The 57671-nt window shown below is 23.6% G+C and carries 49 protein-coding genes, 3 tRNA genes, 1 rRNA gene and 1 other RNA gene (2 of these 54 running past the window's edge); 30 read left to right on the forward strand and 24 right to left on the reverse strand.

Going from position 1 to position 57671, the window contains the following annotated elements:
• On the forward strand, positions 1 to 405 hold the 3' portion of the coding sequence (locus tag AB4W61_RS00765; protein ID WP_367679080.1) for a DUF2076 domain-containing protein. 309 nt of this gene lie to the left of the window's left edge; the window shows 405 of its 714 coding nt (coding positions 310-714); the start codon falls outside the window, past its left edge; its stop codon occupies positions 403 to 405.
• A gap of 129 nt (positions 406 to 534) precedes the next feature.
• Here AB4W61_RS00765 and AB4W61_RS00770 read toward each other — a convergent pair whose 3' ends face one another.
• On the reverse strand, positions 535 to 1125 hold the full coding sequence (locus tag AB4W61_RS00770) for a peroxiredoxin C (RefSeq protein WP_367679081.1): 591 nt from the start codon (positions 1123 to 1125) through the stop codon (positions 535 to 537).
• Between the two features lie 197 nt (positions 1126 to 1322).
• Between AB4W61_RS00770 and ung the strand changes: the two genes are divergently transcribed.
• Positions 1323 to 1982 carry a uracil-DNA glycosylase gene (gene ung, locus AB4W61_RS00775; RefSeq protein WP_367679082.1) on the forward strand — a complete coding sequence of 220 codons (660 nt, stop codon included), beginning with the start codon at positions 1323 to 1325 and terminating at the stop codon, positions 1980 to 1982.
• A gap of 76 nt (positions 1983 to 2058) precedes the next feature.
• On the opposite strand, the gene grpE (AB4W61_RS00780) is transcribed toward ung, so the two are convergent.
• Complete coding sequence (gene grpE / locus AB4W61_RS00780) at positions 2059 to 2628, reverse strand: nucleotide exchange factor GrpE (protein WP_367679083.1); 570 nt, start codon at positions 2626 to 2628, stop codon at positions 2059 to 2061.
• 234 nt (positions 2629 to 2862) lie between these two features.
• Positions 2863 to 3251, reverse strand: a transfer-messenger RNA (tmRNA) gene (gene ssrA, locus AB4W61_RS00785).
• Positions 3252 to 3471: 220 nt separating this feature from the next.
• Here ssrA and grxD point away from each other — a divergent pair.
• Positions 3472 to 3792, forward strand: a complete 321-nt coding sequence (gene grxD, locus AB4W61_RS00790; RefSeq protein WP_367679084.1) for a Grx4 family monothiol glutaredoxin — start codon at positions 3472 to 3474, stop codon at positions 3790 to 3792.
• A 260-nt stretch (positions 3793 to 4052) separates the two neighbouring features.
• On the opposite strand, the gene rnt is transcribed toward grxD, so the two are convergent.
• Positions 4053 to 4724, reverse strand: a complete 672-nt coding sequence (gene rnt / locus AB4W61_RS00795; RefSeq protein ID WP_367679085.1) for a ribonuclease T — start codon at positions 4722 to 4724, stop codon at positions 4053 to 4055.
• A 382-nt stretch (positions 4725 to 5106) separates the two neighbouring features.
• Between rnt and AB4W61_RS00800 the strand changes: the two genes are divergently transcribed.
• The 4 genes from AB4W61_RS00800 to ychF all read left to right on the forward strand — a co-directional run bounded on the left by AB4W61_RS00800 (position 5107) and on the right by ychF (position 7551).
• Positions 5107 to 5739: a Fe-Mn family superoxide dismutase gene (locus AB4W61_RS00800; RefSeq protein ID WP_367679086.1), complete on the forward strand. Its 633-nt coding sequence runs from the start codon at positions 5107 to 5109 to the stop codon at positions 5737 to 5739.
• A 54-nt stretch (positions 5740 to 5793) separates the two neighbouring features.
• Entirely contained in the window at positions 5794 to 5952 is a 159-nt protein-coding gene (locus AB4W61_RS00805; RefSeq protein WP_367679087.1) for a hypothetical protein, read from the forward strand.
• Positions 5931 to 6368, forward strand: coding sequence for an aminoacyl-tRNA hydrolase (gene pth / locus AB4W61_RS00810; protein WP_367679088.1), 438 nt, complete (start codon positions 5931 to 5933; stop codon positions 6366 to 6368). The genes AB4W61_RS00805 and pth overlap by 22 nt, the downstream gene beginning before the upstream one ends.
• Positions 6369 to 6471: 103 nt before the next feature.
• Positions 6472 to 7551, forward strand: a complete 1080-nt coding sequence (gene ychF, locus AB4W61_RS00815; protein ID WP_367679089.1) for a redox-regulated ATPase YchF — start codon at positions 6472 to 6474, stop codon at positions 7549 to 7551.
• A gap of 118 nt (positions 7552 to 7669) precedes the next feature.
• Here ychF and thrC read toward each other — a convergent pair whose 3' ends face one another.
• The 3 genes from thrC to thrA are packed head-to-tail and all read right to left on the reverse strand — an operon-like array spanning position 7670 to position 12382.
• Positions 7670 to 8962, reverse strand: coding sequence for a threonine synthase (thrC, locus tag AB4W61_RS00820; protein WP_367679090.1), 1293 nt, complete (start codon positions 8960 to 8962; stop codon positions 7670 to 7672).
• 4 nt (positions 8963 to 8966) lie between these two features.
• Complete coding sequence (gene thrB / locus AB4W61_RS00825) at positions 8967 to 9896, reverse strand: homoserine kinase (protein ID WP_367679091.1); 930 nt, start codon at positions 9894 to 9896, stop codon at positions 8967 to 8969.
• A 23-nt stretch (positions 9897 to 9919) separates the two neighbouring features.
• Positions 9920 to 12382, reverse strand: a complete 2463-nt coding sequence (thrA, locus tag AB4W61_RS00830) for a bifunctional aspartate kinase/homoserine dehydrogenase I (protein WP_367679092.1) — start codon at positions 12380 to 12382, stop codon at positions 9920 to 9922.
• Between the two features lie 452 nt (positions 12383 to 12834).
• Here thrA and hpt point away from each other — a divergent pair, with 452 nt between their 5' ends.
• Positions 12835 to 13362 carry a hypoxanthine phosphoribosyltransferase gene (gene hpt, locus AB4W61_RS00835; protein ID WP_367679093.1) on the forward strand — a complete coding sequence of 176 codons (528 nt, stop codon included), beginning with the start codon at positions 12835 to 12837 and terminating at the stop codon, positions 13360 to 13362.
• Positions 13363 to 13474: 112 nt separating this feature from the next.
• On the opposite strand, the gene dksA is transcribed toward hpt, so the two are convergent.
• The gene (dksA, locus tag AB4W61_RS00840; RefSeq protein WP_367679152.1) at positions 13475 to 13930 is read right to left on the reverse strand and encodes an RNA polymerase-binding protein DksA; all 456 of its coding nucleotides are present in this window, start codon (positions 13928 to 13930) and stop codon (positions 13475 to 13477) included.
• 325 nt (positions 13931 to 14255) lie between these two features.
• Here dksA and truA point away from each other — a divergent pair, with 325 nt between their 5' ends.
• The 5 genes from truA to lpdA all read left to right on the forward strand — a co-directional run bounded on the left by truA (position 14256) and on the right by lpdA (position 23701).
• Complete coding sequence (gene truA, locus AB4W61_RS00845) at positions 14256 to 15038, forward strand: tRNA pseudouridine(38-40) synthase TruA (RefSeq protein ID WP_367679094.1); 783 nt, start codon at positions 14256 to 14258, stop codon at positions 15036 to 15038.
• A gap of 275 nt (positions 15039 to 15313) precedes the next feature.
• Positions 15314 to 17821: a preprotein translocase subunit SecA gene (secA, locus tag AB4W61_RS00850; RefSeq protein ID WP_367679095.1), complete on the forward strand. Its 2508-nt coding sequence runs from the start codon at positions 15314 to 15316 to the stop codon at positions 17819 to 17821.
• A gap of 421 nt (positions 17822 to 18242) precedes the next feature.
• The gene (aceE, locus tag AB4W61_RS00855; RefSeq protein WP_367679096.1) at positions 18243 to 20912 is read left to right on the forward strand and encodes a pyruvate dehydrogenase (acetyl-transferring), homodimeric type; all 2670 of its coding nucleotides are present in this window, start codon (positions 18243 to 18245) and stop codon (positions 20910 to 20912) included.
• Between the two features lie 12 nt (positions 20913 to 20924).
• Entirely contained in the window at positions 20925 to 22196 is a 1272-nt protein-coding gene (locus AB4W61_RS00860) for a 2-oxo acid dehydrogenase subunit E2 (RefSeq protein WP_367679097.1), read from the forward strand.
• Positions 22197 to 22309: 113 nt separating this feature from the next.
• Positions 22310 to 23701, forward strand: coding sequence for a dihydrolipoyl dehydrogenase (gene lpdA, locus AB4W61_RS00865; protein ID WP_367679098.1), 1392 nt, complete (start codon positions 22310 to 22312; stop codon positions 23699 to 23701).
• A gap of 44 nt (positions 23702 to 23745) precedes the next feature.
• On the opposite strand, the gene mtnN is transcribed toward lpdA, so the two are convergent.
• From mtnN to map, 9 genes are all read right to left on the reverse strand, one after another.
• Entirely contained in the window at positions 23746 to 24255 is a 510-nt protein-coding gene (gene mtnN / locus AB4W61_RS00870) for a 5'-methylthioadenosine/S-adenosylhomocysteine nucleosidase (RefSeq protein WP_367679099.1), read from the reverse strand.
• A gap of 255 nt (positions 24256 to 24510) precedes the next feature.
• Entirely contained in the window at positions 24511 to 24834 is a 324-nt protein-coding gene (gene erpA, locus AB4W61_RS00875; protein WP_367679100.1) for an iron-sulfur cluster insertion protein ErpA, read from the reverse strand.
• Positions 24835 to 25188: 354 nt separating this feature from the next.
• Positions 25189 to 26358 carry a cell division protein FtsZ gene (ftsZ, locus tag AB4W61_RS00880; RefSeq protein ID WP_367679101.1) on the reverse strand — a complete coding sequence of 390 codons (1170 nt, stop codon included), beginning with the start codon at positions 26356 to 26358 and terminating at the stop codon, positions 25189 to 25191.
• Positions 26359 to 26403: 45 nt separating this feature from the next.
• Complete coding sequence (ftsA, locus tag AB4W61_RS00885; RefSeq protein WP_367679102.1) at positions 26404 to 27663, reverse strand: cell division protein FtsA; 1260 nt, start codon at positions 27661 to 27663, stop codon at positions 26404 to 26406.
• Positions 27664 to 28312: 649 nt separating this feature from the next.
• Complete coding sequence (rsmH, locus tag AB4W61_RS00890) at positions 28313 to 29251, reverse strand: 16S rRNA (cytosine(1402)-N(4))-methyltransferase RsmH (protein ID WP_367679103.1); 939 nt, start codon at positions 29249 to 29251, stop codon at positions 28313 to 28315.
• A gap of 108 nt (positions 29252 to 29359) precedes the next feature.
• Positions 29360 to 29839 carry an acetolactate synthase small subunit gene (gene ilvN / locus AB4W61_RS00895; protein WP_367679104.1) on the reverse strand — a complete coding sequence of 160 codons (480 nt, stop codon included), beginning with the start codon at positions 29837 to 29839 and terminating at the stop codon, positions 29360 to 29362.
• A gap of 2 nt (positions 29840 to 29841) precedes the next feature.
• Positions 29842 to 31581: a biosynthetic-type acetolactate synthase large subunit gene (ilvB, locus tag AB4W61_RS00900; protein WP_367679153.1), complete on the reverse strand. Its 1740-nt coding sequence runs from the start codon at positions 31579 to 31581 to the stop codon at positions 29842 to 29844.
• A 632-nt stretch (positions 31582 to 32213) separates the two neighbouring features.
• Positions 32214 to 33056: a 2,3,4,5-tetrahydropyridine-2,6-dicarboxylate N-succinyltransferase gene (gene dapD / locus AB4W61_RS00905; protein ID WP_367679105.1), complete on the reverse strand. Its 843-nt coding sequence runs from the start codon at positions 33054 to 33056 to the stop codon at positions 32214 to 32216.
• A gap of 110 nt (positions 33057 to 33166) precedes the next feature.
• Complete coding sequence (gene map, locus AB4W61_RS00910; protein ID WP_367679106.1) at positions 33167 to 33964, reverse strand: type I methionyl aminopeptidase; 798 nt, start codon at positions 33962 to 33964, stop codon at positions 33167 to 33169.
• Between the two features lie 297 nt (positions 33965 to 34261).
• On the opposite strand from map, the gene rpsB reads away from it, so the two are divergent.
• From rpsB to dnaE, 6 genes are all read left to right on the forward strand, one after another.
• Positions 34262 to 34975 (forward strand): 30S ribosomal protein S2, encoded by a 714-nt coding sequence (gene rpsB, locus AB4W61_RS00915; protein WP_367679107.1) that lies wholly within the window; start codon positions 34262 to 34264, stop codon positions 34973 to 34975.
• Between the two features lie 127 nt (positions 34976 to 35102).
• Positions 35103 to 35912, forward strand: a complete 810-nt coding sequence (gene tsf / locus AB4W61_RS00920; protein WP_367679108.1) for a translation elongation factor Ts — start codon at positions 35103 to 35105, stop codon at positions 35910 to 35912.
• A 132-nt stretch (positions 35913 to 36044) separates the two neighbouring features.
• The gene (gene pyrH / locus AB4W61_RS00925) at positions 36045 to 36758 is read left to right on the forward strand and encodes a UMP kinase (RefSeq protein WP_367679109.1); all 714 of its coding nucleotides are present in this window, start codon (positions 36045 to 36047) and stop codon (positions 36756 to 36758) included.
• Between the two features lie 135 nt (positions 36759 to 36893).
• Positions 36894 to 37451: a ribosome recycling factor gene (gene frr / locus AB4W61_RS00930; RefSeq protein WP_367679110.1), complete on the forward strand. Its 558-nt coding sequence runs from the start codon at positions 36894 to 36896 to the stop codon at positions 37449 to 37451.
• 327 nt (positions 37452 to 37778) lie between these two features.
• Positions 37779 to 38216, forward strand: coding sequence for a 3-hydroxyacyl-ACP dehydratase FabZ (gene fabZ / locus AB4W61_RS00935; RefSeq protein ID WP_367679111.1), 438 nt, complete (start codon positions 37779 to 37781; stop codon positions 38214 to 38216).
• A gap of 184 nt (positions 38217 to 38400) precedes the next feature.
• Positions 38401 to 41928: a DNA polymerase III subunit alpha gene (gene dnaE / locus AB4W61_RS00940; RefSeq protein ID WP_367679112.1), complete on the forward strand. Its 3528-nt coding sequence runs from the start codon at positions 38401 to 38403 to the stop codon at positions 41926 to 41928.
• A gap of 53 nt (positions 41929 to 41981) precedes the next feature.
• On the opposite strand, the gene proS is transcribed toward dnaE, so the two are convergent.
• The gene (gene proS, locus AB4W61_RS00945; RefSeq protein ID WP_367679113.1) at positions 41982 to 43598 is read right to left on the reverse strand and encodes a proline--tRNA ligase; all 1617 of its coding nucleotides are present in this window, start codon (positions 43596 to 43598) and stop codon (positions 41982 to 41984) included.
• Positions 43599 to 43791: 193 nt separating this feature from the next.
• On the opposite strand from proS, the gene AB4W61_RS00950 reads away from it, so the two are divergent.
• Positions 43792 to 44928, forward strand: coding sequence for a flagellar biosynthesis protein FlhB (locus AB4W61_RS00950; RefSeq protein ID WP_367679114.1), 1137 nt, complete (start codon positions 43792 to 43794; stop codon positions 44926 to 44928).
• A gap of 12 nt (positions 44929 to 44940) precedes the next feature.
• Positions 44941 to 47034 (forward strand): flagellar biosynthesis protein FlhA, encoded by a 2094-nt coding sequence (gene flhA / locus AB4W61_RS00955; protein ID WP_367679115.1) that lies wholly within the window; start codon positions 44941 to 44943, stop codon positions 47032 to 47034.
• Between the two features lie 31 nt (positions 47035 to 47065).
• Here the strand turns inward: flhA and argS are convergent, their stop codons facing one another.
• Positions 47066 to 48802 (reverse strand): arginine--tRNA ligase, encoded by a 1737-nt coding sequence (gene argS / locus AB4W61_RS00960; protein WP_367679116.1) that lies wholly within the window; start codon positions 48800 to 48802, stop codon positions 47066 to 47068.
• Between the two features lie 382 nt (positions 48803 to 49184).
• Here argS and AB4W61_RS00965 point away from each other — a divergent pair.
• From AB4W61_RS00965 to AB4W61_RS00975, 3 genes are all read left to right on the forward strand, one after another.
• A 16S ribosomal RNA gene (locus AB4W61_RS00965) occupies positions 49185 to 50762 on the forward strand.
• A gap of 78 nt (positions 50763 to 50840) precedes the next feature.
• Positions 50841 to 50916: transfer RNA gene (locus AB4W61_RS00970), tRNA-Ile, on the forward strand.
• 36 nt (positions 50917 to 50952) lie between these two features.
• Positions 50953 to 51025 (forward strand) — tRNA-Ala (locus tag AB4W61_RS00975).
• On the opposite strand, the gene gloB is transcribed toward AB4W61_RS00975, so the two are convergent.
• Positions 51017 to 51778 carry a hydroxyacylglutathione hydrolase gene (gene gloB, locus AB4W61_RS00980; protein ID WP_367679117.1) on the reverse strand — a complete coding sequence of 254 codons (762 nt, stop codon included), beginning with the start codon at positions 51776 to 51778 and terminating at the stop codon, positions 51017 to 51019. The genes AB4W61_RS00975 and gloB overlap by 9 nt on opposite strands.
• Positions 51779 to 51786: 8 nt before the next feature.
• Positions 51787 to 52266 (reverse strand): ribonuclease HI, encoded by a 480-nt coding sequence (rnhA, locus tag AB4W61_RS00985; protein WP_367679154.1) that lies wholly within the window; start codon positions 52264 to 52266, stop codon positions 51787 to 51789.
• Between the two features lie 36 nt (positions 52267 to 52302).
• On the opposite strand from rnhA, the gene dnaQ reads away from it, so the two are divergent.
• From dnaQ to tadA, 6 genes are all read left to right on the forward strand, one after another.
• The gene (dnaQ, locus tag AB4W61_RS00990) at positions 52303 to 53034 is read left to right on the forward strand and encodes a DNA polymerase III subunit epsilon (protein WP_367679118.1); all 732 of its coding nucleotides are present in this window, start codon (positions 52303 to 52305) and stop codon (positions 53032 to 53034) included.
• Positions 53035 to 53108: 74 nt separating this feature from the next.
• Positions 53109 to 53182 (forward strand) — tRNA-Asp (locus AB4W61_RS00995).
• Positions 53183 to 53484: 302 nt separating this feature from the next.
• Complete coding sequence (gpt, locus tag AB4W61_RS01000) at positions 53485 to 53946, forward strand: xanthine phosphoribosyltransferase (protein WP_367679119.1); 462 nt, start codon at positions 53485 to 53487, stop codon at positions 53944 to 53946.
• Positions 53947 to 54138: 192 nt separating this feature from the next.
• Positions 54139 to 54693, forward strand: a complete 555-nt coding sequence (gene grpE, locus AB4W61_RS01005) for a nucleotide exchange factor GrpE (RefSeq protein ID WP_367679120.1) — start codon at positions 54139 to 54141, stop codon at positions 54691 to 54693.
• A 172-nt stretch (positions 54694 to 54865) separates the two neighbouring features.
• On the forward strand, positions 54866 to 55339 hold the full coding sequence (smpB, locus tag AB4W61_RS01010) for an SsrA-binding protein SmpB (protein WP_367679121.1): 474 nt from the start codon (positions 54866 to 54868) through the stop codon (positions 55337 to 55339).
• Positions 55340 to 55804: a tRNA adenosine(34) deaminase TadA gene (tadA, locus tag AB4W61_RS01015; protein ID WP_367679122.1), complete on the forward strand. Its 465-nt coding sequence runs from the start codon at positions 55340 to 55342 to the stop codon at positions 55802 to 55804.
• Between the two features lie 6 nt (positions 55805 to 55810).
• On the opposite strand, the gene acpS is transcribed toward tadA, so the two are convergent.
• The 3 genes in view from acpS to rnc are tightly spaced (at most 34 nt apart) and all read right to left on the reverse strand, a layout consistent with a single transcriptional unit that may run on beyond the window.
• Positions 55811 to 56191, reverse strand: coding sequence for a holo-ACP synthase (gene acpS / locus AB4W61_RS01020; RefSeq protein ID WP_367679123.1), 381 nt, complete (start codon positions 56189 to 56191; stop codon positions 55811 to 55813).
• A gap of 34 nt (positions 56192 to 56225) precedes the next feature.
• Positions 56226 to 57077: a GTPase Era gene (gene era, locus AB4W61_RS01025; protein ID WP_367679124.1), complete on the reverse strand. Its 852-nt coding sequence runs from the start codon at positions 57075 to 57077 to the stop codon at positions 56226 to 56228.
• A protein-coding gene (gene rnc / locus AB4W61_RS01030; protein WP_367679125.1) for a ribonuclease III crosses the window boundary here: on the reverse strand, positions 57074 to 57671 show its 3' portion. The gene runs 83 nt beyond the window's last position; the window shows 598 of its 681 coding nt (coding positions 84-681); its start codon lies off the right edge, out of view — the gene reads right to left on this strand; its stop codon occupies positions 57074 to 57076. The genes era and rnc overlap by 4 nt, the downstream gene beginning before the upstream one ends.

Below are 57671 nucleotides of genomic sequence, written 5' to 3' on the forward strand. Positions count from 1 at the left end.
CAAAATATAGACAATAAAGTAAACAATAATGGTTTTGAAAAAAATTCTACAATTTATCCTAATACTAAATCAAATAATCCACAAAATTCATATTCTATTGGAGGGGGAGGGGTTAGTAGTTTTTTAGGTAATGCAGCGCAAACAGCTGCTGGGATAGCAGGAGGTATGGTTATTGGAAATATGATAACTGATTTTTTTCATTCTACACCTAACAGTGGTTCTATTGAAGTAGATAGAATAGAAGAATATAATGAACCAATGCATATACATGATAATAATTTACATGAACAAACTACTAATATAGAAGAAGTGTATTACGAAGATAATAATATTGAGCATGATTATGAAACAGATGATTATGAAAATATTTTGGATTTAGATGATCAAGATGAAGAATTACTATAATTTATTTTGTATAAAATTGTTTTCGTTATAAAGTTCTATAAAACCAGCATATTATATTTTCATATACTGGTTTTATTATTTAAAAAAATAGATATGATATCGATTATCTATCATGCACTAAGTAACTTGTTACTTTTCATTGAAATATTTTATTACTCCTTCCGGGCTAGGATGCATTCCTTTATTTCCTTTTTTCCAATTTACAGGACATACTTCTCCATTTTTTTCGTGGAATTGTAATGCATCTATCATTCGAATTATTTCTGATATATTTCTACCAAAAGGTAGATCATTAACTGTTTGATGTCTTATTATCCCGTTTTTGTCAATTAAAAATGATGCTCGTAATGCAACTCCGATATGGGGATGTTCTATATCATACGATCTTTGTATTTCTTTTTTTATATCAGATACCATAATATATTTTAATTTTCCAACTCCTCCTTGTTTTATAGGAGTATTTCTCCATGCATTATGTACAAAAATAGAATCAATTGAAATACCGATTAGTTCTACTTTTCTTTTCTTGAATTCAGGATATAGATTATTAAACTCTATGAGTTCAGAAGGACAAACGAATGTAAAATCCATAGGCCAAAAAAATAATACTGCTATTTTATTGTTAATGTATTTTTTTAAATTAAAATCTTCTACAAATTCTCCATTACTTAAAACGGCTGAAGCAGTAAAGTCGGGAGCGGGTAATGTTACTAAATTCATAATTTTTCCTTATATAAACAGTTAAAATTATAGTTATTTAATTGATTAAAAAAATTTTTAAAAAAAAATTTATTTTGTATATATAAAATATATAATTAGAATTATTGTTTTAATGTTTATTTAATATAAAAATATTTGAAATTTTTATGATTGTATTAAAGATTAATTTTGTATATATTAATAAGGTAATCATGTATATGAATAACATTTTTTCTTGGAAAGATATTTTATCAGAGGAAAAAAATAAAAAATATTTTATACAATTAATGAATTTTTTATATAAAGAACGAATCAAAAAAAAAATTTTTCCTCATTCAAATGATGTATTTAATGCTTTTAAGTTTACTCCATTTAATACAATAAAAATTGTTCTTGTTGGTCAAGATCCTTATATTCTGCCACAACAAGCACATGGATTAGCTTTTTCTGTTTTAACAACAAAAAATTTTCCACCTTCATTAAAAAATATTTTTTATGAATTGCAATCAGATATACCATGTTTCGTTTATCCGAAAAATGGGTGTTTAATACAATGGGCAAAACAAGGTGTTTTTTTATTAAATAGAATTTTAACAGTAGAGCAAGGTAAATCTAATTCTCATTCTAAAATAGGTTGGAATACTTTTACTAATCAAGTAATACATTTAATTAGCAAATATCATAAAGGTATTATTTTTTTATTATGGGGTAAACATGCTCATGAATTAGAACAATTTATTGACAATAGTAAACATTTTATCTTAAAAACATCTCATCCATCTCCTTTTTCAGCTTATAAGGGATTTTTTGGTTGTAAACATTTTTCTAAGTCAAATAAATTATTGTTGTTTCAAAAAAAAAAACCAATAATATGGTAACTATATAGTAAGTAGTTTACATATTTTTTTATAAAAATAGAATTGGTATAATTTTTTATTTATATATTTTAAAAATTTATTTTTTTATATGAATTTGAATTATAGCTTTACGTAGTACTGTATTTTTAAAGGAATACCCTGATTTAATTATTTTGCTAATAAAATATTTTTTTTCTTTATTATTTTGAATAATAGTATTCTTATCTATTTCATGTAAATCGTTATTAAATTCGTCATCAATACATCCTATTTTTTTTATATTATATTTTGATATTATATTAAAAAAAGATTTAATAATCAGTTTAATGCCTTCAATATTTTTGTTTTTTATTGTTTTATTTAGTGCATTTATTTGGGAATATATAGTTTCAAATTCGTCTATTAATGAAATTATATTTTGTGTAAATTTAACATAGATATCTTGTTCTATTTGTTTTTTTTTAATACTTATTCTTTTATGAATATTTTCTATTTCTGCTTGTGTTCGTAATTTTATGTTTAATTCTTCTTTTTCTAAATCGGTAATATTTTTTTTTAATATTTTTATATCATCTTGAATTTCATTTGGTGTATTTTTTTCTTCTATTATATCGTTACTTTTAATATCTTTTTTATTTAATTCAGATTCTTTTTTTTTAATATTCATACAATAATCCTTATATAAATTACTTTTTTATAAATAACCACTTCAGTTATCATGTATAAACAAATTATATTTATATCTAAAAAATTTTTTATTTAAGTTTTGTATTTTTTATTAAATTAATATTTAACGTAATAATAATGATTATTATATTTAAATATAATTTAATTATTTTAAATTAAAATTTAATTTTAAGTAAATTACACTGAAAATGTCCATTAAAATATATAAATTATATTATGGAGCTGGCGGGAATCGAACCCGCGTCCAAAAATTCTAATAATAAAGGTTCTACATGTTTATTCTATTTTTTATATATCTATCAAATGTATTAATTAAATATTAGAAAAAAAAATAAAAACATTTGTCTTACTCATTAATTGTTTAGACCGTAAGAATTTCTAAACATTTCTCTTATTTTTATATGACCTTTCTATTAATTTCTAAATTTTATTAAAGAGACAAATTTTTTTAGAAAGAAAGGGCTTTAAACCAGTGTTTTAAGCTGCTAAAGCGTATTTTTTATTGTTTGCATTTATTTTTATTACGGTTTTTTACGAGGCAACCGTTCCTCGACATGCACCTTTAATTTTTTGATATTTTTGTCGAATCCTAGAAACAGCCCCTAATATTTTAATATATGTATTTATGATATAGTAATATCATACTACCTGATTGTAATTTTAAAGTCTATTAATATATTTTATTGTTAATTATTAAGTATTTTATACATGATATTGTTATTAACATTTTATTTTTTATAAGTATTTTATAATAAAATTTTTTTTTGTACAATTATGATTACACATAAATTTAAAAATATTTTAATTATATTAGGATTAATATATGAATGCTTTAGAACAAATAAAAAAACAAATTAAAGAAAATTCAATTTTGTTATATATGAAAGGAACTCCTGAACAACCTAGTTGCGGTTTTTCATCTCAAGCAGTAAATGCTTTAAATCAATGTAATATACGTTTTGCTTTTGTAGATGTTTTAGAACATCCATTAATTCGAGAAGCTTTACCAAAGTATTCGAATTGGCCTACTTTTCCTCAGTTATGGGTTAAAGGAGAATTAATTGGAGGTTGTAATATTATTTTAGAACTTTTAGATTCTGGTGAATTAAAAAATATTTTTAATAAAGCTGAATTAATAAAATAGTTGTTTAATTTAAAAAAAATTAATATGAGTTTTTATCTATATAAAAACACATTGTTATTTACATATCTAATGTAAATAGATTGTAAAATAAATTTACTATTTTTATAGTATCAGTATTAAATAGATACAGTATATTAATACTGATACTAATATTGTTTATTTAAAATGAATTAAATTACATTAATTTTTGTAAAATAATTTGAATTAAATAAATAATATAAAATTTTCTTTTAAATTATTATTTTTTAAAAATTATAAAACTAATTAGTATTATTATTTTTTAATTTTTTATTTTCGTTATGTTCAAGAGGCCATCCACCCATTCTTTTCCATCGATTTACTAATTCACAAAATAAATTAGCTGTTTGTATCGTATCATATAAAGCAGAATGTGCTTGACTATTATCAAAATTTAGCCCTGCTTTTTTACATGCTTTAGATAAAACAGTTTGGCCTAAAATTAATCCGCTTAATGAAGCTGTATCAAAAGTAGCAAACGGATGAAATGGATTAGAATCAATTTGTGTACGAGATATTGCAGCCATTAAAAAATTATAATCAAACATTGCATTATGAGCCACAATAATTGCTTTGCTACAATGATTAGATTGAATACCTTTTTTAATTTCATTAAATATTTTTTTTAGTGCTTTTTTTTCGCTGATAGCTCCTCTTAATGGATTAAATGGATCAATTTTATTAAATAGTAAGGCGTCTTTATCAATTTCTGATCCATTAAATGGCTGTATATGGAAATGCATTGTTTTTTCTTTATATATCCATCCTAATGCATCCATTTTTAGAGTAATAGCAGCAATTTCTAATAACGCGTGTTTTTTTGAATCAAAACCAGCTGTTTCTATGTCAATAATAACAGGATAAAAACTTCTAAATCTATTATTTAATAAACATTTTTTTTTTTCTATTTGCATAGTTCAACTCATTTGTATAATATTTTAAATTATTTTTTATATATGCTATAAAATAACATGTTCATTTAAAATTCGTAATTTAAATTTTATAATTTTTTAATTATTTTTAAATTACTTTGAAATAAATATTTTTATATAAAAATTTATTTTTTATGATTTAAATATTTTTATATTTATTATATAGTGATTCGATAATCAATTTTTGATTTTTTTATTTTAATTATTATAAATAACAAACATAATTTATTTTTTTTATTGTATTTTATTAAAAAAAAATTAAAATAATATTTATTATTGTAAAAAAATTTAATTATAGATTTTAATGATTAAAAAGTTTATATTTATTAATTGTTTCTATTTTGAAATAAAAGGATATAACAAAATGAATTATCTACTTCCTCAGTTAGATTATGCATATAATAGTTTTGAACCATTTATTGATGCTGAAACAATGGAAATTCATCATACTAAACATCATCAAGCATATATTGATAATACAAATAATATTATTAAAATAATGGAATTAAATCCAATTCCTATCGAATCGTTAATATTATCTTTAAAAGATTTATATTCTTCTTCAAACACAAATATAAATTTTATAAAATTAAGAAATAATGCTGGCGGGCATATTAATCACGTTTTATTTTGGAAATGTTTAAAAAGAGGAACATTAGTTCATGGATCGTTAAAACAAGCAATAGAAACAAATTTTAATTCTATGGACAATTTTAAAAAAGAGTTTGAAAATAAAGCAATAAGTCATTTTGGATCTGGTTGGGTTTGGTTAATTAAAAAGAATAATAAATTATTTATAGAAACAACTTTTAATCAAGATAATCCATTGATGGGAGAAAGTATTTGTGGAATTTCTGGTTATCCTATTTTTGGTTTAGATCTTTGGGAACATGCTTATTATTTGAAATACAAAAATAGAAGAATAGATTATGTCCAGTCTTTTTGGCAAATATTGAATTGGGATGAAGCAATGTTGCGATTTGAACAAAAATCTTAGCTGTATTTAAATATTTAAATCAAACGCTTTTACATATATAAAAAAGGTGATTATTTGAATCAAACAAAACTTATAGTTGGTTTAGGTAATCCAACAGATAATTATCATAAAACACGGCATAATTTAGGTTCTTATTTTGTTTATAAATATGCTTATGTTAATCATATTAAAATGATTGAAAAAAAAAATTTTTGGGACAAGTTGGTTATATAAAAGATGTAAACTATAAATCTTTTTTATTTGTTCCAAATACATATATTAATTTAAGTGGTAATGCATTATTACGATTTTTAAGATTTTATAATATTGTTATTGATAATATTTTAATTATACACGATGATTTGGAATTAAAAGCAGGTTTAGTAAAATATAAATATGCTACAGGTAGTAGCGGTCATAATGGTTTAAAAAGCATTATCAATGCATTAAACAAAAAATTTTTAAACAATAAACAGCCAATTTTGTTTAATAGAATTCGTATAGGTATTGGTCGTCCAAAACACAAAAAAGATGTTAGTAATTTTGTTCTTTCTCATCCTTCAGAATTAGAAAATAAATTAATTTTAGAATCGATAAATGATATTTTCTGTTTGATTGATCGTTTCATTAATAATAAATGTAATAATTGATCATTATTTTTTATATAAAAACAAATATTAATGTTATTTATTTTTTTTAAAAAAAATAATTGAAGATTTACGTGTTAAGATTAGTAATGCATGGAAAAAAAATATGGGATTTAAATGTGGATTAATTGGATTACCTAACGTTGGGAAATCGACTTTATTTAATATTTTAACAGAATCTAATGTATCTTCTGAAAATTATCCATTTTGTACTATTAAACCTAATTCTGCTTTTGTACCTGTTCAAGATAATCGACTTATGCAGTTACAAAAAATTGTTCGTTCAAAGTTAATCATACCTAATACAATAGAATTTGTTGATATAGCTGGATTAGTTAAGAATGCTCATAAAGGAGAAGGTTTAGGTAATCAATTTTTACAAAATATTAAAGATGTAGACGCTCTAGTTCATGTAGTGCGATGCTTTATTAATCAAGATATTATTCATTTTTATGATTCAATTAATCCTATAAGAGATATTTCAGTAATTAATTTAGAATTAATTTATGCGGATATTAATACTTGCACAATTGAATTAAAAAAAATAAATAATAATTTAAAAAAAAATGTTTTTTTTCATAAAAAAACAGTTGTTTTAAATAAATGTTTAATGCATCTAAAACAAAAAAAAATGTTAAAAGATTTAATCTTGAATCAAGAAGAATTAAAAGAAATTAAAATTTTAAGATTTTTAACAATAAAACCAGTAATGTATATTGCTAATATTGGAAATAATTTAAAAGAAACAGTATGTTTAAAAGAATTAGAAAGGTTTTGTAATAGACATGATGCACATTTAGTAAAATTAAATATTTTTAATAATAATACATTACATAAAAACATAAATGATAATGATTTAATTACAATTAACAATTATCGTAAAAATATTATTAATAAAATTATTTCTACAGGTTTTCAACTATTAAAGTTAAATACTTTTTTTACTGTTGGAATTAAGCAAATTAAAGCTTGGACTATTGAAAAAGAAAAATATGTTACTGAAGCTGCAAGAAAAATACATAGTGATTTAAAAAAAGGTTTTATTCGCGCTCAAGTTATATCTTTTAATGACTTTATTACATGTAAAGGTGAACTTGGAGCAAAAAAAACAGGAAAATATAGAACAGAAGGTAGGAAATATATTGTTCAAGATGGTGATATTATTCATATTTTATTTAATATTTAGTAATTAGCACATTAAGTAATTTTTTAATCTATAAAGATTTATTTTGTATAAAAGCTAACAAAAGTATAAAAATTTGTATTTTTTGTTAGCTTTTCTAATTTTTTATTTCAAACAAATATTATTTTTTTAAAAGGAAATCTTTTAATTGTAAAAAATTAGGAACCATGTTATATGACAATGAAGGTAGATTAATTTGATTTAGTAATTCTTGTGGAATAGGAATTGTAGTATTTAATATTTTTTCAATTGTTGTTTTAAATTTAGATGGATGAGCTGTTCCTAAAAATAATCCATATTCGTCTTTTTTTAATTGTTTTTTTAATAATCTGTAAGCAATTGCTGCATGTGGTTCAGATATATAGTTTATTTTATGTAAATTTAATAATGTTTCTTTAGTTAAAGTATCTGATAGGCTGCCATAACCCAAATCTTTTAAATTCCATTTTTTTCTTTTAAATAATTCTTCTACACGAGGCCAATTATTAGGTTGACTAATATCCATAGCATTAGAAATTGTTGAAACTGTTTTATTAGGTTTCCATATACCAGTTTTTAAAAATCTTGGAACTGTATCATTAGAATTTGTAGCTGCTATAAAAGATTGAATTGGTAATCCTAAAGATTTTGCTAATAATCCAGCTGTTAAATTTCCAAAATTTCCACAAGGAATAGAAATAATTAATTTATTTCTATTATTTTCAGGTAGCATAGAATATGCTTCAAAATAATAACAAATTTGAGCTAGTAAACGACTAATATTAATAGAATTAGCAGAATTTAGTCCAGTTTTTTTTCTTAGTTGTTCATCCTGAAAAGCTTGTTTGACTAATGACTGGCAGTCGTCAAAGCTACCATCAATAGCTATTGTAGTAATATTTTTTCCTAAAGTACAAAACATTTTTTTTTGAAATTCGCTTATTTTTCCCTTTGGATAAAGAATTACTACACGTATGTTATGCATTTTGTAAAAAGCATGTGCTACAGCAGCCCCTGTATCTCCAGAAGTTGCTGTTAATATAGTAACGTATTCATCGTTATTTTTATTAAAATACGATAATATTTGAGCCATAAAACGAGCTCCAAAATCTTTAAAAGCTAATGTAGGGCCATGAAATACTTCTAAACAAGATATGTTTTTTTCTACTTTATGAATAATAGGTCCTGGAAAATCAAAAGATTTTTGAACTGTTTTATATAAATCTTTTTTACTTATTTCATTTCCAATAAATAATCCTAGTATTTTACTACTTCTTGATATAAAATCCATTTTTAAAATTTGATCTAGTTGTTTTTTTGAAATTTCAGGCAATTCTGTTGGAAAAAAAAGCCCTTGATTTGTTCCTAATCCTAATTTTACTGCTTCAGAAAAACTAACTTCTTCTGAATGATTTTTTAAATTATATAATTTCATTATATTAACCTATTGTTTGGGCTCCAATATTGTTTATTTTACAAATTTTAACAAATCCATTTTTTTGAATAATATGATTATGAATAATTTTTTGTTCAATTTTTTTAGCAGTATCGATATCACTACATATTGCGAATATACTAGGGCCTGATCCAGATATACCACATACTAAACTTCCTTGTTGAATGATTTCTTTTTTTATCTTTTTAAAATTAGGTATTAAAGAAGATCGATAAGGTTCTGCAATTAAATCTTTCATTAAATTTGCAGCTAAATTATATTGCATTGTATGCGAAGCGTGAATAAAACTTGCAACATATCTTCCATGATTAATACATGTTTCTTTAGGATATTGATTAGGAAGTAAACTTCGAGATTCTGCAGTATTAATATTAATTCCCGGCCAAGTTATGACCCAAAACCAATCATTACAATTAGGAATAGATTGGCTTATGATTTTTTTTTGATTTATAATTAATTGTATACCTCCTAGATAACATGGAGCTACATTATCATAATGCACAGTACCAGAAATAACCCCTTCTAAAGATCCCATAAGTATTAATAAATCGTTTTGATTAATAGGATTATTAAATAATTTATTTAAAGCAACTAACGTTGCTACGATTGAACATGCGCTTGATCCTAAACCAGAACCTATAGGCATATTTTTTTCTAAAATTATTGACACAGGTACTTTTTGATTAATTTTTTTACAAAAAGATAACCAACATTGCCAAACTATATTATTTGTTATATCTTTTGGTAATTCATGAGCGAAATCACCTGTAGTTTTTAAAAAAAATTCTTTCGAATGTGAAATAGTGACACAGTCTCCTAATAAGGATTGATCGATAGGAGAAATAGACGCTCCTAAAATATCGAATCCAACGTTTATATTACCTATAGAAGCTGGAGCATAAATTTTTATCATAATTTTTTAGTTTCCTTATTCTCCTATGATATTATTTTAAGAATATCTGAAAAAATACCAGCAGCGGTTACTTTAGTTCCAGCTCCATATCCTCTTATAACTAACGGTAAAGGTTGATAATATTTTGTGTGAAAAGCTAAAGCATTTTCTCCATTTTTGACAGAAAATAACGGATGTTGATTATTAATTGCAACTATTTTAATGCTGCATTTGCCGATTTCATTAATTGTACCAATATATCTTAATACTTTATTTTTAGAGGAAGATGTTTTTATTTTTTCATCAAAAATATGATTTATTTTTGAAATGTTTTTTAACAAATCAACATTTTTATAAAATTCTTTGCTAATTGCATATGGTATAATAGGTTCTATTTCAATATCTTCGAGTTCTTTTTTATATCCACATTCGCGAGCTAAAATTAATAGTTTTCTTGCTACATCTATTCCCGATAAATCATCCATTGGATTTGGTTCAGTAAATCCGTTTTCCATAGCTTGTTTTACTGCATCTGAAAAAGAAATACCTTCTTCTAATTTTCCAAAAATGAATGATAACGATCCTGAAAGTATTCCTTGAAAATTAATTAATGTATCTCCTGATAATAATAATTTTTTTAAATTATCTATTATTGGCAATCCAGCTCCAACATTAGCTTCATATAAAAATTTTGTATTAAATTGAATTGAATTATCTTTTAATTTTTGATAGTAAGAATAATTACCAGTATTAGCTTTTTTATTTGGCGTAATAATATGTATTTTATTTTTTATAAAATCACAATATTGATCAGCAATTTTTTGACTAGAAGTACAATCAATTAATATTGGGTTATTAAAATTATTTTTATAAATATTTTCTTTTAACCAAAGAATATCAAATAGTTGTTTTGATTGATTTAATAATTCTATACAATTATCTAATTTTATTCCTTTTTTACAAAAAATAATTTTTTTTGAATTAGAAATGCTACATACTTTTAGATGAATATTATTTAATTCTAATGTTTGTTTTTGGGTTTTTATTTGTTGCAATAATTCTTGACCTATTTTTCCAATTCCTATAATAAATATTTCAATAATTTTTTTGTTTTTGTAGTTGAATAGAAAATCATGTAAATGTTGTATAAAATTTAAGTTATTGTTTGCTTGGTTATTTTTTATTAATATTGATAAAGAATGATTTGATGTTTTTTGTATGTGATCAATAATTTTAATTTTATTTTTATATAAAATATTATATATTTTAGAATATAATACTTTTTGTAATGATTCTTCATTTCCTACTATAGAAACAATAGATATATTTTGTAATATTTTACTTATTTCTATTTTCTTTTGATGTATTTCGTTATAAAAAAATTTATTTATTTCTATCTGTGTAATATTTTCATCGTTTTCGTCAAAACAAATCATTAATTGACATGATGATAATAAAAAATTATAAGAAAAAATTTTTATTTTATTATCTTGTATAATATTTTGAATTTTATTAAAAATGTTATTTAACTCTATGCATTTTTTTATAGTAATATAAATTACTGTAAAATTATTTAATTGAGTAATTCCTTTAATAGATTTATTTTTTTCTTGATTGTTAGAAATATAGGTTCCTTCTTTTTTCCAATCAAAAGTATTTTTTATTTTACAAGCAATATTAGTATTTTTTAATGGTTCAAGTGTTTTTGGATGTAATACTTTTGCTCCTAAATAAGAAAAAGTTGCAGCTTCATTATAAGATAAATTTTTTAATAATATCGCTTTATGAATTAATCTAGGATCATAAGAATAAATACCATTTACATCTGTCCATATTTCGCATAATGATGCATTAAGACATACGGATAAAATAGCTGCAGAGTAATCTGATCCGTCTCTTCCTAAGACAACTATCTCTTGATTTTTGTTTCCAGCAATAAATCCGGGCATTATAATAATTTTATTTTTTTCTATTTTTAACTTTTTTATATTCTTTTTTGATTCTTGTATATTAGCAGTGCAATTTAAATAATTTTTTTTAGTAATAATATTTTTTTGAGGTTGTATAATCGTTGTTTCATATTGTATTGATTGAAAAATTTCGTTCATAACTATTACAGATAATATTTCTCCTTTAGAAATTATTATTGCTTTTTTTTGATCGGAACATTGTTGTGAAAAATTAATTAATTTTAAAATATCTGCAACTTCTTCAATTTCTTTTTCTATTATTTTTTTTATTTTTTTATAGTTAAAACATTTATTGTTTTTATGTAATTCTTCAATTATGGTAAAAAAAATTTTTTTTATTTTAGAAATGTCTGCTATGTAGTTATCATTCTTGAGACTATTATTTATTGAATGAATTAAGTAATTTGTTATTTTTTTTGGAGCGGATAGAACTATAGCTACAGGTGATTTTTGTTTTTTTTTTATTATAATATCAGCAACTAATAAAAATAATTTTGCGTTAGCTAATGATGAACCGCCAAACTTTAGTACTTGCATAATGGTTTTTTTTCTCTTTTATTTAATTGAAAATATAAATGTTTATTAAGTTAAATACATTATTATTTTATAATAATTTAATTAAAGTAAAATATGTCATAAAAAAAATTTTTATTTTTATTTAAGAATTTAAATCGTTCAATAAATAATTGATGGTTGAGTAACATTTGTTTAATAATCATTTATTTTATATGAGTTAAGGGTATAAGTTAATTAAAAATTTATTTTTTCAATATTACTGTGAATGAATGAATTATACATTTTTTATGTGTACATATTTTTATTAAATAGAATTTATGAGTATATTTTTATTTTTATTATTATAAAATATTTTTATTTATATATTTTAAAAATTTTTTTCATGACCTTATTTTATTTATTATAAAATTCATATATACTTTGATTTTATTAATACAATTACATATAATTTTTTTTCAAATTAAATAAAATTTATGAATATTCATATTAAAAGTATTATTTCAGAACACGAAATAAAAAAAAGAATACGTGAACTTGGAAAACAAATTACTCAAAACTATAAACAAAGCAAACATAAGATGATTTTAGTTGGACTACTAAGAGGTTCTTTTATTTTTATAGCTGATTTATGTAGGTCAATAGATATTCATCATGAAGTTGATTTTATGACAACATCTAGTTATGGAAGAGGAATGCTTCCAAGTGGAGATGTAAAGATACTTAAGGATTTAGAAGAAGACATTTTGAATAAACATGTTCTTATTATTGAAGATATTATTGATTCTGGTCAAACTTTAAGTAAAGTATTAGAAATATTACAAATTAGAAATCCTCAATCATTATCGGTATGTACTTTATTAGATAAACCAGAACGTAGGGAAGTTCATATTAAAGTAGATTATGTTGGTTTTTCTATTCCTGATTGTTTTGTTGTAGGGTATGGTATTGATTATATTCAATCTTATCGTTATTTACCGTATATAGGAAAAGTTATAATTTAAAATAGTTTTTTAAAAAATTCTTAAAAAACTATTTTTTTTAATAATTATTGTAATTTTACTTCTATATTTTATAAATATATACTATCCGATATCTGGTATAAATATAAATCTATTATCTTAATATTTGTTTTGCTCGAATTTCTTCTAATGTTTTACAGTCTATACAAAGATTGGCTGTTGGTCTAGCTTCTAATCTTTTTATTCCGATTTCAATTCCACAGGATGTACAATATCCAAATTCTTTTGCATCTATTTTCTTTAATGTATGTTCTATTTTTTTGATAATTTTTCTTTCTCTTTCTTTATTTCGTAATTTTAAACTAAATTCTTCTTCTTGCACAGCTCGGTCAATAGGATCAGGAAAATTAGTAGATTCATCTTCAGGATAAGAGTTTTTTCTATCTAGTTCAAATACAAGTTGATTTTTCCATGCTATTAATATTTTTTTAAAATGTTCTAATTGAAAATCATTCATATAAGTTTCTTCTTTTTTTTCTCTATAAGGATATACTCCAGCAACTGCAAGAATGCTTAAAGAAGAAATTTTTTTTTTATTTTTCATTTTAATTTATCCTTTTGTATTATAAATTAGGTCTTTAATAAAAATGATTAAATGTTTTAAGATTGTGTATACAGTAAAACTTGTATTAATTAATTATTAAAAATAATATTAATATTATTTTTTTGATAAAAAAATATTTTTTTATATTTTATTTTAAATAATGGGTAATTAGGATTAATTAACAAATTAATTTTTTTTAATTTTTTGTTTTTAATTTTAACATGAATTTAAATAATATATTTTTAAAAATATTTTGTAATAAGAGTGTTGTGATATAAATATATAAACATTCTATATAATTCATTTGATTTCAGCATAAATTTTATAAAATATGATAAAAATCGCATTAGGTATTGAATACGATGGTTCGAACTATTGTGGTTGGCAAACTCAAAACCATACAGCTACCATTCAATTAGCATTAGAATTAGCATTGTCAAAAATAGCCAATCATCCAATTAAGGTTGTATGTGCTGGTCGTACAGATGCTGGAGTTCATAGCGTTGGTCAGATTATACATTTTATTACTAATTCAAAAAGAAATATCAAATCTTGGATATTAGGTGCAAACTATTACCTTCCTAAAAATATTTCTGTTTTTGGAGGGTGTTTTGTTGTTAATACTTTTCATGCAAGATACAGTGTTATTACGAGAAGTTATCAATATATTATAAATAATTCTATTTTTCGCAGCGCTTTAAAAAATAATAGATCATATCATTTTTACCATCATAGATTAGATATTAACAAAATGAATCAAGCTGCTGTATTTCTCATTGGAAAACATGATTTTAGCGCTTTTCGAGCTAAATATTGTCAGTCTAATAATCCTATTAAAATAATTAAATCAATTAGTATAATTCGTAAAAGAAATTTAGTAGTGCTTTCAATTGAAAGTAATTCTTTTTTATATCGCATGGTAAGAAATATTACAGGTTCATTAATTGAAATTGGGTCGAATAAAAAAAGTATAGAATGGATAAAATCAGTATTAGAAAAAAAAAATAGAACGATTGCTGGTCCAACTGTTCCTGCTTCTGGTTTATATTTATCTTATGTTCGTTATCCTAAAATTTTTAATATCACAATAAAAAATAATATTTTATTTATTTAAAATATTTATTTTATAAATGCAGTTGAAAATATGTAAAATATTTTAAAATTATTTAAATTTATATTAAATTATAAATATTTTTATCAAACAATTTATTTTATAAAAATATTTTTCAATGCAATATAATACTTGTTTATTAATATAAAAACATAAAAAAATATTTTTGTAAGTATATACAAATTTTTATTTGTATGAATAATTTAATATGTTTAATAACAAAAATATTTTAATTGTATTTACTATAGTTTAAAAATTATTAATTTGAGAACATTAATATGTTAATGGAATGGTTAAATAAGTGGTTTGGTAATCATAATAATTATGTTTTGAATAAAGCAAAAAATATAGTTAATGATATCAATATGCTTGAACCAAAAATGATTAAATTAAAAGATCAGGATTTTAAAAAAAAAACATACGAGTTTAAGCAATTTATTAAAAAAAATCAGGATTTAGATAGTATCTTACCCGAAGCTTATGCATTAGTAAGAGAAGCAAGTAAAAGAGTATTTGGAATGCGACATTTTGATGTTCAATTATTGGGGGGTATAATTTTAAATCAAAATTCAATTGCAGAAATGAGAACTGGAGAAGGAAAAACTCTTACTTCTACTCTTCCTGCTTATTTAAATGCACTTAATAATAGTGGTGTTCATATAGTTACAATGAATGATTATTTAGCAAAAAGAGATGCTAAAATTAATGAACCATTGTTTAATTTTTTAGGTTTACAAATAGGATTAAATGCTTCAGGAATGTCTTTAAATGAAAAAAGAAAAGCTTATTCATGCGACATTACATATGGTACTAATAATGAATATAGTTTTGATTATTTAAAAGATAATATGGTTTTATCACGTAATGATTGTGTGCAACGATCTTTGCATTATGCGTTAATTGATGAAGTAGATTCAATTTTAATTGATGAATCACGGACTCCTTTAGTAATTTCAGGTCCTATAGAGGGTTACTCTAAAATATATTTAGAAATTAATAGAATTGTACTAGTTTTAATAAAATTAGCTCAAAAAAATAAAAAACGTGTTAGTTGTAATCAATATTTTTCTATTGATGAAAAGCAAAAACAAATTCATTTAACAGAATTAGGTTTAACAAAAGTTGAAGAATTATTAGTAGAATTTAATATTTTAAATATTAATGAATCTTTATATTATTCTGACAATATTATTTTATTAAATTATGTTATCTCTTCTTTAAGAGCTCATATATTATTTTTTAAAAATGTAGATTATTTTATAAATAAAAAAAAAGAGATCATTATTATTGATGAACATACAGGTCGACTTATGGAAGGAAGAAGATGGTCTGAGGGTTTACATCAGTCTATAGAAGCCAAGGAAAATGTAAAAATAAATAATGAAAATCGTACATTAGCTTCAATTACTTTTCAAAGTTATTTTAGGTTATATGATAAATTATCAGGTATGACAGGAACTGCTGAAACTGAATCATTTGAATTTAGTACAATATATAATTTAAATACTATTGTTATTCCTACAAATAAAAATATGATTAGAACAGATTATTCAGATTTAGTTTTTTTAACTAAAGAAGAAAAAATTAACGCTATTATTCTAGATATAAAACAACGTATCAGTAAAAAGCAACCGGTTTTAGTAGGAACTATTTCAATTGAACAATCAGAAATAATTTCATCAATACTTGATAATATGAATATTAAACATAATGTATTAAATGCTAAATATCATGATAAGGAAGCAAAAATTATTTCTGAAGCTGGTTGTCCTGGAGTTGTTACTATTGCAACTAATATGGCTGGGAGAGGTACTGATATCGTTTTAGGGGGAAGCTTTTTTGAAAAAAAACAATGTTTAGATGATATTGATGCAAAAAATAAGAAATTTTTTTATGAACAAAAAAAATGGAAAAGAGATCATAATTTTGTAGTTTCTGTTGGAGGTTTACATATAATTGGTACAGAAAGACATGAATCAAGAAGAATAGATAATCAGCTAAGAGGGCGATCAGGAAGACAAGGAGATCCTGGATCTTCTCGTTTTTATTTATCTATGGAAGATTTATTAATACGTATTTTTATTCCAGATGGGGTTAAAAATTTAATACAAAATTTAGGAATTAAAAAGAATGAATTTATTCAACATCAATGGTTAAATAAAGCAATAGAAAATGCTCAAAATGTAGTAGAAAGTCGTAATTTTGAAATTAGAAAACAATTATTGGAGTATGATGATGTTGATAATGATCAAAGATCTACAATTTATGAACAAAGGAATTATCTATTATGCAAAAAAGAAATTAGTAATACTATTTTAATTATAGCAAAAGATGTTTTTAGTTCAGTTATTCATGAAAACTGCAGAAAAGATAATCATAAAAATGATGTTATTAAAAAAATAGAAAAATTGTTACTAGATAAATTTTACATGAATATTAAACTAGATAATTTTAATAAAGAATTAAGTTCTAGTAATAAGAAATATTTCTTACACAAAATTTATGCATATTTTATGTATTTTTACACTATAAAAAGAAAAGAAATTGGAATAAAAAAATTTCAAATATTAGAAAAAAATATTATGATAACAACGTTAGATAATTTATGGATAGAACACCTTTCTTCGATTGAGTTTATTAAACAAAGTATTCATTTATGTAGTTATGCACAAAAAGATCCAAAACAGGAATACAAAAAAGAAACATTTAAAATGTTTATTTCCATGTTGCAAGGAATTAAAAAAGAAGTAATAACTGCATTATGTTTATTAATTTTTTCTAAATAACTAAAATAAAATTTTAGTATATCATAAAAAAATATTATTTATATATGAAACATATATTAAATAGTTTATATAAAGCTATAAAGATTAATTTTTTTATTTTTTTATAAAAAGTTTAAATTTTTTGTTAAATAAATAAAATGTTTTAATAATAAAAATATTTTAAAAAATATATATAAATACATATAAATATATAGATCTTTGATTGTTAATATAAAAAATTTTTAAGGTGTTTTTAAATATATTTAAAATGTATATAAAATACATTAAAGCAATATTTTTTTTTAAAATTATGTGTAAGTTATATAAAATATACATAATTATATAAAAATAAATATTATAAAATTAATATAAAAATTTTACAATTAAATAAAAAATATCAGTTTTATACTTAACAAAAAGTATTTTTATTTAAGGAATTATTATGAAAAATCAGCAAAAAAATTATGATATTGACGAGATTGAAACTCGTGAATGGATTGATTCTATTCAGTCAGTAATTAACAATGAGGGGGTGGAAAGAGCAAAATTTTTAATTAATAAAGTTATTATACATTCTAAATCGTTAGGTATACATTTAGATAGTAACAAAGAGTTAAATGATTATGTAAATACCATTTCTCAATATGAGGATGTATCTTATCCTGGCAATATTAAAATAGAAAAAAAAATATGTTCAGCAACTCGGTGGAATGCTTTAATACTCGTTTTACGAGCAACTAACAAAGATTTAGATTTAGGAGGTCATTTATCGTCATTTCAATCCGCTGCTATTATATATGAAGTATGTTTTAATCATTTTTTTAAAGGTGATAACCATAAATATGGAGGAGATTTAATATATTTTCAAGGCCATATTTCGCCTGGTATTTATGCAAGAGCTTTTTTAGAAGATAGATTAACTGAAATACAAATGAATAATTTTAGACAAGAAATTGATGGAAATGGTTTATCTTCTTATCCTCATCCAAAGTTAATGCCTTCTTTTTGGCAGTTTCCAACAGTTTCTATGGGTTTGAGTTCTATTTGCGCAATATATCAAGCTAAGTTTTTAAAATATTTAAATCATCGAGGTTTAAAAAATACTGATAAACAGCATGTTTATGCTTTTTTAGGAGACGGAGAAATGGAAGAGCCAGAATCCAAAGGAGCTATTCTTGTTGCTGCAAAATATAATTTGAATAATTTAATATTTATTATCAATTGTAATTTACAGGGTTTAGATGGTCCAGTTAGCGGTAATAGTAAAATTATTAATGAATTATTTAATATTTTTTATGGAGCAGGATGGAATGTAATAAAAGTAATATGGAGTAGTGGTTGGGATGCTTTATTAAAAAAAGATAAAAGTGGAAAATTAATACAATTAATGAATGAAACATTAGATGGCGATTATCAAAATTTTTCATCTAGAGATTTAGATTATTTTAAAAAAAATTTTTTTGGAAAATATATTGAGACAAAAAATTTAATTAAAAATTTAACAGATGATGAATTAATTAATTTGAAAAAAGGGGGGCATGATTTTCAAAAAATGTTTTCGGCGTTACATCAAGCTGTTAATTCTACGATGTGTCCTACTGTTATTTTAGCACATACAACAAAAGGATATGGGTTAGGTCAATCTGCAGAAGGAAAAAATATAGCGCATCAAGTAAAAAAAATTAATTTAGCAGATTTAAAAGAAATTAAAAATCGTCTGGAAATTCCAATAGAAGATGATGATTTAATAGATTTACCTTATTTTAAATTTAAGAAAAATACAGAAGAATATGCATATATGCATCATAATAGAAAAGAGTTAGGAGGTTATGTTCCTCAACGTAGAATAAATTTTACTGATGCGTTAGTTTTACCACATATTTCTGAATTTTCATCTTTATTGTTAGATCAAAAAAGAGGTGTTTCTACTACTATTGGTTTTGTCAGAATACTTAATATTTTTTTGAGAAATAATGATTTAAAAAATAGAATAGTACCTATTATAGCTGATGAAGCGCGTACATTTGGAATGGAAGGATTATTCAGAAAAATAGGAATTTATAATCCTCATGGTCAAAAGTATATATCTCAAGATAGTAATGAAATTATCTCTTACAAAGAAGATAAAAGAGGTCAAATTTTACAAGAAGGGATTAGTGAATTAGGAGCAGCAGCTTCTTGGTTAGCAGCTGCTACTTCATATAGCAGCAATAATTTTCCTATGATTCCATTTTATATTTATTATTCTATGTTTGGATTTCAAAGAGTAGGTGATTTATTTTGGGCTGCTGGAGATCAACAAGCTCGAGGTTTCTTAATAGGAGCAACTTCAGGAAGAACAACTTTAAATGGAGAAGGGTTACAACACGAAGATGGGCACAGTCATATTCACTCGCTTACAATTCCAAATTGTATATCTTATAATCCTGCTTACATATATGAATTGGTAATAATTATTTTAAATGGATTAAAAAGAATGTATGGTAGTAAACAAGAAAATATTTATTTTTATATAACTACGATGAATGAAAATTATACTATGCCTAAAATGAAAAAAGGAATAGAAAATGGTATTATAAAAGGAATATATAAGTTAAAAACTCATTATGGAAAATTTAATTATCGTGTTCAATTGTTGGGTTCTGGATCTATATTACAAAATGTATGTGAAGCTGGATTGATTTTAAATCACAATTATGGTATTGGATCGGATGTATATAGTGTTACTTCTTTTACTGAATTAGCTCGAGATGGTCAAGATTGTGATAGATGGAATTTCTTGCATCCGAAACATAAACCTAAAATTCCTTTTATAACTCAAAATTTAAATAATTTTCCTACTGTTGCAGTATCGGATTTTATAAAATTATATGCTGATCAAGTACGTAAATATATTCCTAATCACTGGTACTATGTTTTAGGGACAGATGGATTTGGTAAATCAGATAGTAGAAAAAATTTACGTAATTATTTTGAAATAAGTGCAAAGTATATCGTTTTTGCTGCATTGCAAGAATTATATAAGTGCAAATTAATAGATATATCTTTAGTTTATGATGCGATTTATAAATTTAATATTAATCCAGAAAAAATTAATCCACGTTTATGTTAAAAAAGGTTAAAAATGGACGTTATAATTACAGTTCCTAACATTGGTTTAGAAGAAGCTGAAGTTATTGAAATATTAGTTGAATTAAATTCTTTAATAACAATAAATCAAAGTTTGATTACAGTAGAAGGTCAAAAAGCGTCTATAGAAATTCCTTCACCTATTGCAGGAATTTTAAAAAAAATATTTGTTTCTGTTGGGGATAAAGTTATTCCTGGTTCCAATTTAGTTAGCATAAAAACAAATAAAGAAAAAAATATTCATGATGTTAATAATGTTGAAAAACTTAATACTTTAATTGATGAAAAAATTTTAAATACAGAAGCATCTATAAGTAAAAGAAATACAAATCTTTTACCATCTGTTCACGCTTCTCCTTCTGTAAGGAGAATGGCAAGGGAATATAATATTGATGATTTATCAAAAATAATACCTACTGGACCAAACAATAGAATTATAAAACAAGATGTCGAAAATTTTTATAATAATATGATGCTGCAAACATTAAATGCGAAAGAAACAAATAATGCAGTTATAAATAAAAATAATATTTTATTAAACCAATCTAAAATTAAAAATTATGACCAATATGGTGAAGTAAGTTTTTTAAAAATCTCTAGTATTCAAAAAAAAGTATCAAATAATTTACTTACAAGCCATAAACTTATACCACATGTAACTCATTTTGATTTTGTAGATGTAACGGAATTAGAGAGTTTTAGAAAAAAAATAAATATAGATTTAAAAAAGAATGATAAACATATCACTTTATTATCATTTATTGTCAAATCAATTAGTCAAACATTACAATTTTTTCCTAAATTTAATGCTTCATTATCAAAAGACAATGATAAAATTATTTTAAAAAAATATATCTATATTGGAATTGCCGTTGATATAAATAATGGATTAATAGTTCCTATATTAAAAAATCCAGATAAACTTAGTATTATAAAAATAGCAGACGAAATTAATAGATTATCTATTAATGCCGCTAATTTTATATTAAAACCTGACGATATACAAGGTGGTTCTTTTACAATATCTAATTTAGGAAAAATAGGAGGAGATGGTTTTACTCCAATAATTAATTATCCAGAAGTTGCAATATTAGGCATTTCTAGAATGAGAACTCAACCATTATGGAATGGAGATACATTTATTCCGCGTACTGTTATTCCTCTATCACTAACGTATGATCATAGAATTATAAATGGTTTAGAAGCAGCAAAATTTATTACATTTTTAAAAAATAACTTGTCATCAATGAATTTTTTAATTTTTTGAGGATTGTTTTTTAAATTAAATAATGATAGTGTGTTTCTTATATAAAATTTTTAAATTTATGGAAGTGATAATAAATATTTTGAGAACTAAATTATCAAATAGGGTATTTATGTATGAATAAAAAAATTAATACTACAGTTCTAATTATTGGTAGTGGTCCTGCTGGATATTCTGCTGCATTTAGAGCTGCTGATTTAGGTTTAGATGTTGTAATAGTTGAAAAAGAATTAAATTTAGGAGGAGTATGTTTAAATGTAGGGTGTATTCCTTCAAAATCTTTATTACATCTTGCTAGCATTATTAAAGAAAGTAAAATTTTTTGTTCTTATGGAATTAAATTTTCTAATCCTCAAATTGATTTAGATAAAATCCAATCTTGGAAGAATCGTATAATTTTAAAATTAAATAACAGTTTAAAATTAATGATTAAACAAAAGAAAATAAAACATATTACCGGTTTAGCTACATTAAAAAATGTTAATCAAGCAGTAGTTGTTAATTCTTTAAACGAAGAATATGATATTTTTTTTAAAAATTTAATTATAGCAACTGGTTCAAAACCGATTAAGATACAACAAAATAACAATTTTGATACGCAATTTTGTTGGGATTCTACTAATGCATTAAAGATGTCACAAATTCCTCAACGATTATTAATAGTAGGATCTGGAGCAATAGGATTGGAAATGGCAACTCTATATTCATCTTTTGGTTCTAATATTGATATTATTGATAATAAATCAAATTTATTTCCGGATCTTGATGAGAATTTTTTTGATATTTTTAAACAGCAAACAAAAAATGATTTTAATATTTTATTAGATACACAATTAGAAAAAATAAAAAAAACAGACAATAAATTTACTGTATATACTAAACATAAGGATAATTTAATTAGTTCTAATATATATGATCAAGTAATTATTTCTATCGGAAGAAAACCTAATATTAGTCAATTAAATTTAGAAAAATTAGGTATTAATCTTAATGAAAAAAAATTTATTAATGTTGATTCACAATTAAAAACAAATGTTTCACATATATATGCTATTGGAGATGTCGTTGGACATCCTATGCTAGCACATAAAGGAATTTATGAAGGTAAAATAGCAGCTGAAGTTATTTCTGGTTTAAAACGGTATTTTAATCCTACTGTTATTCCTAATGTTATTTATTCTATTCCAGAAATAGCATGGGTAGGAAAAAATATTAATATGGTTACAGATAAAGAAGAACTAAATAATGTTAGAATATTAAAATATAACTGGAGTTATTTAGGTAAATCTTTAGCTTCTGGTTGTGAATCTGGTTTAACACAATTAATATTTAATAAATTAACTGGAAGATTAATAGGGGGAAGTATAATAGGTTTAAATGCAGGAGAATTAATTAATGAAATTACTTTAGCAATAGAAATGGGATGTACTGCAGAAGACTTATCTTTAACTATTCATGCTCATCCTACTTTATCAGAGTCAGTAGGATTAGCTGCAGATATGTTTTAAAAATCTTTATATTTTTTTGTGTGCTAATAAAGAATTAATTTAAGTTATAATTGTTGAAATGTTAATTTTATTATTTTTGATATCATTTTTGATGGGTACAAAAAAGATTTTTTAAAATCTAAATCTGCATTTTCATTAGAAAAATCTGAAATAAAACGAATAATTAAGAAAGGTACTTTAAAAACATAAGCAATTTGTGCAATTGCACAGCTTTCCATATCTGCAACAATAGCGTTTGGAAATTTATGTATTATTTCTTTTTTTAATACTTTATTTGAAACAAAAGTATCTCCAGTCGTTATCATTCCGATTTTGTATTTATAATTTAATTTTTTTAATGAAATAACAGTTTTTTTTATTAAAAGTCTGTTTGTATAAAAAAAATTAGGATAACCAGGAACTTGACCCATTTTATAATGAAATTTAGAAACATCAACATCATGATAACAGCATTGATTTGGAATGATAATATCTTGAATTTTTATCTTTTGAATAATTGCTCCACATGATCCTATATTAACAATAATATTAGGAGCATAATGCATGATTAACATAGTAGTAGCAGAGCTAGCAGATACTTTACCTATGCCAGATTGTACAATTATTGTTTTTTTTTATATAAATATCCTATGTATATTTTAAAACCATATAAATTTTTATAGATGCAATGTTGCATATGTTTTTTTAAAAATAACAGTTCCTTTTTTATTGCTATTACTATTCCAATAATCATTTTTTTTACCTAAAATATTGTATATTTTTTTGAAATATTTTGATGAATAAATTAGTTAACAATTGTTTTAATTTCATTAAATATTAAAAGATAACCCGCATCCACAAGTATTTTTTGCATTAGGATTAATAATTAAGAATTTAGAACCTTCCAGATTTTCTAAATAATCGATTGTCGAACCTTTTAAATATTGTAAACTGATACTATCAGTAGCAATTTTTATTCCTGATTTTTTAATAATGATATCATCATCATTAATTTTTGTGTCTATATTAAAATTATATTGAAATCCACTACATCCACCTCCTTGGATATGTATTCTAAAATAGAGAGCTTTTATTTTTTTTTTAAGTAAAATACTATTTATTTTTGCTGAGGCTTTTTTGCTAAAATTCATCATATTTTTTATACTGAATAATTATTTTTATAAAAATGAATGAGTTGTTTATTAAAATATTTTTTTATAGGATAGATTTTACTATATTATAAAAATTTTTTAAAAATATAATTAAAATAAAATATTTTTAATATTAATAAATTTTTTAATACGTTTAAAATAATTAATTAAAAATTAATAAATTAATATTAATCATTTTTTTATTATTATAAAATATCTATCCTATATTTTTTATTTTTTTAATTATTTTTTTTTCAAAATTTAAATTTTAATACAATAATAATAATTGCTAATTATAAATTTCTAATTTAGATATGAAATAATTTAAAATAAAATAAATCATTTTATTAGTTTATTTTATTTCTTTCTAAGAAATGTTGGTATATCTAAACAATCCTTATCTGCTACTCTATTTATATGTTTAACATCATTATTTTTTTGTAAAATATTGTTTTTAGATTGTTCATGATCGATAATATTTCTATTAATGCTTTGATATCTATAATCAATACTAGAACTAATGTCTTTTATATATGATTTATTTTTTTTAATTTTAACATTTTCTGAAAGTTGTTCTGTTCCAATACCTGTAGCAACTATTGTTACACGTAATGTATCGTTCATTTCCGAATCTAATGATGTTCCAATAACTACTGTTGCATTATCTGAAGAAAACGCTCGAATGGTGTTACCAACTGTTTCAAATTCGTCTAGTCTTAAATCATGACCTGAAGTAATATTTACTAGCACTCCTCTAGCTCCAGATAAGTCTATGTCATCTAGTAGAGGACTAGAAATTGCTATTTCAGCAGCTTCTTCTGCTCTATTATCACCAGAAGCAATACCAGTTCCCATTATTGCATAACCCATTTCTAGCATAACTGTTCGTACATCAGCAAAGTCAACATTAATTAAACCAGGTTTTGTAATTAGTTCTGCTATTCCTTGGACTGCTCCTTTTAGTATATCGTTAGCAGCTCCAAATGCATCTAATAAGGAAATGCCTCTTGATAAAACTTTTAGTAGTTTATCATTAGGTATAATAATTAAGGAATCGACATGTTTTGACAATTCAATTATACCTTGTTCCGCAAACGACATGCGTTTTTTACCTTCAAAATTAAAAGGTTTAGTAACAACAGCTACAGTTAAAATGTCTAAACTTTTAGCTACTTCTGCAACTACTGGAGCTGCTCCGGTACCAGTTCCGCCACCCATTCCTGCAGCAATAAATACCATATCAGCTCCTTGAAGAGCGGCTTTTAAAGCATCTTTGTCTTCTTCTGCCGCTAGTTTTCCTACTTCTGGATTTGATCCAGCTCCTAATCCTTTTGTTATATTATTTCCAATTTGTATTCTTTGATTAACTTCAATTTTATTTAATGCTTGGGAATCTGTATTAATTGCAAAAAATTCTACTCCTTCTATTTGTTCTCTTATCATATGTTCAACAGCATTATTTCCTCCACCTCCTACTCCAATTACTTTAATTACGGCGTCATGCATCGATTCATTTGATTCGAACATTGATTATATCTCCATATATTGTTCCATCTAATTAACGAAATTATTTTAAAAATTATTTTTTAACCATGTTCCCATTTTTTTTAGCATTTCTTTAAAAGAAAATTTAGAATTATTAATATTTTTTATGTGATTTAGTTTGGTTTTTCCGTATTTTAATAATCCTACTACTGTTGAATATTCTGGTTTATTTAATTCAATAATTGATTGTTCGATTATTTTTTCTGGAGTCCCTATACGAACAGGGAAATTATTAAATACTTTTTGAGCACAAGGTATAATAGAATCTATTTTAGTACCACCTCCAGTAAGTATAATACCGCCTCTAATTTCATTATTTTTGTTATTTATTGCCATAATTTCTTGAGCTTTGATTATTTCATTTTTTATTAAAAATAATAATTCAGTATATCTGGATTCAATGACTTCAGTTAATTTTTGTTGTGCAATTTTTTTTATCACATCTCCATTAACATTAAATACTTCAATAGTATCGTTTTTTATGACATCACATTCCGAAGCTGATCCGTACTTAATCTTAATTTTTTCTGCTTCGTTATTTGAAATAGAAAAAGCATATGCTATATCTTTTGTTACGATATTACCAGCATAAGGTATTACCTTACTGTATTCTAAAGCATTAGAAAAGTGAATAGTAATATCAATATTTTCTGCCCCTATATCAATTGTACATGCTCCAAAATGACGTTCTTGTTTAGTAAGTACTGAATAGCTAGAAGCTAATCCAGAAAAAATCATTTGATCGCTATTGATTCCGGATTTTTTAATAGCTTTGTTTAAATTTTGTACTATATTTTTAGAGCAAGTGATTAAATGTATATTAGATTCCATTCTAATTCCAGACATTCCAATCGGATTTTTAATAGTATATTTTTTATCAATAATATATTCTTTTGGTATAGTATGTAATATACTATGTTCATTTTTTATCTGTACTGTTTTTGCAGTATGGATTACGTTTCTTACATCTTTATCTGTAATTTCTTCTTGAGGTATAGTAATTAATCCTGTTTCGTTTTGAGCGTATATAGATTTATTAGAGATAGAAAGAAGAACAGAGTTAATTTTACATTTTGCAGTTTTTTCTGCTTGATTAATGCAATTTTTTATACAATCAACAACTGAATCAAAATCATTTATTCCATTTCTATCAATTCCTTGTGATTTACATTCTCCAAATCCGATAATATTAATTTTAGAATCGACTATTTCTCCTACTAGTGTAATAATTTTTTTTGCTCCAATATCTAAACCTACTAATAATTCCCGATTTACTGATTTTATCATTATGTTTAGCCTGTTTTACATTTTTTATTGGAAACAATTTGTTTAAATTGCTTGTTTTTTGTTTTTTTATTAAAAGATTTATTGTTAATTATTAATTAATATATCTTTAGTTTTGTTTAAAAATTTAAATATTTATAGATTGAATATGAAAAAATTTTATGATAATTAATTTATAATTATGAAATACTATTTACTACAAATAAAAAAAATAATTTTATATAAAAATTAATTTTTGAATTATAAATTATTAATTTTTATGTGATTTTCATGAAAGACGTGAAAATAATTAATTTGTTATATAATTATTTTTAATAAGATAAAAAATGTTTTTTATTTGAAAATAAATATAGAAAATATTTTAAAATTTATTTCGTTAAAAACGATGATATTGTTAATAGTAAAAAATAAATAATTTTTTAATTTTTATTTGTACATGCATTTAATATTAAATTTTATTTTAAATTTTAAACATTAACTAGTTATTATTTTTTTATAAAAAAGAAAAATATTATTTTTTTAATTTTATATTATTTTATAATAATAAAAAATGTTTTTATTAAAACATTTAATGTCTTATATAAAAATTTGAAATAAACAAATTTTTTATTTGTAAAAATTTATATATTAATAGTCTTAAATTAAAATTTTTTTATTTTTTTTCAGCAACTCTTAATATTGCACTTCTTGCGCTAGGATTATTATAAATTTCATCTTGACTAGGTTTAATTTTTTTAAATATTTTTAATATTGGTTTACAAAAATGTTTCTTTTGAATTTCATTAATTGGCATATTACTCGGAAATTCTTTCATTTTTCCAAAATTATTCATAAATTTTTTAATAATACGATCTTCTAATGAATGAAAACTAATAATTGCAATTCTTCCATTTTTTTTCAATACTTTTACAGCATTTAATAAAACATTGTTTACTTCATTTAATTCTTCGTTAATATATATACGAATAGCTTGAAAAGTTCTTGTTGCTGGATGTTTTAACCCTGTTTTTTTTGGAATAATTCTTTGTATTATATTAACAAGATCTATTGTTCTTGTAATAGGTTTTTTTTTAGCTTGTTGAACGATATTATATGCAATTTTTTTATAAAATCGTTCTTCTCCAAAATTTTTAATTACTGCTGCGATATTTTTTTCTTTTTCTTTATTTAACCACTCAAAGGCTGGAATGCCTAATTGTGGATTCATTCGCATATCTAATAATCCATCTTTCATAAAAGAAAATCCTCGCGAAGCAGTTTGCAACTGCACATTAGACATCCCTAAATCAATTAGAATTCCATCTACTTTTCCATTTATGTTTTCATTGCAAGCAATTTTATAAATTTGAGAAAATCTTGTATGAAAAATTTTTATTTTGTTTGATTTAATTGTATGAGCATAAGCAATAGCATCGGGATCTTGATCAAAAGCATATAACATTCCATTATCATTAAGAGATTTTAATATTAATTTTGAATGACCTCCATATCCAAATGTTGCGTCAATATATAATCCATCTTTTTTGATCTTTAGTTCTTTTATAGATTCTTTTAATAATACAGAATTATGCATTTTTTTTTTATTATTCATTTTTTACGTAAATATTTTTAATAATTTTTTTATAAATAAGTAATTTTTAAAAAAATAAACTGATTATTATTAATAACTTTACAATTTAATATTATCAAAATATGATATTTATGGTTTTGATATTCCGATTAGCCCTGATCTTGCTATCTCTAATATTTTTGTAATTTTTTCAATAATTGAAACGTATTCCATAATTTTTTCAGTTTTTCCACATATTTGTATAATCATTATTGTATTTGTAAAATGTACAATTTTTCCTTTAAAAGTATTAGTAATCGGAATAATATCGTTTCTTTTGTCTTTATCAATTTGTATTTTTAATAACATTATTTCTCTTGTTATATGAGGAGAGGACCCGATTTCTTTGATTTGTATTACATTGATTAATTTATATAATTGTTTTTGTATTTGATCAATAACTTTTTCGTCTTCTACATTAGTTTGTATAGTCATTTGCGATATAGAAGGATCTTGAGTAGGAGCAACAGTAACACTTTCTATATTATAACCTCTTTGAGAAAAAAGCCCTATTACTCTTGATAAAGCTCCAAATTCATTTTCTAATAGAATAGATAAAATTTTTCGCATAGTTATTGATTCTCGTTTTTTTTATATAATTGCATTTCGTTCATTCCGCCACCTTTAATTTGCATTGGATATACATGTTCGTTTGGGTCGACTATGATATCAACAAATACTAGTTTGCCTGATTTTAATATTTTTATAGCTTTTTTTAATTTTTTTTTCACTTCAGAATAATTTTTAATTTGAATGCCTTCGTGACCATACGATTTAGATAAAGCTAAAAAATCAGGCAATGCATTCATATAAGAATGCGAGTGACGACCGGAATAATGAATATCTTGCCATTGTTTTACCATGCCTAATGCATTATTATTCAGGTTTAGAATTAAGATAGGAATATCATACTGTTTTGCAGTAGATAGTTCTTGAATATTCATTTGAATACTGCCATCACCTGTAATACATATTACAATTTCATTAGGAAATGCTAACTTGATTCCTAGTGCTGCAGGTAAACCAAAACCCATTGTTCCTAACCCTCCTGAATTAATCCATCTTCTGGGCTTTTTAAAAGGATAATATAATGCAGTAAACATTTGATGTTGACCAACATCTGAAGCGATGTACGCTTTGCCTTGTGTTAAATGCCATAAGCATTCAATAACAAATTGTGGTTTAATTATAGAATTATTATCATTGTTATAATACAAACTATCTTTTTTTTTCCATTGATTAATTTTTTCCCACCATTTTTTTAAAAAATCGTTTCTATCAGTTATCTTTTTTTTATTTAATATTTCTATTATTTTATTTAAGATTTGTTTTGCATTGCCGATAATAGAAATATCTGCAGTTACTGTTTTTGAAATAGAAGTAGGATCAATATCTATATGTATTATAGTTGCATTAGGACAATATTTTGTTAAATTATTTGTTGTTCTATCATCAAAACGCACTCCTATAGCTAATATTGTGTCAGAGTGATGTATTGCCATATTAGCTTCATATGTTCCATGCATTCCTAACATTTTTAAATTTTGTATATGTGTTCCAGGAAAACAACCTAAACCCATTAATGATGTAGTTACTGGAATATTTAATTTTTCAGCTAAGTATAGTAATTCTTTATTAGCTTGAGATATTACAACCCCACCTCCGGCATATATAATTGGTTTTTCAGATCGAACTAATTGTTCAATAATTTTATTGATTTTATTTTCATTATCATATTTAGCATGCGATTGATAAGACCTAATACAAATATTTTGATTCCAAATAAATTCTTTTTTAATTAGCGGATTTAAAATATCTTTAGGTAAATCTATTACAACTGGTCCCGGTCTACCGGTAGATGCAATCCAGAATGCTTTTTTAAAGGTCAAGGGGATATCTTCTGGTTTTTTTACTAAAAAACTGTGCTTAACAATTGGTCTTGATATACCAATCATATCGCATTCTTGAAATGCGTCAAATCCAATTAATGAAGATGCGACTTGTCCTGATATGATTATCATTGGAACAGAATCCATATACGCAGTAGCAATACCTGTAATAGCATTCGTTGCTCCAGGACCTGAAGTAACAAGAACTACCCCTACTTTTCCAGTAGATCTTGCATATCCATCGGCCATATGTGTCGCCCCCTGTTCATGCCTTACTAAAATATGAACTAATGGATTGTTAGGAACAGTTTTAAGAGCGTCATAAATATCAAGAATAGCTCCTCCTGGATATCCGAATAGGTATTTTACCTGTAAATTAATTAAAGATTTAACTACCATTTCAGATCCAGATAATATTTCAATTGGATGCATTTATTTAAAATTCCTTTCTTTAAAAAATACTTTGATATTGATTAATATATTAATTATTTAATTGGTTATTAAGTGATATGGAATTAGTAAAAATCAATATGTTTTAAACACAATTTAATTTTATTTTATAAAAAAATTAAATAATTTTATTAATATTTTTAAATAAAATTAATAAATTTAAATGATATTAATTATTTTTTGTTCATTTTAAAAATATATTTATAGTTAAATAAAATAAACGTCTTTAAATATAAATTTATATGGTTTACATATTTAACATGTATGCAATTAAATTATTAATAAAAAAAGTTATTCTAATTAAATTTTTATGAATTATACACGAAATTTTTTATCGAGTACATATACGAATTTAATATGTATATATTTGAATGTACTTTTAATTATATATTAAAAATAATTGTAATAAATTAATTTCAATAATTACACTTTTATATATTAAAATATATCAATAAAAATTAAATTAAATTTAATAATTTTAAATACATAGTTATTTTTGATACATTCAGAATATTATCAAATTATTAAATAGAATATTTTATTCTTCCGATAAAAAATTATCTTATGGAAGAATAAAATATTATAAAAATTTATAATATTAACGTTTAATTTATATCTGCACTAGAATCATAATTACGTAATAATTGATTAATTTCTACTTTACTTAATGTTTTTGAATCAACTTTTTTAACAATGACTGCGCAATAAAGACCGCATTTTTTGTCTTTAGACATTAAATTTCCTGGTACAACTACTGATTTTGATGGGACTCTTCCGTATATTATTTTACCAGTTTCTCTGTCGTATATCTTCGTACTTTGTCCAATATATACTCCCATAGAAATAACCGATCCTTCTTCTACAATCACACCTTCTACTATTTCAGATCTTGCTCCAATGAAACAATTGTTCTCTATTATAGTAGGATTAGACTGCATAGGTTCAAGTACTCCTCCTATTCCTACTCCTCCAGATAAATGAACATTATCTCCTATTTGAGCACATGATCCGACAGTAGACCAAGTATCAACCATAGTATTTTTGCCTATATATGCACCTATATTGACATAGCAAGGCATTAATATACTATTTGAATTAATAAAGGATCCGTATCTAACTGTTGCTTGAGGTACTACACGTACATTTTCTTTTTGAAATTTTTCTTCATTGTAATCGCTATATTTTAAATCTATTTTATCATAATATGTTGTTTCTAAACCATGTATGATTTTATTTTTTTGTATCATTAAAAATAACAATACAGCTTTTTTTATCCATTGATTAGTAATCCATTTATTATCAATTTTTTCTGAAATTCTTATTTCTCCTTTATCTAACATATTAATAATTTGATGAATAGTATTTAAGTCTTCTGTATTGATGTTATCAGCATTAATTGTATTTTTATTTTCATATAGATTATCAATAGTTTTTTTTAAAATTTCCATAGTTTTAATATGTACCTCGTATTATTTTATTAACAACATAATATTTATATATTGTAAAAATTTGTATTTTTTTTAATAAGATTAAGAAGTAAGTATATTTAAATTTATTTTTAATTGTTAATTAATATTTTTTCAATTTTTTCGTATTTTTGTATTGTTAAAATTTCACATCCACTTTTTGTTACTAGCACTGTATGCTCATATTGAGCAGAACGAGATTTATCTTTTGTTTTAACGGTCCAATGATCATTTGTGCAATATACTTCAGCAGATCCAGCGTTAATTATTGGTTCAATAGTAAATATCATTCCTTCTTGTAGTATTATATTTTTATTATATTTGTTATCATAATGCAATATATGCGGTTCTTCATGAAATGATTTTCCTATTCCATGACCGCAATATTCTTTAACTATTGAAAAATTATTTTTTTCTACGTATTTTTGTATACTTTTTCCAATTTCAGACAAAGAAATTCCAGATTGAATAATACGTAAAGATTGGTACAAACTATTTTGAGTAACATTACATAGTTTTTTTGACATATAGTCAACATTACCAATTAAAAACATTCTTGAAGTATCGCCATAGTAACCATCTTTTATAATTGCAACATCAATATTAACAATATCTCCGTTTTTAATTATTTCGGTTTTATTTGGTATTCCATGACATACTACATCATTTATAGAAATACAAATAGATTTTGGAAATCCTTTATAACCTAAACAAGCAGGAATAGCTTTTTGTGTATTAATAATGTAATTATAGCAAATATTATTGATTTCTTCGGTGCTTATTAAAGGTTGTAAATATTTTTCAATCATATCTAATACATTCGCTGCTAATTTTCCAGATAAACGCATTTTTTGTATTTCGTGTTTTTTTTTAATGATAATATTTTGCATTTTTTTCCATTTTTTTAAAATTAAAGTATTCTATCAAAAATAATATATTTAATTAAGAATAAAATAAAAAATTTGTTTTATATATATGTATTTTTATTATTAAATATTTTTTTTAATAAAAGTTTATTTGTATACATTAATAATATATTAAAATTAACTTTACTAAATAGTAATTTTTTATTTTTTGTCTATAATATATTAATTACTTATTTAGAATTTTTTATAATTTTTATTATTAATATTCATAATACAGTAATTTTTAATAAATTAATTTCATTTTTTTTAATAAGGAATTATATGAATAGTATTTCGATGCAGGATATGATACATGCAGGAGTTCACTTTGGTCATCAAACTCGTTATTGGAATCCAAGAATGAAGCCATTTATTTTTGGAACGAAAAATAAAGTACACATTATTAATTTAGAAAAAACCCTTCCTTTATTTCAATCTGCTGTTCAAGAATTAAAAAAAATTGTTTTTCGTAAAGGTAAGATTCTTTTTGTTGGTACGAAAAAAGCTGCTAGTAAATCTATTAAAGAATTTTCAATTTTATGTAAACAGCATTATGTTAATTATCGTTGGTTAGGAGGTATGCTAACTAATTGGAAAACAGTACGTCAATCTATTAAAAGATTAAAAGATTTAGAAGCACAATCTCAAGATGGTACATTTGATAAATTAACTAAAAAAGAAGTTTTAACTAGAAATAGAGTACTGTTTAAATTAGAAAATAGTTTAGGTGGTATAAAGAATATGGGTGGTTTACCAGATGCATTGTTTGTAATTGATGCAAATCATGAAAAAATTGCGATTAAAGAAGCTAGTAATTTAGGTATTCCTGTTTTTTCTATCGTAGATACAAACTCCAATCCTGATGGTGTTAATTATATAATACCAGGTAATGATGATTCTGTACGTTCAATTCAATTATATTTAAAATATGTTACTAGTTCTATTATTAATGTTGAAGTAAAAAATGTTTTAAAAATGAATCATGATGTAGAATAATTTTTACATTAATAATTGATAAAATTATTTTTTTGTTAATATTAAGTTAAAATTTTCAATTAATTTAATTTTATTAAATACAACTTTTTAGTTTTTATTCACAATGATGTTTGTTAGGATTATAATAATGAATTTCAATACTGATCTGATTAAGGAATTAAGAAAAAAAACTGGTGTTGGTATTTTACAATGCAAAAAAGCATTATTATTTAATAAAGGAGATATTGAAAAATCTATCGATTATCTTAGAATACAAGGTATATCTAAATCACAAAAAATTAATTCAAGATCAACTTTAGAAGGAATTGTTTTAATCAAGAAAAAAAATTCATGCTCTACTATATTAGAAATCAATTGTGAAACTGATTTTGTATCAAGAAATGAAGAATTTAATATTTTTAGTAATGATGTCATTAATTTTATTATAGATAATAAAATAAGTGATATAAAAAAAGTTCAAGATTTTTTTGAAACAAAAAGAATAAATTTAGTTTCTAAATTTGGAGAAAATATAATTATTCAACGATGTTACACTATGGAGAATCTAAATACTGTTTTTTATTTACATAATTTCCGTATTGGTGTTATTGTTGCGGTAACAAATAATAGTTATATAGCAAACAAAAAATTTATTAAAAATATTGCAATGCACATCGCAGCAAGTAATCCTAAATATATTAGTGTTTCTGATATACCGCCTGCAGTAATAAATCGTGAATATGATATACAATTCCAATTAACAAAAAAACTAAATAAAAATACTGTTCAAGAGAGTCATATTATTAAAGGTAAAATGGATAAATTTATTAATGAAATTTCTTTAGTTAATCAACCATTTATTTTTAATACAAGTAAAACAGTAAAAGAAGTATTAGAAGAAAAGAATATTAAAATATTATCTTTTATTCGATATGAATTAGGAGAAAAAAATAATTAAAAGTATTATTAATTATTTTTATGTTGACTACTTTAATAAATACATCTAATTAATTCGATTAAATCATAATAAAATTTATACATGTAATTCAAATTTAAGATTTATACATATAAAAATGAGTATTTACCTAATATGAAACCGATTTATCGGCGTATTCTAATAAAATTAAGCGGTGAAGTTTTACAAGGTTCTGATAAATTTGGAATTTGTGAACAATCTTTAAACCATATTGTACAAGAAATAAAATTATTATTAGAATTAAATATTGAAATAGGTATAGTTGTAGGAGCTGGAAATTTATTTAGAGGAGTCCAGTTGTCAGAATTAGGTATGAATAATATTGTTGCTGATCATATAGGTATGTTATCAACATTAATAAATGGATTAGCATTACAAGATATTATGCATCGAAATAATATTAAAAGTTGTTTAATGTCAGCTATTCCTTTAGTAAGTGTATGTGAAACTTATAATTGGGAAAATGCTATTAAATTTCTTTCTAAAAAAAATGTTGTTATTTTTTCATGTGGTACTGGTAACCCATGTTTCACAACTGATTCTGCAGCATGTTTGAGAGGAATTGAAGTTAATGCAGATATTGTTTTAAAGGGAACTAAAGTTGATGGAGTTTATTCTGATGACCCTAAAAAAAATACTAATGCTATTATGTATGAAAAATTAACATATAAAGATATTTTAGATTTAGATTTAAAAGTTATGGATTTAACGTCTTTTACTTTAGCTCGTGAATATGGCATTCCAATTTGTATTTTTAATATTACTAAACCTAAAACTTTATATAAAATTATTTTAGGAAAAAAGGAAGGAACATTAATTTCTTTATAATATATTTATTATAAAATAATATAATGTATATCGGGAATATAATTATGCAAATAATAATCTGTATATATAAAAATAAATTTAAATATAATAAATAATTATTTTTTTGTTTACTATTTAATAGTAGGAATGTTTAAATTGATTAAAAATAGCATTGAAAATACAAAAAAAAAGATGGAGCAATCTTTATTAGCATTTAAAAATCGTATTAATTCTATTAGAACTAATCGTGTAAAACCTGAAATATTAAATAATATTTATATTGAATATTATGGTAAAAAAACATCTTTATGTCAAGTTGCTAATATTGTATTAAGCGATCCTCGAACTTTAAAAATTAATTCTTTTGATACTTCTTATAATATATTTATTCAGAAATCTATATTGAGTGCTAATTTAGGATTTACACCTAGTATTAGAGGGAATAGTGTATATGTTTCTGTTCCTTTCTTAACAGAAGAAAATAGAAAAAAAATAGTTAAAAATGTAAAAAAAGAAGCGGAACAAGCTCGTATTGAAGTAAGAAATATTCGAAGAGAAAATAATGACATAGCTAAAATGGCATTAAAAGAAAAAATTCTCTCTAAAGATGAAGAAAAAAAGATCCAACATGAAATTCAAAAAATAACAAATTTATATATTGATAAAATTGATAAAATTTTAATAAAAAAAGAATCAGATATTATGCAGATATAGTTTTAATAACGCCGTTTAATTAATACATTTTTATATTTTTGAATTATATAAAATAATAAACGGCGTTTTTTATTTTATTAAAAATAATATTAAGTATTTATTTTATCAAAACAATGTTATAAATAATAAATATATATAAATATATATTTTATATATAAATATTTATAAATTTTATTAACATAAATTTATATGTTGTTAGATCAATTAATATTGAATAATTGACGTTTTATATTTTTATCAAAAATTATTTATAAATAAAATTTAATTATTTGTTAATTATTCAATAATCATATTAGATTTTTTCAAATAATTTAAACGAAGAATATAATGATACAAAAAAATAAAATTTTGAATATCTTACCACATCAATATCCTTTTATATTTATTGATAAAATTGTTGAATGCAATGAAAAAGATTATATTAAAACATTAAAAAATGTTAGTTTAAATGATCATTTTCTACAAGGCCATTTTAATCAATACCCAGTTTTTCCAGGAGTTTTTATATTAGAATCAATGGCTCAATCTGCGTATATATTAGTAAAATCTAGCAATCAATCTGATAAACAAACAAATAATTCTATTTTTCCTATAGTAAAAATTAATGATACTGTTTTTAAACAGTTTATTTATCCTGGAGACCAAATATATATTTCAACTACTTTAAAAGTATATAAACATAAATTTTTTATATTTGAATCTATTGCTGTAGTTAATTCTAAGATAGTTGCTCAATCTTGTATTTCGTTATTGAATAAACAATAATTTTTTTTACTACTTTATTGATATAGAAATCATGAAATTTACTATTTAAATAATAAATTTATATTTTATATTTTACTTATAGTTTCTAATGATATTAGACATAATGAAATTTTTGTTTTAAAATAAGATTTTTTATTATTTAATTTAATTAAATTCGTAATTATTAAATATATAGATTTAAAATATGACTATGCCAAAATTTGTACATTTAAATGTACACAGTGATTTTTCCATTATCGATGGATTAGCTAATCCCTATAAAATAGTTAAGAAAGCAGTAGATTTAAATATGTGTTGTATTGCAATAACTGACTTTGCAAACTTATTTGGTTCTTTAAAATTTTATAAAGTTTCACATACATTTGGATTAAAACCTATTATTGGAATAGATTTGAATATTAAGTCTATTTTTCAACCAAATACATCTTATAGAATTACTTTATTAGTATGTAATGATCAAGGTTATAAGAATATTTCTATATTAACTACTTTAGCTTATAAAGTGCCAAGGTTAGAGACGATAAATATTGAAATAGAGTATAGTTGGTTAAAAAAATTTAGTGATGGTTTAATAATATTGTCAGGAGGAATGTTAGGAGAATTAGGTTATAATTTATTACGAGAAAAATGGGTTATTGTTGATAAAATTATAAATTTTTATAAAAAACATTTTCCTATGTCATTTTATTTACAAATAGAACGAATTGGGAGAAGAAATGAAGAAGAGTATATTAATAAAGTGATACATTTATCACACAAACAAGATATTCCAATAGTTGCAACAAATGCAGTATGTTTTTTAGAACAAAATGATTTTTATATCCATAATATTAGAATGGCTATTAACCAAGGAGTTATGGCTTCTCAATTAAATATAAAAAATATTTATACAGAAAATCAGTTTTTGCGATCTGAAAGTGAAATGATAGATTTATTTTTTGATATACCAGAATCTATTTTAAATAGTGTAGAGATAGCAAAACGTTGTAATTATTTTTTTAAGTTAAATAAAAGTTTTTTACCTGAATTTGATGCTAAAAATAATATTCATGAAAAAAAATTTTTAATTAAATTAGCCTATCATGGTTTAAATAAAAAATTTAAATTTAATGAATCTAAATTCAATCAAGACATTAATGTTTTAAAAAAAAAATATATTAATAGATTAGAATTAGAATTAAAAGTAATTAATAATATGGGATTTCCCGGTTATTTTTTAATAGTTATGGAGTTTATACAATGGGCCAAAAAAAACAATATTGCAGTAGGTCCTGGTAGAGGTTCTGGAGCAGGATCGTTAGTTGCATATGTATTAGGAATTACAGATTTAGACCCTTTAAAATTTGATTTATTATTTGAGAGATTTTTAAATCCTCATCGAATTTCAATGCCGGATTTTGATATTGATTTTTGTATGGAAAAACGTGATTTAGTTATTAACCACGTTGAAAAAAGATATGGAATAGATGCTGTTGCACAAATTATTACGTTTGGTACTATGACTGCAAAATCAGTTGTTAGAGATGTTGGAAGAGTTTTAGGTTATCCTTATGGTTTTATAAATTATTTGTCTAAATTAATACCTATGGATATTGGTATAACATTAAATTATGCATTTTCTAATAATGATGAGTTAATGGAATTATATAATACAAATAATGATGTAAAACGTGTTGTAGATATTTCTAAAAGATTAGAAGGTGTTACTCGTAATATAGGAAAACATGCAGGAGGTGTTATCATTGCCCCTTGTAAAATTACTACTTTTTTACCGCTTTATTTAGATGAAAATGGAAAAAATCCGTTAACACAATTTGATAAATATGATATTGAGTCAATTGGTTTAGTAAAATTTGATTTTTTGGGGTTAAAAACATTAACAGTTATTCAATTTACGATTAGTAACATTAACAAATTATTTAAAAATAGCAATACTGTAATTAATGTTAATACAATATCAATAGAAGATAAGAAGCCTTTTTCTATTTTATACAACTCTGATACTGTAGGAATTTTCCAATTAGAATCTTTAGGTATGAAACAATTAATTAAAAGATTAAAACCTGATTGTTTTGAAGATTTGATTGCTTTAGTTGCTCTTTTTCGACCCGGCCCCCTACAGTCTGGAATGGTTGATAATTATATCAACAGAAAACATGGCAGAGAAGATATTTATTATCCTGACCAGCGATGGCAACATGAATCTTTAAAACCCATCTTAAAATCTACATATGGAATAATCTTATATCAAGAACAAGTGATGAAGATTGCACAAGTATTATCAGGATATACATTAAGTGAAGCTGATATATTAAGGAGAGCGATGGGTAAAAAAGATCCTATTGAAATGAAAAATCAACGTTCTATTTTTCAAATAGGAGCACAAAAGAAAGGTATTGATAAAGAATTGTCAATAAAAATATTTGATTTATTAGAAAAATTTGCAGGATATGGTTTTAATAAATCTCATTCTGCAGCTTATGCAATGATTACTTATCAAACAATGTGGTTAAAATATTATTATCCCGCAGTATTTTTAGCTGCAGTTATGACTTCTGATAATGATAACATTGATAAATTAATTAAATTAGTACACGAATGTAAACGTATGAAAATAACGATTTTATCTCCGTGTATTAATACTGGTCAGTATTATTTTTCTGTTAACGCAAATAAAGAAATTATTTATGGAATGAGTGCTATTAAAGGAATGGGCGAATTTTTTATTCGATTTATTTTAAAAAACAGAAAAGAAAAGGGATTGTTTGTTGATTTATTTGATTTTTGTTTAAGAGTATTTATTAGCAAAATTACTGTTAAAATCATAGAAAAATTAATTCTTTCTGGATGTTTTGATTGTATTAATACTAATCGTTGTTATTTAATTCGAATTTTACCATCTGTTTTTTCTTCAGTTAAGCAATTTTTAAAACATCAAAATAATCAACAGCAAGATCTTTTTGGATCTCCTTTAAATGAACTAAAAAAAATTAGTATGCAAAAACAAAAATACAATTTTGAATGGACAAAAAAAACACTTTTAGAATATGAGTATGCATCACTTGGTTTATATCTTTCAGATCATCCTATGAATGAGTATTTAATTGAATTAAAAAATTATATTAATTTTGTTCAATTATCTGATATTTCTAAAAATAATATAAATAAATATATTATTATTTCAGGAATGTTAAATAATGTTAAGTTTAAATTAACAAAAAAGAAAACAAAAATTGCTTTATTAACTATTTTTGATGGATCTATTACATTAGATGTATTAATTTTCTCTGATTTATTAGAAAACGTTCGATTTTTTTTAAAAAAAAATGCGATACTAATTATAAAGGGAAAAGTAATATTTGATTATTTTGTTAATAGAGTAAAAATATTAGCTAGTAATATTACTAATATCGAATACATTCGCTATCAATATGTTAAAAATATTTCTATATATTTAAAAAATAAATATTTAATTAAAATATACATAGATAATATGAAGTTACTATTTGAAGATCGTAAAAAAGGTCAAGTTCCTGTTTATATTTATTATGACAAAAATCAACAATATGCTATGCAAAAATTGAAGTTACAAAATACATGGCATATTTTTCCTGATAATAAATTTTTAAATACTATCCAATCTACTTTAGGAGAAAAAAATATTATTTTAAATATAAAAAAACGAAACGATATTAATATCTTTATACGATAATAGATTATAATATCGATTCTATTTTTAAAACAAAAAACAACTAATACACTAATTTAATAAAAAATTTCTTTTTTAATAAAATTAATCGCTTCTTCTATTTTTAAAAAAAATTTTTTTTGATTTTTTCTTAATTGTAATTCAACTTGATGTTTAATTAAATACTTTTCACTAACAATAATATGGTATGGTATACCGATTAAATCCATATTTGAAAACATAACTCCTGTATTTTCATCTTTATCATTTAATAAAACATCTATATTCATTTTGTTAAAAGTATTATATAAAAATTCAGATTTACATTTTACTAATTTAGAATAGTACATATTAATTGGAATTATAGAAACTATAAAAGGAGCGATTTTAATAGGCCATATTATTCCTTTATTATCAAAATTTTGTTCTATTACTGCAGCAATAGTTCTTGTAACTCCAATACCATAACAACCCATTATTACATATTCGTTTATTCCTTCTTGATTTTTAATTTTTAAATTAAAATTTTTTGAATATTTTGTTCCAATTTGAAAAATATGTGCAATTTCTAATGTTTTATTATTGGTAGAATTGTTGTTCTCATTAATTTTATTATCTTTTACTTTAATTAATTGATTTATTTTTTCTACGATAGGATCAGGAAAACTTTTTTTCCATTTATTGTTAATAAAGCATATATTTAATGTTTCAGAATATATGTTAAAATTTTTTATTTTAAAAAATTTTTTTTCTATAATTAATGGTAAATTAGATCTGATTAATTCAAAATTAATGTTTTCTTTTTCTCCTAATAAATATTGAACGTCTTGTAATGTAGCAAAATATAATTTTTCTTTTATTTGTAAAGAATTTGCAATTTGTTTTAAACAAACTTTGTCATTAATATTGATTAAACATGCAAATAAATTAATTTTTTGTTTTTTAATATTAGTAAAATATTTTATAAAAAATATATTTGTTAAATTTACTAATTTACAAAAATAATTTTCGTTTAATTGATGATTTTGATTTTTTTCTTTTTTACTGTTATTAATAATTACTCTAAATTCATGTGATATTTTTCCTCCTATTGATCCTGGATCTGCAGTAATGATATTTACGTTTAAATTAATTTGAGAAAAAATTTTTTTGTATGTTGTTTTTATAATTTCATATTGTTTAAACAAACAATTATTTTGGTTATGAAAAGAATATGCATCATGCATGATAAATTCTTTTGTTCTAATAATTCCAAATTGGGGGCGTATTTCGTCTCTAAATTTAGTTTTTGTTTGATATAATAGAAGTGGTAATTCTTTATAAGATTTTATTTCTTGTTTTACTAATGTCGTAATGACTTCTTCATGAGTAGGTCCTAATACAAAATTATTATTATTACGGTCTTTAACAGTAAACAATTCATTTCCATATGTTTTCCATCTATTAGTTTTTTTCCATAATTTAATAGGTTGTATATTAGGTAAGTTAACTTCTATTCCCCCTATTTGATCTATTTCATATTTAATAATCGCATTTAATTTTTTTAAGACTCTAACTCCTGTTGGCATCCATGTGTATATTCCAGAAGATAATTGACGAATTAATCCTGCTCGAATCATTAATTGATGGCTAATAATTTCAGAAGAATGTGGAATTTCTTTTAATGTAGATAATAAATATTGACTAGTGCGCATTTTTTTCCTTTCTGTTTTATAACTAAAAGTTATATTAACAATAAAAAATTTTTTAATTATTTATATATAAGATTAATATTAATTTAAAATTATAAAAATTATTATTATAATTAAATATGATAAAAAATATTTTTTAAATTAATATCAATAGTATATGAAATTAATATTAAAAAACATCTTTTTGAGGTAGTTTATGGATAGTAATTCTAGTGCAGAAAAAACAGAGCAACCTTCCAATCATCGGTTAAAAAAAGCTCAAAATAAAGGAGAGAATTATTATTCTCAGGAATTAAATATTTTTTTATTAACAGTTTTTTTTGTTTCAGTGTTTTATTTTTATTTTTCAAATATAGTTTCAAGTTTTATTATTTTATTTCAGATATTTTTTATGTTAAATAGAAATATAATGATTAATTATTTTATTATTAAGAAGAGTTTACTTTTATTTTGTATACAAATATTTCCAATATTTGCAATTATTTTTATTGGAACATTGCTTATTTCTTTAATTGGTCCTGTAATTTTTGGAGGAGGAACATTTGTTTTATCTCCTTTAAAATTAAATTTTTCTAAAATAAATCCATTGGTCAATATATCGCGTTTTTTTTCTATTGAATCAATTTTTGATTTGTTTAAAATGTTAATAAAATTTATTTTAATTGCAGTTTGTATAACGCTTTTTTTATTTCATCAAAGAATGCAATTATTATCTTTTGATTCTAATATACATTATTTATTTTTTTTTCGTAATTTTTATATTGTTTTTTTTAGTGTAATAATAGCAATTATTACACATATTCCTGTAGTTATTTTAGATTTTTTATTTAAAAGATTAATGTATTTTAAAAAATTAAAAATGACTAAGCAAGAAGTAAAAGATGAATATAAAGAAATTGAAGGTAATCCTAGTATAAAAAGACGTATATTACAAGTAATGAGAATGCTTTCTAGACGCTATATGTTACAAAAAATATCAAAATCAGATGTAATTATTACTAATCCTACACATTATGCTGTTGCTTTACATTATCAGGAAAATATTATGGGAGCTCCTCAAGTATTAGCTAAAGGTAAGGGGTTATTAGCTTTAGCAATTGCTAAAAAAGGAACGGAAAATTCTATTCCTATATTTGAATCACCTGATTTAGCAAAAATATTATATTATAATTCTGAAGTTGGAAAATATATACCAGAATCGTTATATTCAGTAATTGCTGAAATATTATTATGGGCTTGGCGACTAAAAGAATGGAATAAAACACGAAATCCTAAAAAAAAATACCCACAAAAACCGCATAATTTGTCTATACCATCAAATTTAGATATATAGATAAGGAAGAATATGATAAAAAATTTATTTTTATTTTTAAAAAAAATACATGAATTAAAAATTATTCGTTTTAATCAATTAGTTACACCATTATTACTATTAATTATTCTGTCAATGATGGTTTTACCATTACCCCCTTTTATTTTAGATCTTTTTTTTACTTTTAATATTGCTTTATCTATTTTAATTTTATTAGTAGCTATGTTTACAAAAAATACTTTAGATTTTGCTTCTTTTCCGACAATGTTATTGTTTTCTACTTTGTTACGCTTATCTTTAAATATTGCCTCTACTCGTATTATTCTTTTAAAAGGTCATATTAGTACGGCTTCTGCTGGACATGTTATTGAAGCATTTGGGCATTTTTTAGTTGGAGGTGATTTTTTTATAGGAATAACAGTATTTATTATTTTAGTTATTATTAATTTTATAGTCATTACTAAAGGAGCTGGAAGAATAGCGGAAGTAGGCGCTCGTTTCGCATTAGATGGTATGCCAGGTAAACAAATGGCAATAGATGCTGATTTAAATGCTGGATTAATTGGTGAGTCTGAAGCGAAAAGACGTCGTATTGAAATTACTCGTGAAGCTGATTTTTATGGTTCAATGGATGGATCAAGTAAATTTGTCAGAGGAGATGCTGTAGCAGGAATATTAATAATGATTATAAATATATTAGGAGGTTTAATTGTTGGAATATTTAAACATAATATGAGCATTAATAAAGCTGCAGAATCTTATACTTTATTAACTATCGGAGACGGATTGGTTGCTCAAATTCCTGCATTAATTATTTCTACTGCTGTTGGTGTTATTGTAACTAGAATTAGTGGAGATGAAAATGTAGGAGAACAAATGATTAATCAATTATTTTCTAATCCTTTTCTAATTATATTAAGCGGTTGTATATTAGGAATTTTAGGTTTAGTTCCTGGTATGCCGAATTTTATATTTTTGTTTTTTATGATTTTATTTTTTACATTAGGTTGGTTTATTTATTCGCAAAAAAAATATGAAAATGATGATTTTTTTATGAAAGATAAAGATCTAAATGTTAATAAAGAAAAGGAATTATCTTGGCAAGATGTAAAGATTGAAGAATTGATTAGTATTAAATTAGGTCCAAACTTAACTAATTTAATGAAAGGAATAGAATCTATTAATTTATCTAAAAGAATTAGAGAAATACGTAAAAAATATGTTGATAATTTTGGATTTTTAGTTCCTTCTATTCATATATCAAATAATAAGGACTTACCTAAAAATACGTATTATATCTGCATTAAAGGAGCAATTATTTCTGAAGGAATAGTGTTTACTGACAAACTTATGGCTCTTAATTCTGGAAATATTGATTCAAGTACTGGTTTAGATGGTATTCAGGTAAAGGAACCTACATTTGGTATGCAGGCTTTTTGGATTACAAAAGAAATAGAAAATGAAGCTGTATCACAAGGTTATGTAGTGGTTGATGCAATTTCTGTAATTGTTACTCATCTAAATTTTGTTATGCAAAATAATTTACATGAATTATTAGGTAGACATGAAACAAGTAAATTACTAGACCATGTTAATAAAGAAATGCCAATGTTAGTAAATGATTTAATTCCTCATGTTATTTCGTTAACTATTTTGCATAGAGTATTACAAAATTTATTACTTGAACAAGTATCAATTAAAGATATGAGAACTATCATAGAAACATTAATTGATCACGCTCCTGGTATTACGGATATTTATGAATTAACTAGCATGATACGTCTTAATTTAAGTAAGGTTATTGTACAAAAAATATTTGCAGGTAAAGAATTTATTAAAGTCATGGGTATAGATCCAAATTTAGAAAAAATTTTGTTAAGTATAGTCCAAGACAGACAAAATCAAGTTTTAGAACCTGATTTAAATAATAATCTTATAAAACAAACAAAAAAAACAATACAATTACAAGATTCTTTAGGAGAGCCAATAGTATTAGTAGTTAAGCATAACTTAAGAGTGTTTTTATCAAAGTTATTACGATCACATTTTCCTTATTTAACTATTTTATCGGATATAGAAATAAAAGATTCAAGAAAAGTTTATATTACAAATATTATTGGACATTAACTGAATTTATTAAATATATATGAAATATATTTCACATATTATTCATTGTTTGAATACCTAATAAATTTAATCCTTTTTTTAATATTTTAGCTGTAAATAACGATAGTTTAAGTCGACTTATTTTAATATTTTTATTTGAGATATGTAAAATAGAATGTTTTTCATAAAAGTGAGAAAATATAACAGATAATTTATATAAGTATAAACAAAGTAAATGTGGCAATCCTAACTCAAATACTTCATTTATTAATTCTTCGAATTGCAATAATTTTAATGATAATTCAATTTCTGATGCATTTTTTAAATGAATACATTGTTTTTTTAATTTTAAATTAATATTATTTTTTTTTAAAATTGATAATATTCTTGTATATGTATACTGAATATAGGAAGCAGTATTACCTTCAAAGGAAAGCATATTTTCCCAATCGAAAATATAATCTGTCATTCGATGTTTCGATAAATCTGCATATTTTATTGCTCCAATTCCTATTTTTTTTGCTATTGAATTAATTTTATGATGTGATATATTTGGTTGTTTTTTACGAGTTAATATTCGCGCTTTGTTAATAGCTTTTTTGATAACTTCAGATAGTTTTATGTTATTACCATTCCTTGTTTTGAATGGTTTTTTATCTTTTGATAACATCATGCCAAACATATGATGTTCAACATTATTATTCTTAGAAATAAATTTGGCTTTTATTCCTATTGTTTTAATCTGATTAAAATATTGAGATTGACGAATATCAGTGTAATAAAGAATACGATCTGCTTTAAGTATATGGCAACGATACTTTAAACACGCAAGATCGATAGTAGCATATAAAAAAATAGAGTCTTGTTTTTGTATAACAATTCCCATGGGATTACCTGCTCTATTTTTAAACTCATTTAACAATACAATTGTCTCATTGTTTCTTGTGACTGCAATTTTTTTTTCTTTTAAATCAAGAATAAGATCAGGTATCATTTTATGATACGAACTTTCTCCTTTAATATCTTTTGTTGTTAAAGTAATATTTAATTTTCTATATAATTTGTCGTGTTCTTGTATTGTACAGTTTACTATTTTTTTCCATATTAAAATTGTTTCTGGATCTTTTTCGTATAATTTTTTTATATATAAAAAACTTTTTTTAGCAAATTGTTGATCTGAATCAAATTTTTTTTTTGCTTGTTGATATAATTTTTCTAATAATTTTAAATTTATTTTATTTTTTTTAAGTATGTTTGTTTTTTCTTTACATAATGCTATAATCATACCGAATTGAGTTCCCCAGTCTCCTATATGATTTGCTCGTATTACTTCATGACCTAAAAACTCAGATAAGCGTACTATAACATCTCCTAATACGGTAGATCTTAAATGACCTATATGCATATCTTTTGACATATTTGGAGAAGAATAATCTACAACAATTTTTTTTGTTTTACAATGCCGATTAATTCCACAATAAGGTAAATAAAACTTTTGATTAATTTTTTTTTCTAACCATTTTTCATTAATAAAAAAATTAATAAAGCCGGGATTAACTGCATAAACTTGTTTAAATACTTTATAATTTTTAATTAAAGAGATAATTCTGTTTGCAAGATACATAGGGTCTAAATTGTTTTTTTTAGCAATTTTTATGATGCCATTAGCTTGATAATCTCCTAAATTTTTTTTTTGTGTATGTCGGATTATTGGATCTAAATTTTCTGATAAACCTATGAGATTAATTGATTTTTTAATTTTTTTAGCAATAAAATTTTTTATATTCATTTAAAATTATTAATTTCCGTTGTAATAAGTATGTACTTTATATAAAACTTTTTATAACTATATTATAATTATTTAAAATAGTTACGTAAATATAATTATTAAATTCACTATACTATTTTTATTTGAAAAATCGAGCATGTATGGTGATTACTTGTATTTAAATTAATTTCTTATTATCGTTTTAAAAAAAATATATAAAAATTTTTATTATATATAAAATAAAGATTGACAAAAATATAAAAAAAATGTAATGTGTATAAAGTTTAGAAATATTGTTCTTTAAAAAAATATCAGAGAATTTGTGTGGGTGCACAATATTAATATAAAGTGAATTATAAATTATTTAATATAAAATTTACTTTTATATTTTAAAAAAAGTTTTAAATTGAAGAGTTTGATCATGGCTCAGATTGAACGCTGGCGGCAAGCTTAACACATGCAAGTCGAGCGGCATCGAAAAAAGAAAGTTTACTTTCTTTTTGTCGGCGAGCGGCAAACGGGTGAGTAATATCTGGGGATCTACCTAAAAGAGGGGGATAACTACTGGAAACGGTAGCTAATACCGCATAATGTTTTTTGAATTTTAAAAAAACCAAAGTAGGGGACTTTTTGAAAAAAAAGCCTTATGTTTTTAGATGAACCCAGACGAGATTAGCTTGATGGTGAGGTAATGGCTCACCAAGGCAACGATCTCTAGCTGGTCTGAGAGGACAACCAGCCACACTGGAACTGAGACACGGTCCAGACTCCTACGGGAGGCAGCAGTGGGGAATATTGCACAATGGGCGAAAGCCTGATGCAGCTATGCCGCGTGTATGAAGAAGGCCTTAGGGTTGTAAAGTACTTTCAGCAGGGAAGAAAAGAAATAAAAATAATAAGTTTATTTCCATGACGTTACCTGAAAAAGAAGCACCGGCTAACTCCGTGCCAGCAGCCGCGGTAATACGGAGGGTGCTAGCGTTAATCAGAATTACTGGGCGTAAAGAGCGCGTAGGTTGTTTAATAAGTCAGATGTGAAATACCTGGGCTCAACCTAGGAACTGCATTTGAAACTATTAGACTCGAGTATTGTAGAGGGAGGTAGAATTCTAGGTGTAGCGGTGAAATGCGTAGATATCTGGAGGAATACCTGTGGCGAAAGCGACCTCCTAAACAAATACTGACACTGAGGTGCGAAAGCGTGGGGAGCAAACAGGATTAGATACCCTGGTAGTCCATGCCGTAAACGATGTCGACTTGGAGGTTGTTTCCAAGAGAAGTGACTTCCGAAGTTAACGCATTAAGTCGACCGCCTGGGGAGTACGGCCGCAAGGCTAAAACTCAAATGAATTGACGGGGGCCCGCACAAGCGGTGGAGCATGTGGTTTAATTCGATGCAACGCGAAGAACCTTACCTGGTCTTGACATCCATAAAATGTTTTAGAAATAAAACAGTGCCTTCGGGAATTATGAGACAGGTGCTGCATGGCTGTCGTCAGCTCGTGTTGTGAAATGTTGGGTTAAGTCCCGCAACGAGCGCAACCCTTATCCCCTGTTGCCATCGGTTAGGCCGGGAACTCAGAGGAGACTGCCGGTTATAAACCGGAGGAAGGTGGGGACGACGTCAAGTCATCATGGCCCTTACGACCAGGGCTACACACGTGCTACAATGGTGTATACAAAGAGATGCTAATCTGCGAAGACATGCTAAACTCATAAAGTACATCGTAGTCCGGACTGGAGTCTGCAACTCGACTCCACGAAGTAGGAATCGCTAGTAATCGTGAATCAGAATGTCACGGTGAATACGTTCCCGGGCCTTGTACACACCGCCCGTCACACCATGGGAGTGGGTTGCAAAAGAAGCAAATTGCTTAACTTGTTTTTTAGTAAGAGGGCGTTTACCACTTTGTGATTCATGACTGGGGTGAAGTCGTAACAAGGTAACCGTAGGGGAACCTGCGGTTGGATCACCTCCTTATATTATTTCACTTTATTTATTAATAAAGTGTACCCTCACAAGTTTTCTGATATTTTATTTATTTGTAAAAAAATATACAGGCTTGTAGCTCAGTTTTGGTTAGAGCACACCCCTGATAAGGGTGAGGTCGGTGGTTCAAGTCCACTCAGGCCTAAATATTTCATTTTTAAAAAATATTTTTAATAAAAAAGGGGCTATAGCTCAGTTGGTAGAGCGCCTGCTTTGCACGCAGAAGGTCAGCGGTTCGAAGCCGCTTAGCTCCATAAATTTTTTATATTAAATTTGTTTTTTTCTTCTCTTAAAAACCATAAAAATTCCCATGCGTAACAAAAATTTTTTTTTACACTTTTTTGAAGTGTAATACTATTACTTCTTAAGAAGATATTAATTTTTTTTTCTTCTTCTAGTGTATTAAGAGAATAATTTTGAATATTGTTTTTTAATTTATACCATTTTTTTTTTATAATTTTTTCAAAAGGAAACATTTTATGTGCAAAAAATAAATTTTGATAAGAATATTCATGACCAGGACATAAAATTGTTTGATCAGGTAGAGTTAATAATTTTGTTATTGAATGATACATTGAAATAGTATTTTTTTTTAAAAAATTACCACATCCTCCATAAAAAATTACATCGCCGCAAAATAAATAGGGATTAATAAAATAACATATATGGCTTTTAGTATGACCCGGAGTAAAAATAACACGGAATGTAAAGGAATCTATGTTCAATTTTTGATTTAAATTTACAGGAATTATATTAAATAAATTTTTTATCTCGCTAGAACCAAAAATATTGATATTTGGGAATGCATTTTTTAATTGATATGTTCCTTGAATGTGGTCAATATGTTTATGTGTTAAAAGTATTGCTATGGGTTGTAATTTATTTTTATTAATAAATTTAATGACAGGGCTTGATACACCAGGATCTATAATAATACATTTATTATATATATTGTATAATATATATATATAATTGTCTTCTAAACATAAAATTTTTTTTAAAAACATTATTCCTCTCAGATTAAAAATTTTGTTGATTTAAAATAACCTAAATCTATTTTTTTAGGATGTAATGCAGCTTTCTTAGCTATTTTATCGCATAAATCATTCTCTGGATGCATGGAATGACCTTTTATCCATTTCCAATTTACGTGATGATATTTAATTATTGTATCTAATCGAATCCAAAGATCTATATTTTTTACAGGTTTATTTTTTTTTGTTTTCCAATTTTTTTCTTTCCAACTTTTAATCCAAATTACAATGCCTGATTGAAGGTATTTACTATCAGTAATTATACTGACTTCGCAAGTTTCTTTAAGCAACTCCAATCCAATAATTGCCCCCATAATTTCCATACGATTATTTGTTGTTAGATAAAAACTAGAATATATTTTTTTTATATATTGTTTATATTTAACTATAGCGCAGCAACCTCCAGGCCCTGGATTGCCTAAACATGACCCGTCTGTAAATATTTTGATTTTTTTAATAATTTTTCCTAGTATCTATTTATGTATAGGATATATTTTATGAAAAACATTTCAAATCGTTATATTATACTTGATACCGAAACTACTGGAATGTCATTTTCTGGAACTGTATACAAAAATCATCGAATTATTGAAATTGGTGCAATTGAAATGATAAATAGGACAACTACCAATAAAATATTTCATGTATATATTAATCCAGAACGTAATGTAGATATAGAAGCTTTTAAAATACATGGAATTTCAGATAATTTTTTATTAAAACAAAAAAAATTCATACATATAATTAATGATTTTTTAAATTTTATCAATGGAACAAATTTAGTAGTACATAACGCATCTTTTGATGTATCGTTTTTAGATAACGAATTAAAATTATTAAATCATAAAATTAAGTCAATAAGAGATATTTGTAACGTTATAGATACACTAAGTATAGCACGAAAGTTATTTCCTGGAAAAAAAAATAATTTAGATGCTTTATGTTCAAGATATAATATACCATTAATAAATCGTAAGTTACATAGTGCCATTATTGATGCTAATTTATTAAAAAAAGTATATTTAAAGATGACAAGTAAACAAAAGCAAATGAATTTATTTATTCAAAACTCTTCATATACTTATCACGATAATGATATTTTAAATTTAAGCAAAAAAAATAAAAAAATGTTAAAAATACAAAAAGCATCTTTAAAAGATGTTATGATGCATAATCAATATTTAAAATACATGTTTAAAAAAAATAAAAAATGTTTATGGAAAATATAAATAATAAAAATTATGTAAATTGTTATTGACTAAATATATAAAAAATATATAATTTAATAGTAAAAACTTTATTAGGTGCGGTAGTTCAGCTGGTTAGAATATCGGCCTGTCACGCCGGAGGTCACGGGTTCAAGTCCCGTCCGCACCGTAATACAAATTTATACACTCTTCTTAATAATTATAATAACATATTGTTAAAAAATATAATAAAATACAATAAAAATCAAAATTTTTTGTTTTATTTTTTAATACACTTCTTTGTGTTCTACAATCAAATATATTTTTAATAAATATTTATACTTTAATAAATATATTTTATAAATAATATTCTTATTACAATATTATAATGAAAAAAATAAATTTTTTATTTTCATAATTTAAATATTTTTATTTATTTTATATTTATATTAAAAATAATATTTTAATACTTTTTTATAATTGTGAATTTTTATGGTTAAAAAATATATTGTTACTTGGGATATGTTACAAATTTATGCAATAAAATTAGCTAAAAAAATTCTTTATATTAAGAAATGGAAAGGAATAGTTGCAATTAGTCGAGGTGGATTAATCCCTGCAGCGTTAATAGCTCGAGAATTAGGAATTCGTTTTGTAGACACAATTTGTATTGCAAGTTATGAGCATAATTGTAAAGGAAATATTCAAGTTTTAAAAAAAACAAAAAATTATGGATCAGAATTTATTATTATAGATGATCTTATTGATACAGGAAGTACAGCTAAAATTATAAAAAATTTATATCCTTGTGCTTATTTTGTTACTATTTTTGCTAAGCCAAAAGGAAAATTATTAGTAGATCAGTATGTAATTGATGTATCACAAAATGTTTGGATTGAACAACCGTGGGATATGTATTTAAGTTACAGAAATCCTATAGTTAAATCTTTTTAATCGCGTCAATTATTATAAAACAATATTTTATGATATAAATACAAAATTATTAATATTTTATATAAAATATATTTTATATATTTCATACATTAGTTTTATTCATTATAAAAATATTTTAATTTACAGATATTTCTTATTAAAATTATGAGTTTATTTTTATATTAAATAGATTATTTTATAATTGGAATTTTTATGACAAATAACATCAATGAAAATAATAAAATAGATAAAGATCTATATATAGATCCATTAAAAAAAGATGAAATAAATCAAATTGTTATTTCTGAGATAAAAAATAAAATATTAAAGTATCAAAAAAAAATTATTTCTTTAAAAAATACAGAAGAACAAAAAATTAAATCTATACTCAATAGAAATAATAGTATTTTAGAAAATACTTATAAATATTCTTTAGAAAAATTTATTTTATCTTTACTTCCTACTGTAGATAATCTAGAACGTGCATTAATTATTTCAAAAAATAGTTCTAAAGAATTAAACGAAGTTATTACCAATATTAAAAAAGTTTTACAATCTTTAGTTAATTTAATTAAAAAATTTAATGTAAGCATAATTGATAAGATTAACGTTCCATTCGATCCATTAATACATCAAGCTATGTTAATGCAATATTCCGATACTTGTCCAAAAAATCATGTTATTATGGTTATGCAAAAAGGATATATTTTACATGATCGGTTACTTCGAGCAGCATTAGTTATTGTTTCTTCTGGGAAAAAAATATAGGTGCATTGAATATCATTAACACAATATTTATTTTTTTTTGAGTAAAGGGGGTTGCATTTTTTGTATATTGTAATCCTCTCAAATAAAAAAATTGTTGTTTTATTTGTTAAACTTAACTCTTTAACAAAATACTTAAAAATAATTTTAAATTTATAAAAAAGCATTATTCATTATGAAAAATAAAACAATTTTAATATCTAAAAATAAAAAAGCATATTATGAATATTTTATTGAAAAAAAAATTGAATGCGGAATAATTTTACAAGGATGGGAAATTAAATCTATTAGATCGAAAAAAACTAATATTAATAATAGTTATATAATTATAAAATCAGGAGAAGCATATTTGTTAGGAGCTGTTTTTACTCCTCTTTCTACTGTTTTACAAAAATATGATTATGATACACATAGAAATAGAAAATTGTTATTACATCGCAAAGAAATAGATTATTTACAGGGTAAAATAAAAAAAGATAGATCTGCTATTATTGCTTTATCTTTATTTATTAAAAATGCATGGTGTAAATTATCCGTAGGAATTGCAAAAGGAAAAAGTAATACAGATAAACGTTTTTCTGAAAAAGAGAAAGAATGGAAGATATTACAATTAAAAATTAATAAAAATAAAAATAAATATCTTAAATAAATGAATAAAAAAAATAGGAAAATAGATGAATTTTGGATGCAACATGCGATTAATTTAGCTTATTTAGGTCAATCAAAAGGAGAAGTTCCGGTTGGTGCTATTTTAGTTTTAAAAAATAAAATAATCGGTCAAGGATTTAATACATCTATTTGTCAAAAAGATCCTACAGCACATGCTGAAATTGTTGCATTAAGGAATGGAGCAAAAAAAATTAATAATTATAGATTATTAAATACCACTTTATATGTTACATTAGAACCATGTATTATGTGTTGTGGAGCAATTATAAATAGTAGAATTAATCGATTAGTTTTTGGTTCTTCTAATTATAGAGATAATAATAATATTTTTGTAAAAAAAAATATTAATTTTTTTTTTACAAAATATAAAATTATAATTAAAAAAAATTTATTAGAAAAAAAATGTTCTAAATTAATTAAAAAATTTTTTAAAATAAAAAGATAAATAAAATTATTTTTCTAAAATTACCATGGATATAATATATTTTTTTTCATGAGAAAAAGATATGTGAGTTTTTTTTACATTCATATCTTTAATTTTTTTTTTTGTTTCTCCATAAAATTGTAAATGTGGTTTGCCAAGTTTATCGTTATTAATTTCAAAATCTTTCCAATGTATGTTATTACGTATACCAGTTCCTAAAGCTTTAGATGCAGCTTCTTTTCCATTAAATGATTTACATAAAAAATTAATAGGTGAGCTATGATGTAAATATCTTTTCCATTCATTTTTAGATAGTATTTTTTTTGCTATTTTTTCTTTATGTATAAGAAAAAGTTTTTTCATTCTTTTAATTTCGATTATATCTATTCCGATCCCAATAATTGTCATGATTATGAATCATCTTTTTGAATTATTTAATTTTTTACTTTGCATCATGATGCACTTCTAAAAATAAATCAACATTTTTTTTTAAAAAAACTTGTATATCTTGACGTGATTGCATGCTATATTTTTTTATTTTTTGAGCTTTTTCTCCGATAAATATTTTTTTATGATTTTTACGATTTACTAAAATCATTGCTTGAATGAAATATTTGTTTTGTTTTTTTAAAAAAATAAACTTAATAATTTTTATTTTACAACAATAAGGTAATTCTTGATTTAAATTTAATATTATTTTTTCTCTAATTATTTCTGATATAGTAAATTTAATAGAATTATTAGGTAATTTGTTTTTATCAAGAATATTTTTTATATCACAATATTTATTTTTAATAATATTTTTTATTACTTGAATATCTTTTTTTTTCTTTGCTGAAATAGGTATAATTGAATGAATATATTTAAATTTATTTGAAAGAAACTGTATATAAGATAAAAAAATATTTTTATTTTTTATTTTATCAATTTTATTTAACAATAATAGTATTGGTTTCTTTGTTTTTTGAACTGTTTTATAAATAAATTCATCGTGTTTATTCCATATAATATTTTCAGTTACCATAATAATAATATTAGACTGATAAATAGCTTGCCAATATGTTCTTATATGTATATTATTTTTTTTTTCAATACCAGGTGTATCTAAAAAAATAAAATACATATTTTTATCAATACTTGTTCCAAATATAATGTTACTTGTAGTATTTTTTTTTGGAGTAACTATAGAAATTTTTTTTTCTATCAATTGATTTAAAATAGTGGATTTGCCTACATTAGGTCTACCTATTATTACTATTTTTTTATAATATATTTCATTGCAATTATTTTTCATTCTAATCCTAATTTAATTAAAGCTCTTTGAGCTGCATCTTGTTCAGCTTTTCTACGACTAGTACCAATGCCAATAGAATACTCGTTGATTCCGTTAATTTGACAATGAATAGTAAATATTTGATTATGTGCTTCACCATATATTTGTTCAATTAAATATGAAGGTAAAGGTAAATGTTTTGATTGAAGGTGTTCTTGCAAACGTGTTTTTGGATCTTTTTGGGTATCATTTGGATTAATTTTTTTTAACCTGCTTTTATACCATTTTAAGATTAATTTTTCAATAGTTCTAATATTGCTATCTAAAAATATACCACCTATTAATGCTTCAATGGTATTTGCAAGAATAGATTCTCTTCTAAAACCTCCGCTTTTTAGTTCTCCTTGACCTAAATGAAGATATTCGCCTAAATCGAATTCATTAGCTATTTCTGCTAAAGTATTTCCTCGAACTAATGTTGCTCGCATTCTACTCATATCTCCTTCATTTACATATGGAAATAACTTGTATAAAGCGTTTGCGATAACAAAACTTAAAATAGAGTCTCCTAAAAACTCTAGTCTTTCATTATGATGACTACTTGCGCTACGGTGT

The organism is Buchnera aphidicola (Thelaxes suberi), from assembly GCF_964059005.1.
GTDB classification, from domain to species: domain Bacteria; phylum Pseudomonadota; class Gammaproteobacteria; order Enterobacterales; family Enterobacteriaceae; genus Buchnera_I; species Buchnera_I aphidicola_C.

Coding starts and splice junctions, on each gene's coding strand:
- tsf (WP_367679108.1), top strand. CDS start 35,103: ATGAATTTCAATACTGATCTGATTAAGGAATTAAGAAAAAAAACTGGT.
- ftsA (WP_367679102.1), bottom strand. CDS start 27,663: ATGATAAAATCAGTAAATCGGGAATTATTAGTAGGTTTAGATATTGGA.
- tadA (WP_367679122.1), top strand. CDS start 55,340: ATGAATAAAAAAAATAGGAAAATAGATGAATTTTGGATGCAACATGCG.
- acpS (WP_367679123.1), bottom strand. CDS start 56,191: ATGACAATTATTGGGATCGGAATAGATATAATCGAAATTAAAAGAATG.
- grpE (WP_367679083.1), bottom strand. CDS start 2,628: ATGAATATTAAAAAAAAAGAATCTGAATTAAATAAAAAAGATATTAAA.
- thrB (WP_367679091.1), bottom strand. CDS start 9,896: ATGATAAAAATTTATGCTCCAGCTTCTATAGGTAATATAAACGTTGGA.
- ychF (WP_367679089.1), top strand. CDS start 6,472: ATGGGATTTAAATGTGGATTAATTGGATTACCTAACGTTGGGAAATCG.
- thrA (WP_367679092.1), bottom strand. CDS start 12,382: ATGCAAGTACTAAAGTTTGGCGGTTCATCATTAGCTAACGCAAAATTA.
- dnaE (WP_367679112.1), top strand. CDS start 38,401: ATGACTATGCCAAAATTTGTACATTTAAATGTACACAGTGATTTTTCC.
- grxD (WP_367679084.1), top strand. CDS start 3,472: ATGAATGCTTTAGAACAAATAAAAAAACAAATTAAAGAAAATTCAATT.
- AB4W61_RS00800 (WP_367679086.1), top strand. CDS start 5,107: ATGAATTATCTACTTCCTCAGTTAGATTATGCATATAATAGTTTTGAA.
- gloB (WP_367679117.1), bottom strand. CDS start 51,778: ATGTTTTTAAAAAAAATTTTATGTTTAGAAGACAATTATATATATATA.
- pyrH (WP_367679109.1), top strand. CDS start 36,045: ATGAAACCGATTTATCGGCGTATTCTAATAAAATTAAGCGGTGAAGTT.
- fabZ (WP_367679111.1), top strand. CDS start 37,779: ATGATACAAAAAAATAAAATTTTGAATATCTTACCACATCAATATCCT.
- mtnN (WP_367679099.1), bottom strand. CDS start 24,255: ATGTTAATCATGCATTATGCTCCTAATATTATTGTTAATATAGGATCA.
- hpt (WP_367679093.1), top strand. CDS start 12,835: ATGAATATTCATATTAAAAGTATTATTTCAGAACACGAAATAAAAAAA.
- grpE (WP_367679120.1), top strand. CDS start 54,139: ATGACAAATAACATCAATGAAAATAATAAAATAGATAAAGATCTATAT.
- proS (WP_367679113.1), bottom strand. CDS start 43,598: ATGCGCACTAGTCAATATTTATTATCTACATTAAAAGAAATTCCACAT.
- ftsZ (WP_367679101.1), bottom strand. CDS start 26,358: ATGTTCGAATCAAATGAATCGATGCATGACGCCGTAATTAAAGTAATT.
- thrC (WP_367679090.1), bottom strand. CDS start 8,962: ATGAAATTATATAATTTAAAAAATCATTCAGAAGAAGTTAGTTTTTCT.
- rsmH (WP_367679103.1), bottom strand. CDS start 29,251: ATGAATAATAAAAAAAAAATGCATAATTCTGTATTATTAAAAGAATCT.
- ung (WP_367679082.1), top strand. CDS start 1,323: ATGAATAACATTTTTTCTTGGAAAGATATTTTATCAGAGGAAAAAAAT.
- rpsB (WP_367679107.1), top strand. CDS start 34,262: ATGAATAGTATTTCGATGCAGGATATGATACATGCAGGAGTTCACTTT.
- dapD (WP_367679105.1), bottom strand. CDS start 33,056: ATGGAAATTTTAAAAAAAACTATTGATAATCTATATGAAAATAAAAAT.
- secA (WP_367679095.1), top strand. CDS start 15,314: ATGTTAATGGAATGGTTAAATAAGTGGTTTGGTAATCATAATAATTAT.
- AB4W61_RS00770 (WP_367679081.1), bottom strand. CDS start 1,125: ATGAATTTAGTAACATTACCCGCTCCCGACTTTACTGCTTCAGCCGTT.
- ilvN (WP_367679104.1), bottom strand. CDS start 29,839: ATGCGAAAAATTTTATCTATTCTATTAGAAAATGAATTTGGAGCTTTA.
- AB4W61_RS00860 (WP_367679097.1), top strand. CDS start 20,925: ATGGACGTTATAATTACAGTTCCTAACATTGGTTTAGAAGAAGCTGAA.
- erpA (WP_367679100.1), bottom strand. CDS start 24,834: ATGATGAATTTTAGCAAAAAAGCCTCAGCAAAAATAAATAGTATTTTA.
- aceE (WP_367679096.1), top strand. CDS start 18,243: ATGAAAAATCAGCAAAAAAATTATGATATTGACGAGATTGAAACTCGT.
- dnaQ (WP_367679118.1), top strand. CDS start 52,303: ATGAAAAACATTTCAAATCGTTATATTATACTTGATACCGAAACTACT.
- flhA (WP_367679115.1), top strand. CDS start 44,941: ATGATAAAAAATTTATTTTTATTTTTAAAAAAAATACATGAATTAAAA.
- truA (WP_367679094.1), top strand. CDS start 14,256: ATGATAAAAATCGCATTAGGTATTGAATACGATGGTTCGAACTATTGT.
- gpt (WP_367679119.1), top strand. CDS start 53,485: ATGGTTAAAAAATATATTGTTACTTGGGATATGTTACAAATTTATGCA.
- argS (WP_367679116.1), bottom strand. CDS start 48,802: ATGAATATAAAAAATTTTATTGCTAAAAAAATTAAAAAATCAATTAAT.
- map (WP_367679106.1), bottom strand. CDS start 33,964: ATGCAAAATATTATCATTAAAAAAAAACACGAAATACAAAAAATGCGT.
- smpB (WP_367679121.1), top strand. CDS start 54,866: ATGAAAAATAAAACAATTTTAATATCTAAAAATAAAAAAGCATATTAT.
- lpdA (WP_367679098.1), top strand. CDS start 22,310: ATGAATAAAAAAATTAATACTACAGTTCTAATTATTGGTAGTGGTCCT.
- AB4W61_RS00950 (WP_367679114.1), top strand. CDS start 43,792: ATGGATAGTAATTCTAGTGCAGAAAAAACAGAGCAACCTTCCAATCAT.
- rnt (WP_367679085.1), bottom strand. CDS start 4,724: ATGCAAATAGAAAAAAAAAAATGTTTATTAAATAATAGATTTAGAAGT.
- era (WP_367679124.1), bottom strand. CDS start 57,077: ATGAAAAATAATTGCAATGAAATATATTATAAAAAAATAGTAATAATA.